Here is a 57,671-nt window from a genome sequence, read left to right as displayed (position 1 = left end):
TGTCCACCTGCTGGGAAGTCATCTTCGATAGGGCCCCGCGCAAGGCCGTGCTGAACGGCGCCCAGCTGCTGGCGGTGCCCGCCAACAACGCGACCTTCAACAAGACGATGAGCGAACAGCAGCTGGCGTTCGCCAAGGTCCGGGCGGTCGAGCACGACCGCTACGTCGTGGTCTCCGGGACCACCGGGATCAGCGCGGTGATCGCCCCGGACGGCGCCGAGCTGGTCCGCACCGACTTCTTCGAGCCCGCCTACCTGGACATACAGGTGCGCCTCAAGACGAAGCTGACGCCGGCGACCCGGTGGGCCCCGATAGTGCAGTGGGTTTTGGTCGTAGCGGCCGGAGCGGTCATTCTGGTCGGGATACGGCACAATGGATGGTTCGCGCGTCCGATTCGTCGGAGGTCCAGGCCTCCCGGTGAATCGGAAGACGCCGGTACGCCCCCGGGCGGACCCCCGCCCGACGAGGGCGACCCGGAGAGAGCGCAAGGCAATGCGCCGGACGCGGGCGATGACGACAATCCGCCCGAGGATGGCGGCCTACCTGATTTCGGGCGAGACAGAGGAGCTACATGACCACCGGCCAGCCGGCGCCCCGGGTCCCGGGCAACCGTCCCAGCGAGCGCGTCCTGGTGATCATCCCGACGTTCAACGAACGGGAGAACCTCCCGGTGATCCACCGGCGGTTGAAGGCGGCGTGCCCGAACGTGCACCTGCTGATCGTCGACGACAACAGCCCCGACGGCACCGGCCAGCTCGCCGACGACCTCGCGGCTGCCGACCCGGACCGCGTCCACGTGATGCACCGCACCGCCAAGGACGGCCTGGGCGCGGCCTACCTGGCAGGTTTCGCCTGGGGTCTGAGCCGGGACTACTCGGTGCTCGTCGAGATGGATGCCGACGGCAGCCACGCGCCCGAACAGCTGCACCTGCTGCTGGACGCGGTCGACGCCGGCGCCGATCTGGCGATCGGCTCGCGCTACGTCGAGGGCGGAGCGGTGCGGAACTGGCCGTGGCGGCGCTGGGCGCTGTCCTGGACGGCGAACACCTACGCGCGGGTCGCGCTCGGCATCGGCGTGCACGACATCACCGCCGGCTACCGGGCCTACCGCCGCGAAGTCCTCGAGACGATCGGCCTGGACGGCGTGGACTCCAAGGGCTACTGCTTCCAGATCGACTTGACCTGGCGCACCGTCTGCAATGGGTTCGTCATTGCCGAAGTGCCGATCACCTTCACCGAGCGCGAACTCGGCGTCTCCAAGATGAGCGGATCGAACATCCGCGAGGCGCTGGTCAAGGTCACCCGGTGGGGCATCGAGGGGCGAACCACCCATCCCCGCGCGATCCGCGCCGACAACCGCGGTTAGCCGCGGCGGCGCGACCGGATCAGCTCGAGGCGCTCCTTGAGCAGCTCTTCCAGCTCTTCGACGGAGCGGCGCTCCAGCAGCATGTCCCAGTGGGTCCGCGGCGGCTTGACCTTCTTCGGCTCGGGCAGGTCGCCCTCGATCAGGGTGCCTTCCATGCCGTTGCGGCACAGCCAGGTGCCGGGGATGTCGGCGTCGTCGGCGAAGGGGACCTCGAACTCCTCCCCGTTCTCGGTGCGGTACCGCGCGATCTGGCGCGGCGCGAGGTCGTGGTTGCGGTCGGTCTCGTAGCTCACGGCTCCAAGGCGACTGCCTCTCAGGACGCGATCGGCCATGGCTGCTACTCCTTTAGATCCTGTGGGCTGTGGTGCAATTTCCGTTTAGCAAACGTAATGACGGCCCGCGTAGTTCCCAGGCCGACACGCGGCGTACGCGACGCGACATTCAATGATACGGGATGGCCGACTAAGGCCGACTAAAGTCGGCAGGCGTGACCCGCCGCGCCCGCCCCCACCCATGCCGGTGGTGCGGTCGCGACGTGACCGACGCCGGGATGGGCCGTCGCCGCCAGTACTGCCGGCAGTCCTGCCGGCAGCGCGCCTACGAGCAACGCGCCTCTTTGAATCGGGGTGATGCGGGGGCCGTGCCCGCCGACGCGGTGGTGCTGTCCGCCGAGGACGCCGCCGACCTGTCGGATCGCGTCTACCAGGTGCGATGCGCGGCGGAGGACGTCGCCACGGCGCTCGACGAGGGGGCTGCCCCGGCCGAGCTACGTGAGCTGTGCGACGTGCTGATCCGGGCCGCCCGGGCCGCCGACGGTTGGCGCCGGGCGGGCGTCTAACTGGGCTTTGACCACCACCGATGGGTTGCCGAGTACAGTCGCGCCATGGGCGGCGCGCCATTTTTGCTCGGGTTTGGAGGTCGACGCCGTTCCTCCTTTAGTAGCCGGGAGTATCGGACGTTTTGAAATCCTGCCGGAGTTGGCCATACTCACGAGCGACATTCTTGGGTCGGAGAGCAGCACGAAGGTTGTCGGCTGGTCGAAAAATCCACGACCGATTCGTGCAGCAACTTCTGTGACTCGGCGGGGGCGCTCGGCACACGCCGCATACGGCGGTTACCAGACGGCCCACCTGCCAGGTGAGGGTTAGGCGAGGTTAGTGATGGATCAACTCCAGCATGCGACCGAAGCGCTGCGCAAAGCGCTGGTCCAGGTGGAACGCCTGAAGCGCACCAACCGTGCGTTGCTGGAGCGGTCGAGTGAGCCGATCGCGATCGTCGGGATGTCGTGCCGGTTCCCCGGCGGGGTTGAGACCCCGGAGGACCTGTGGCGGATGGCCGCGGACGGTCGCGACGTGATCACCGACTTTCCCACCGATCGCGGCTGGGACGTCGCGGCGTTGTTCGACCCCGATCCCGACGCGCGTCACAAGACCTACGCCCGCACCGGCGGCTTCGTGGACGGTGTCGCGGACTTCGACGCCGCGTTCTTCGGCATCGCGCCCAGCGAGGCGCTGGCGATGGACCCCCAGCATCGGATGTTGCTGGAGTTGTCGTGGGAGGCGTTGGAGCGGGCCGGGATCGATCCCAGTGGGCTGCGCGGCAGCGCGACCGGCGTCTTCGCCGGGCTCATCGTTCAGGGCTACGGCATGTTGGCCGAGGAGATCGAGGGCTACCGGCTCACCGGCATGACCTCCAGCGTGGCCTCCGGCCGGGTGTCGTATGTGCTCGGGCTGGAAGGTCCGGCGGTGTCGGTGGACACGGCGTGTTCGTCGTCTTTGGTGGCCCTGCACATGGCCGTGCAGTCGCTGCGAACGGGCGAATGTGACCTGGCCCTGGCCGGCGGCGCGACCGTCAACGCCACCCCCACGGTCTTCGTGGAGTTCAGCCGGCACCGCGGCCTGGCGCCGGACGGCCGCTGCAAGGCCTACGCGGGCGCCGCCGACGGCGTCGGCTGGTCCGAGGGCGGGGCCATGCTGGTCGTCGAGCGGTTGTCGGATGCGCGACGGCTCGGGCATCCGGTGTTGGCGGTGGTGCGCGGTTCGGCCGTCAATCAGGACGGCGCGTCGAATGGGCTGACCGCGCCCAACGGGCCGTCGCAGCAGCGGGTGGTGCGCGCCGCCCTTGCCAATGCCGGGCTTTCGGCCGCCGACGTGGACGTCGTCGAGGGTCACGGCACCGGGACCACGCTCGGCGATCCGATCGAGGCGCAGGCGTTGTTGGCCACGTACGGTCAAGACCGCGACGCCCCGCTGTGGCTGGGATCGATCAAGTCGAACATGGGTCACACGCAGGCCGGCGCCGGCGTCGCCGGGGTGATCAAGATGGTGCAGGCGATGCGCCACGAGACGCTGCCCGCGACGCTGCACGTCGATGTGCCCAGCCCGCACGTGGATTGGTCCGCGGGCGCGGTGTCGCTGCTCACCGAGAACCAGCCCTGGCCGGCGAGCCGCGCGCGCCGCGCGGGTGTGTCGTCGTTCGGGATCAGCGGCACCAATGCGCACGTGATCGTCGAGGCGGTGCCCGAGGCCCCGCAACGTGAGCCTGGCACGGCGCCGGCGGCGCTGCCGTGGGCGGTGTCGGCAAAGTCGGCGTCGGCGTTGCGATCTCAGGCCGCCCGCTTGGCGGCGCACGTGCGCGCCCATGCCGATCTCGATGCCGCCGATGTGGCGTGGACGCTGGCGGGCCGGTCGGACTTCGAGCATCGTGCCGTGGTTGTCGGCGGTGACCGGGACCGGTTGCTGGCCGGGCTGGATGAGCTGGCAGCAGACGAACCCGTTTCGGTGGTTCGCGGCACTGCCTCCGCCGCGGGCAAGACCGTCTTCGTCTTCCCCGGCCAGGGCTCCCAATGGCTGGGCATGGGCGTCGAATTGCTCGACACCGCACCGGTTTTCGCGCAACAGATCCAGGCGTGCGAGGATGCCTTTGCCGAATTCGTCGACTGGTCGCTGACCGACGTTCTGCGCGGCGCGCCCGACGCGCCGGGCCTGGACCGGGTGGACGTGGTGCAGCCGGTGCTGTTTGCGGTGATGGTGTCGCTGGCGGAGCTGTGGAAGTCGGTTGGCGTCTGTCCCGATGCGGTGATCGGGCACTCGCAGGGCGAGATCGCCGCGGCCTATGTCGCCGGCGCGCTGTCGCTGGCCGACGCCGCCCGGGTCGTCACGTTGCGCAGCAAGCTGCTGAGGTCGCTGGCCGGCCCCGGCGGCATGCTGTCCATCGCGTGCAGCACCGAGCGGGCGCGGGAACTGTTGGCGCCCTACGGAAATCGCGTCAGCATCGCCGCCGTCAACGGCCGATCGGCCGTCGTCGTGTCCGGCGACGGGGCCGCGCTGGACGAACTCGTCGGGTTCTGCGCCGACCTGGAGCTGCGAACCCGGCGGATCGACGTCGACTATGCGTCGCATTCGGTCGAGGTCGAGGCGATCCGGACTGAGCTCGCCGACGTGTTGGCCGGCATCGAGCCGCGGTCCACGCGCACCGCGTTCTTTTCCACGGTGACCGGAAATCGGTACGACACGGCGGGATTGGACGCCGACTACTGGTATCGCAACATCCGCCAGACCGTCCAGTTCGACCAGGCGGTGCGCAGCGCGTGCGAGCACGGATTCCGAACCTTCATCGAGTCCAGCCCGCATCCGGCCTTGATCGCCGGGATCGAAGACACCGCCAACAGCTGCGCCGGCGACGCCGACCCGATCGTCGTGCCCACGCTGGGCCGCGACGACGGCGGCCTCGAGAGGTTCCTGACCTCGGCCGCCACCGCGTTCGTCGCGGGAGTGAGCGTCGACTGGCGCGGCGCGTTGGACGGGGCGGCCTTCGTGGAGTTGCCGACCTACGCCTTTGACCGACGCCGGTTTTGGCTGTCCGGGGAGGGCGTCGCGGCCGACGCCACGGGCTTGGGTCTGGGAGCCAGCGAGCACCCGCTGCTGAGCGCGGTCGTCGAGCTGCCGTCTTCCGGCGGCGTGCTGCTGACGGGCCGGTTGTCGCCCGGCCTGCAGGGCTGGCTCGCCGATCACGCGGTGTCCGGTGTGGCCGTGTTCCCCGGGGCGGGGTTCGTGGAGTTGGCGATCCGCGCCGGTGACGAAGTCGGTTGCTCGACGGTCGACGAACTGACGCTGCAGGCGCCATTGATGTTGCCCGCCAAGGATTCCGGGTCGGGCTCGGTCGCCGTGCAAGTGGTGGTGGGAGCCGAGGACGAGGGCGGCGGGCGCAGCGTGTCGATTTTCTCGCGTCACGACGCCGGCTCCGGCTGGGTGTGCCACGCCGAGGGCACGCTCAGCAAGGGGACGGTCGAGCCGACGGCGGAGCTGTCGGTGTGGCCGCCGGCGGGGGCGGTCGCGGCCGACCCGGTCGAGGGCTACGAACGGCTGGCGGCGCGCGGTTACGGCTACGGGCCCGCGTTCCAGGGCCTGACCGCGGCGTGGGTTCGCGGCGACGAGGTGTTCGCAGAAGTGCGGCTGCCGGACGCCGCCGGGGGCGTCAACGGGTTCGGAGTGCACCCGGCGTTGCTGGACGCGGCGATGCACGCACTGGTGGTGGGCCATCAAATCGTCGGCGGGACAGACGAAGTCGTGTTGCCGTTCTCCTGGGAGGGTGTGTCCCTTCACGCGGCGGGCGCGTCGGCGGTGCGCGCGCGCATCGCGCCGGCAGGTACGTCGGCGGCCAAGGCGGTTTCCAAGGCGGTTTCCATCGAGCTCGCCGACGGTCTCGGGTTGCCGGTGCTGTCGGTGCGGGCGATGGCGGTCCGGCCGGTCAGCGAGCAGCAGCTGCGCGCGGCGGTGTCCGGTGCGGGCCCGGACCGGCTCTTCGAGGTGAACTGGTCGCCGGCGACGGCGACCGCCTCGGCCGGGGATACGCCGTCGTACCGGTTGTTCGAATCCCTTGCCGCCGAGCATGATCCGGTCACGCAGACCCATGAGCGCACGCATCAGGCGCTGACCGCCGTGCAGTCGTGGCTGTCCGAGCATGACTCCGGCGTGTTGGTGGTGGCCACCCGCGGCGCGATGGCATTGCCGGGGGAGGACGTCACCGACTTGGCCGGCGCCGCGGTGTGGGGGCTGGCACGGTCGGCGCAGACCGAGCACCCCGGCCGGATCGTCCTCGTGGATACCGATGCGCCGCTGGATGATCGGGCGATCGCCGCCGTTCTCGCGCTCGGCGAGCCGCAGGTGTTGGTCCGCGGCGGAACGCATTATCACCCGCGGGTGCAGGGCAGCCGCGCGGTCGACGGTCTGCTGGTACCTCCGGCCGACGGCCCATGGCGGCTGGGCATCAGCAGCGCCGGCACGTTCGAAAACCTGCGCCTGGAGCCGGTGCCCGACGCCGAGGCGCCGCTGCAGCCCGGGCAGGTGCGGGTGGCCCTGCGCGCGATCGCCGCGAACTTCCGCGACGTCATGATCACCCTGGGCATGTTCACCCACGACGCGCTGCTCGGCGGTGAAGGGGCTGGCGTGGTGGTGGAAGTCGGGCCAGGCGTCACCGATTTCGCGGTGGGCGATTCGGTGTACGGATTCTTCCCCGACGGCAGCGGCACCCTGGTCGCCGGCGACGTCCGCCTGCTGGTGCACAAGCCCGAAGACTGGTCCTACCCCGAAGCCGCCGCCATCTCCGCCGTTTTCACCACCGCCTACATGGCGTTCATCCACCTGGCCGACGCCAAACCGGGCCAGCGGGTGCTGGTGCACGCCGCGGCTGGCGGCGTCGGGATGGCCGCCGTCCAGCTGGCCCGGCATTTGGGCCTGGAGGTGTACGGGACCGCCAGCCGCGGCAAGTGGGACACCCTGCGGGCCATGGGCCTTGACGACGACCACATCGCGGACTCCCGCAGCCTGGAATTCGAGGACAAGTTCCGGGCGGCCACCGGCGGGGCCGGGATGGACATCGTGCTGGACTCGCTGGCCGGCGAATTCGTCGACGCCTCACTGCGGTTGGTCGCCCCCGGTGGCATGTTCCTCGAGATGGGCAAGACCGACATCCGCGACCCCGGCGCGATCGCGCAGGAATATCCGGGCGTGCGCTACCGCGCCTTCGACCTCTTCGAGCCGGGCCGCCCCCGAATGCATCAGTGGATGCTCGAGCTCGCCGGGCTCTTCGACGCCGGGGTGCTCAAGCCGTTGCCCGTGACGACTTTTGACGTGCGACGCGCGCGCACCGCGTTGCGCTACCTCAGCCAGGCCCGCCATGTCGGCAAGGTCGTCATGACGATGCCTTCTGGACTCGGCCAAAGCACCGTGCTGATCACCGGCGGCACCGGCATGGCGGGTGCCACGCTGGCCCGCCACCTGGTGGCGCACCACGGCGTCCGGGACCTGGCGCTGCTGAGCCGCCGCGGACCGGACGCGCCGGGTGCCGCCGAACTGGTCGCCGAGCTGGAGGCCGCGGGGGCCACGGTCCGGGTCGTCGCATGCGATGCGGCCGACCGGGCCGCGCTGGCGGCGGTGATCGCCACTGTGCCAAAGCTTTCGGCCGTCATTCACGCAGCCGGCGTGCTGGACGACGCGATGGTCACCTCGCTGACGGCCGAGCGCGTCGGCGCGGTGTTGCGGGCCAAGGTCGACGCGGCGTGGAACCTGCACGAACTGACCCGCGACCTGGATCTGTCGACGTTCGTGATGTTCTCCTCGATGGCCGGGCTGGTAGGTTCGTCGGGCCAGGGCAACTACGCGGCGGCCAACTCGTTTATGGACGGACTGGCCGCGCATCGGCGCGCACACGGGCTGCCGGCGATATCGCTGGCGTGGGGGCTGTGGGATCAGGCCAGCGCGATGACCGGTGGGCTCGACGAGGCCGACCTCGCCCGGCTGGGCCGCGACGGAATCCTGGCGTTGACGTCGGCCGAGGCGATGGAGTTGTTCGACACCGCGCTGATCGTCGATGAACCGTTCATGGCGCCCGCCCGCATCGATCTCGGCGCGCTGCGCGCCCACGCCCTCGCGGTGCCGCCGATGTTCAGCGACCTCGTCAACGCACCGGCCCGCCGCCGCGTCGACGACTCGCTGGCCGCCGCGAAGTCGAAATCGGCGCTGGCGCATCGCCTGCAGGGGCTACCCGAGGCCGAGCAGCAAGCGGTGCTGCTGGACCTGGTGCGCTCGCACATCGCCACCGTGCTGGGCAACACGAGCCCCGAGGCGATCGACCCGGACAAGGCGTTCCAGGAGTTGGGCTTTGACTCGCTGACCGCGGTCGAAATGCGCAACCGGCTCAAAACCGCCACGGGACTGGCGCTTTCGCCCACGCTGATCTTCGACTACCCGACGCCAAACGGCCTAGCCAGCTACATGCGCACCGAGCTCGCCGGAGCGCCGCAAGAGGTCAGCCACGCCCCGGTGGTCCGCGCCACCGACGACGACCCGATCGTCATCGTCGGCATGTCGTGCCGGTATCCCGGTGGGGTGAATTCCCCCGAGGACCTGTGGGACATGCTGACCGAGGGCCGCGACGTGCTCTCGGAATTCCCGACCGATCGCGGTTGGAACCTCGACGGGCTGTACAACCCGGACCCCGACGTTCCGGGCACCTGCTACACCCGCACCGGCGGCTTCGTCGACGATGTCGCCGGCTTCGACCCCGCCTTCTTCGGCATCACGCCCAGCGAGGCGCTGGCCATGGACCCGCAGCAGCGGCTGTTCCTCGAGTTGTCCTGGGAAGCGTTGGAGCGCGCGGGAATCGAGCCCGGCGCATTGCGCGGCAGCGCCACCGGCGTGTTCGCCGGGGTGTACACGCAGGGCTACGGAATCGGCGCCCCGGCGGCCGCCGAGGGCTTCCGGCTGACCGGGCAGTCGTCCAGTGTGGCGTCGGGCCGCATTTCGTACGCGCTGGGCCTGGAGGGCCCCGCGGTCTCGGTGGACACGGCGTGCTCGTCGTCGTTGGTGGCCTTGCACATGGCGGTGCAGTCGCTGCGCTCGGGTGAATCCGATCTGGCGCTGGCCGGCGGCGTCACGGTCAACGCCACCCCGGACATCTTCGTCGAGTTCAGCCGTATGCGCGGGTTGTCCGCCGACGGCCGGTGCAAGGCCTACGCCGGCGCGGCCGACGGCACCGGATTCTCCGAGGGCGGCGGCATGCTCGTGGTGGAGCGGCTGTCCGACGCCGAGCGCCTCGGGCACCAGGTGCTGGCGGTGGTGCGGGGTTCGGCGATCAACCAGGACGGCGCCTCGAACGGTTTGACCGCGCCCAACGGTCCGTCGCAGCAGCGGGTGGTGCGGGCGGCGCTGGCCAACGCCGGGCTGTCCGCGGCCGAGGTCGACGCGGTCGAAGGCCACGGCACCGGAACGATGTTGGGCGATCCCATTGAGGCCCAAGCGTTGTTGGCGACCTATGGACGCGACCGCGCCGAACCGCTATGGCTGGGGTCGATCAAGTCGAACATGGGTCACACGCAGGCCGCGGCCGGCGTCGCCGGTGTGATCAAGATGGTGCTGGCGATGCGCCACGAGATGTTGCCGGCCACGTTGCACGTCGACGAGCCCAGCCCCCATGTGGATTGGTCGCTGGGGGCCGTGTCGTTGCTGACCGAAGCCCGGCCCTGGCCGGCACACGGCAAGGCCCTGCGCGCCGGGGTGTCCTCGTTCGGCATCAGCGGCACCAACGCCCACGTGATCATCGAAGCGGCGCCCGCCGGGTCGGAGCGCGTCGTGCAGCGCCCCGAGCCGCCGGTGGTGCCGTGGGTGGTGTCGGCGAAATCCGCGACGGCCCTAGCGTCGCAGGCCACCCGGCTGGCGACGCACCTTCGCAGCCACGCCGAACTCGACGTCGCCGATGTGGCGTGGTCGCTGGCGGGCCGGTCAAACTTCGAGCATCGGGCCGTCGTTGTCGGCGGTGACCGCGACGGCCTGCTGGCCGGGTTGGACGAGTTGGCCCGGAACGAGCTGGCCGGTTCGGTGATCCGCGGCACGGCAACGGCCGGCGGCAAGACGGTCTTCGTCTTCCCGGGCCAGGGCTCCCAAATCCTCGGCATGGGAAGGGAGTTGCACGCGGCGTACCCGGTGTTCGCCGAGGCGTTCGACGCCGTGCTGGGCGAGTTGGACCAGCACCTGCTGCGGCCCCTGCGCGACGTCATGTGGGGTGAGGACGAAAACCTGCTGAGCACCACCGAATTCGCCCAGCCGGCCCTGTTCGCCGTGGAAGTCGCCCTGTTCCGGCTGCTCGAATCCTGGGGCGTACGGCCCGATTTCGTGATGGGCCACTCGGTCGGCGAGATCACCGCCGCACACGTCGCCGGTGTCCTGTCGCTACAGAACGCGGCGGTACTGGTCGCCGCCCGGGGCCGGTTCATGCAGGCGCTGCCGGCCGGCGGGGCGATGATCGCCGTGCAGGCCACCGAAGAGGAGGTGCGGCCCCTGCTGACGCCCGGCGTCGGCATCGCGGCGGTCAACGGGCCTGCCTCCGTGGTGATTTCCGGCCCCGACGACGCGGTGACCGCGGTCGCCGACCGGCTGCGCGCCGACGGCCGCCGCGTCCACCGACTCGCCGTGTCCCACGCGTTCCACTCCCCGCTGATGGATCCGATGATCGACGAATTCGGAACCGTCGCGGGCGGGCTCGTCGTCGGCAAGCCCACCATCCCGGTCGTGTCGAACCTGACCGGGCAACTGGCCGGCGACGATTTCGGTTCGGTGGCGTACTGGAAGCGGCACGTCCGCGAAGCCGTGCGATTCGCCGACAGCGTCCGGTTCGCGCACTCCGCCGGCGCCACCCGCTTCCTCGAAGTCGGGCCGAGCGGCGGGCTGACGGCGTCGATCGAGGAGTCGCTGCCGGACGCCGTCGTGACCACAATGTCGGCCCTGCGCAAGGACCGCCCGGAGCCGGCGTCGCTGATCAACGCCGTCGCGCAGGGGTTCGTCGCCGGCGTGGACGTGGACTGGCGCGGCGCGCTCGGCGCGGCCAACTTCGTCGAGCTGCCCACGTATGCCTTTGAACGGCGGCGCTTTTGGCTCGCCGGTGACGGCACCCCCGCGGACGCGGCCGGGCTGGGGCTGGCGGCCGGCGAGCATGCCCTGCTGGGCGCGGTGGTGGAGCTGCCGGCCTCGGGTGGCGTGGTGCTGACCGGTCGGTTGTCGCCGAGCGCGCAAGGCTGGCTGACCGACCACGCCGTCGGTGGCGTCGTGCTGTTCCCCGGCGCGGGATTCGTCGAGTTGGCGATCCGGGCCGGCGACGAGGTGGGCTGCGGAGTCGTCGACGAGCTGAATCTGGCGGCGCCGCTGGTGTTGCCGGCCGGTGGGTCGGTCGCGGTTCAGGTCGTCGTCGGCGGCGCGGACGATTCGGGCGCCCGCTCGGTGTCCGTGTTCTCGCGCGCCGAAGCGGGCTCCGGCTGGTCATTGCACGCCGAGGGCGTGCTGCGCGCGGGGTCTGTGCAACCGGACGCGGATCTGTCGGCGTGGCCGCCGGTAGGCGCGGTGCCCGTGGATATCGGCGACGGGTACGAGCGGCTCGCCGAGCGGGGGTACGGGTATGGGCCCGCGTTCCGCGGCCTGACGTCCATGTGGCGCCGCGGCGACGAGGTGTTCGCCGAAGTCGCGCTGCCCGAGGTCGCCGGGGTGTCGGTGGCCGGATTCGGTGTCCACCCCGCGATTCTCGACGCCGCGTTGCACGCGGTGATCCTGGCGTCGGACGGGGGCGAGCTCCCCGACGGGTCGATGCTGGTGCCGTTCTCGTGGCAGCGGGTGTCGCTGCACGCGGCGGGCGCGGCGGCGGTACGGGCGCGGATCGTGCCGGTGGGGGAGTCGGCCGTGTCGATCGAATTGGCCGATGGCTTGGGGCTGCCGGTGCTCTCGGTGGCGTCGATGGTGGCCCGGCCGGTGACCGATCAGCAGCTGCTGGCCGCGGTGTCGAGTTCGGGACCCGACCGGCTCTTCGAGGTCGTCTGGTCCGCCCAGCCGCTGTCCGCGGTCCAACCGGTCGAGTTATGTGCCTGGGGTGCAACGGGATTCGAGGACACTTCGGCTGTGCTTTTCGAATCGGCACCCGTCGCCGGGGACGTCGTCACCGAGGTACACGCGGCGACGCGCGCGGTGCTGCCGGTGCTGCAGTCGTGGCTCTCGCGCGACGGGGCGGGAACGCTGGTGGTGTCGACCCGCGGCGCCATGGCGTTGCCGGGGGAGGACGTCACCGATCTGGCGGGCGCGGCGGTGTGGGGCCTGGTGCGCTCGGCGCAGACGGAGCACCCTGGCCGCATCGTGCTCGTCGACACCGATGTGCCGCTGGACGCTGACGCGGTGGCGGCCGTCTTGGCGCCGGGCGAGCCGCAGGTGTTGCTGCGCAACGGGACCGTCTTCACCGCGCGGGTGCACGGCAGCCGCGCCGTCGGCGGCCTGTTGGTGCCGCCCGACGACGGCCCGTGGCGGCTGGGCATGAGCAGTTACGGCACCATCGAGAACCTGCGCTTGGAGCGGATCCCCGACGCCTCTAAGCACGTTGCGCCGCTCGGCCCGGGCCAGGTCCGGGTCGCCCTGTCGGCCATCGCCGCCAACTTCCGCGACGTGATGATCGCGCTCGGCCTCTACCCCGACCCGGACGCGGTGATGGGCATCGAGGCCGCCGGCGTCGTGGTCGAAACTGCCCCGGACAGCGGCCGTTTCGCCGTCGGCGACCGGGTCATGGGCCTGTTCCCGGACGGGACCGGGACCATCGCCATCACCGACCAGCGGCTGCTGGTCAAGGTGCCGGCCGGCTGGTCACTTACCGCGGCCGCGACGGCGTCGGTGGTGTTCGCCACCGCCCGCTACGCGCTGGTCGACCTCGCGGGCGTCAAGCCGGGCCAGCGCGTCCTCGTGCACGCCGCGGCCGGCGGGGTGGGCATGGCCGCCGTGCAGCTGGCCCGCCACCTCGGCCTGGAGGTGTTTGCGACGGCCAGCCGGGGCAAATGGGACACGTTGCGGGCCCTGGGCTTTGACGACGACCACATCGCCGACTCCCGCAGCCTCGATTTCGAGCACAAGTTCAGGACGATCACCGGCGGCCGCGGCGTTGACCTAGTGCTCGACTCGCTGTCGGGTGATTTCGTCGACGTGTCGCTACGGCTGGTCGCCCCCGGCGGGGTGTTCTTGGAGATGGGCAAGACCGACATTCGCGACCCGGAGGTCGTCGCCCGCGACCACCCGGGTGTGCGCTACCGCGCCTTCGACCTCTTCGAGGCCGGACCCGAGCGCATCAGGGAGATGCTCGACGAGTTGGCCGCGCTGTTCGGCGACGACGTGCTGCAACCGTTGCCGGTCACCAGGTTTGACGTGCGGCGCGCGCCGGCGGCGTTGCGGTACCTGAGCCAGGCCCGCCACGTCGGCAAGGTCGTGATGACCATGCCCGACGCCTGGGTGGCGGGCACCGTGCTGATCACCGGCGCGACCGGCATGGCGGGTTCGGCGTTGGCACGTCACGTCGTAACCCGCCACGGCGCGCGCAACCTGGTGCTGATGAGCCGGCGCGGCCTGGATGCACCGGGCGCGGCGGAGCTGATGACCGAGCTGTCCGCGGCCGGGGCCCAGGTACAGGTGGTCGCCTGCGACGCGGCGGACCGCGAGGCCGTCGCCAAGGTGCTGGCCGATATCCCGGTGCAGCGACCGCTGTCCGGCGTGATTCATGCGGCCGGCGTGCTCGACGACGCGGTGATCTCGTCGCTGACGCCGGAGCGCATCGATGCGGTGCTGCGCGCCAAGGTCGACGCGGCATGGAACCTGCACGAGCTCACCCGCGACCTCGACGTCTCCGCGTTCGTGCTGTTCTCGTCGATGGCCGGGCTGGCCGGAGCGTCGGGCCAGGCCAACTACGCGGCGGCCAACTCTTTCCTGGACGGGCTGGCGGTGCACCGGCGCAACCTCGGGTTGCCGGCGGTCTCGCTGGCATGGGGCCTGTGGGACCAGGCCAGCGCCATGACCGGCGCCCTGGGCGCCGCCGACCGGGCCCGATTCGGCCGCGACGGCATCGTCGCGATGTCCTCCGACGAGGCGCTGGAATTGATGGACACCGCGCTGATCGTCGACGAGCCGTTCATGTTGCCCGCCCACATCGACCTCGCGGCGCTGCGCGTCAAGTTCGACAACGGCACCCTGCCGCCCATGTTCGTCGATTTGATCAACGCGCCCAGCCGGCGTCAGGTTGACGACTCGCTGGCCGCGGCGAAGTCGAAATCGGCTCTGCTGCAGCGCCTCGAGGGGCTGCCCGAGGACGAACAGCAGGCGGTGGTGCTGGACTTGGTCCGCTCGAACATCGCTACGGTGCTGGGCAACTCCAGCCCCGAGTCCATCGATCCGGATCGGGCGTTCCAAGAGTTGGGCTTCGACTCGCTGACCGCCGTCGAGATGCGCAACCGGCTCAAATCGGCCACCGGGCTGGGGCTTTCGCCGACGCTGATCTTCGACTACCCGAACTCCGCGGCGCTGGCCGGCTACATCTACCGCGAACTCGTCGGCACGGCGGAGCAAAGCGCCCCGGCCGCCGCGCCCGGCGAGGCCGAGATCCAACGCGTCGTCGGGTCCATTCCGGTCAAGCGCCTGCGTCAGGCGGGGGTGCTGGAGCTGCTGCTCGCGTTAGCGAACGAGGCCGACGGCAGCGGTCCGTCGGCCCCCGCGGCGACGAGCGAAAAGGACATCGCCGACATGGATCTCGACGCGCTGGTCAATGCGGCCCTGAGCGACGATGACGACGATGAGTAAGGGCGCTCCGTGAGAGTTGCGGTCACCGGGGCCAGTGCTGTGCTCGGCCGCGGCGTCGCCGCCCGATTGCTCAGCCAGGGCCATGATGTCGTCGGCATCGCCCGACGCCGCCCCGAAAGCTGGTCGAGCGCGGCGGAATTCGTCGAGGGGGACATCCGTGACGCGGAAGCGGTCAAGCGCGCCGTCGCCGGTGCGGACGTGGTCGCGCACTGTGCGTGGGCGACCGGCAGCGAGCAGGTCAACATCGGTGGAACGCTCAACGTTCTCGAGGGGATCGCTGAAACCGGAACCCGGCGCATCGTTTTCCCGTCGTCGGCGCACGTCTACGGCGGCGGGGACGCACCCAAGACCGAGCACGACGCGAGAACCCCCGTCGGTGCCGACGGCCGGCACAAGGCCCGCGTCGAACAGCTGCTCGAGGATTCGGGCCTGGAATGGGTTGTCATCCGCACGGCGCCGATCCTCGGCCGGAGCGTCGACAACTGGGTGCGCCGGGTGTTGGCGTTACCGGCGTTTCCGGTCGCAGCAGCCGATCGTCGCATCCAGGTCGTCCACCTCGACGACGCGCTCCGCCTGTTCAACCGGGCGATCGTGGACACCGAAGTCGGCAGTGGCCCAATCAATCTCGCCGCACCGGGTGAGCTGACCTTCCGGCGGGTGGCCGCGGCGCTCGGACGCCCGATCGTGCGGCTGGGCGTACGGCCCGCCGAGCTGCAACTCGTGCAGAGTGCCCCGTTCATGGACACCGCGCGGTTGCGGCAACAGTGGGAGTTCCGGCCGGCGTGGAACTCCGTCGAGTGTGTCGAGGATTTCGCCGTCGCGGTGCGCGGCCGGGTCAGCGTGGGCAAGCGCGTGGTCTCGCTGCCCTGGCGGATGACCAACATCCAGGACTTGCCCACCGTCGACGCCCCGAGCGAGGACGGCGTGAAACCGAATTGGGCCGGCCCGGCAGGGGATAACGGGGAGTTCGACACCCCGATCGACCCGCGCTTTCCCACCTTCCTGGCCACCAATTTGTCGGAGGCATTGCCCGGCCCGTTCTCTCCGGCATCGGCCTCGGTGACTGTGCGCGGGCTGCGCGCCGGCGGCGTAGCCATCGCCGAGCGGCTGCGGCCGGGAGGGGTGATCCAGCGCGAAATCGCGATGCGCACGGTGGCGGTGTTCGCCCACCGGCTCTACGGCGCCATCACCTCGGCGCACTTCATGGCGGAAACGGTGCCCTTCGCCAAACCCGCCACAATCGTCAGCAACAGCGGATTCTTCGGCCCAAGTATGGCGTCGCTGCCGATCTTCGGCGCGGAGCGCCCACGCTCCGAAACTGGCCGGCTGCGAAGGCAACTGCGGACCGTGCGCAACATCGGGGTATTCGGTGTGAACCTGATCGGCCTGTCCGCCGGGTCGGCCGATGACACCCACGAGTTCGTCGCCGATGTCGATCGCCTGGAACGCCTGGCCGGCGACGACGGCACCCGGCTCGACGATCGCCGGCTGCTGAGCCTGATCGCGTTGGCGCGGGACGAGGTGGTGCACGGGTGGGTGCTGGCCTCGGCTTCGTTCATGCTGTGCGCCGCGTTCAACGTGTTGTTGCGCGGTTTATGTGGGCGAGATACCGCCGCGCCGGCGGGACCGGAACTGGTGAGCGCGCGCTCGGTCGAAGCGATGCAGCGGTTGGTGCTCGCCGCCCAGCGCGACCCGAAAGTGACGGCGCTGCTTGCCGAACCGGGGGAGCGACTGGGCAAGCTGGCGGTCGAGGCGCCGGAGTTTCACGCCGCGGTGCTGGCCGAGCTGGCACTGATCGGGCATCGCGGCCCGGCCGAACTCGAGATGCGCTCGACCAGCTACGCCGACGATCCCGAGTTGCTCGTGCGCATGGTGGCCCGGGCAATGAGCGCACCTCCCGCGCCGCAGCCGGAGCCTACCCGGATTCCGCTGCGGGCCAAGCCGATTGCGCGCTTGGCCGGACACCAACTTCGCGATCGCGAAGTCCGTCGCGACAAAGTGGTGCGGGCCAACTGGGTGCTGCGCAACCTGATGCGCGAGTACGGGCGCCGGTTGGTCGAGGCCGGAGTCTTCCAGACCGCTGACGATGTGTTCTATCTACTGGTCGACGAGCTCGATGCGCTCCCTGCCGACGTCGGGGGCCTGGTGGCCCGGCGCCGAGCCGAACAGCGCAGGCTGGCCACCGTCGTTCCGCCGACGGTGTTCAGCGGCAGCTGGCAGCCAACCGAGCCGACCTCGGAAGCCCTCACCAGTGGGGAGACCCTGCACGGGGTCGGTGTCTGCGGCGGCCGGGTGCGCGGCCGGGTGCGGATCGTGCGGCCGGAGACCATCGACGACCTGCAGCCTGGCGAGATCCTCGTCGCCGAGGTCACCGACGTCGGTTACACCGCCGCCTTCATTTACGCCGCGGCCGTGGTGACCGAGTTGGGTGGTCCGATGTCGCACGCGGCGGTGGTGGCCCGCGAATTCGGATTCCCATGTGTGGTGGACGTTGCGGGCGCCACCAAGACTTTGCCGCCGGGCGCGCTTGTTGAGGTCGACGGCACGACCGGCAAAATACAAGTGCTCTAAGCGACGCCTTAGCAGGCTGGGGTCTCCTTGGCGTACCGGCGATGGTCTTCTACGTCAGGCGGGGGTAAGGCGGATCGGCAAGCGCGTGGGTCCGCGTAGCGAGCTGTGGCTCGACCACTGCGTCGGGCCGGCGGGAGTGATTCGGGCGACGCGGGTGACGAGTTGCCGCAGTACGGCTTGGGCTTCCATGCGGGCCAGCGGTGCGCCCAGGCACATGTGGGCGCCGTAGCCGAAGGCGACGTGCGTTCGCGGATCGCGGTCCGCGCGGTACTCATCGGGGTCCTCGAACGCGGTGGGGTCCCGGTTAGCCGCGCCGAAGGACAGCAGCACGCGTGAGCCGGTGGGGATGGTGACGTCGGCGATGCGGTAGTCGGCCCGGGTGTAGCGGTAGAGGTTCTGGATGGGCGTCGTGAAGCGGAGCTGTTCCTCCAGGGCGAGGGGGATGAGGTCGGGGTTGGCGCGGATCAGGTCGTATTGGTCGGGCCGGCGGGCCAGGGTGTCGAACATTCCGCCCAGGAGGTTGGTCGTGGTCTCGTTGCCGGCGATCAGCAGGTGGATGGCGATGAGCAGAAGCTGACGGTCGGTGAGGCTGCCGTCGGTGTTGTGCTCGAGAAGGCGCCCGAGCACGGTGTTGGACCCCTTGAGTCCACCGGCTGCGAATTGGCTTGTGAAGTAACGTTGTAACGCCACCATTGCCGACATCGACTTGGCCGCGTCGACGACACCGGAGAGCGTGGACCTCAGTTCCATGACTCCCACGGCGCGTTCGGACCAACGACGAAAGTCGCCGACGTCGGTCTCGGGCACGCCCAGGATCTGGGCGATCAAGCGTATCGGCATCGGAATGGCCAAGCGCTGCACTACATCGCAGCCGGGGTCGTTCAGCACGTCGGTGACCAGGTCGATGGCTAACTTCTCAATCATCTCCTGCCAGGACTTCATGGCGCCCTTGCTGAATCCCGGCTGGACTTGCTTGCGTAGCCGGGCGTGTTCTTCGCCGTCGGTGACCACTGCCAGCGGGGCCGAGATCCTCAGGCGGGTGACCCCTTGGGCGCTGGTGACCTGGTCGGTGTCGCGCAACGCGGCCCGCACGTCGTCGAGGCGGCTGAGGATGAAGGTGGCGCGCCTTGGGTTGTAGTGCACGCGGCCGCTTCGGTGGAGGGCGCGGTACGCGTCGTAAGGGTCCGCGGCGGTGGCAGGGTCCTGCGGGTCATAGTCGGTGTTGATCGCGCCGGTCCAGCCGTCGTAGCCGCGCCGGCGGGTCTGGATGGCGCCGGCGACATTCATCCGCACGAGGCTGGCGACTGGTTTGAGGGTTTCGGCCGCCTTGTGGGCGGTGTGGCTGACCGACACTGTTGTTCCTATTCTGGGCGACCGTCGCCGCGTCGCGTGCGAAGTTGGGTGCGAAGGATGCTGATCGTCAAGTAGCTGATGTAGCAAGCGGACAAGAGGGCCGTTGGTCGACGCGTGTCTGCGCGCAGCATGAGGACGCCGAGCGCCGTTTCGATCGCGCCGTTGACGTAGGTGAAAGTGCGAGCGTGATTGGGGAAACCAAGGCGATTGAACGGATCGAAGATCCGCGGAACCAGGAAGTGCGCCACTCCGATCAGGCCGGCCAGGAGGCCGAGCGCCCGACGTGTGCGTGCGCTGCGAGCGTCGATGTCCGCCATGGCAATATCGTCCTTCTCTGCGGGGCTACGTGGTGCGGGTAGCTAGCGGAATCATGTTTTTGAGCGTGAACGCCGCGAGAACGCCGCCGTCGCAAGCGATGTCCACACCGGTGAGGTAACCGGCCTTCGTCGAAGCGCAGAAAGCCAGCACCTCGGCGACCTCCTCGGGCTTTCCAAAACGCTTCAAGGCGGCCAGTTTCACCATCGCGCCTGATCCGGCTTGCTCCTCCAACCTGCCCATCTCGGTGTCGATGCTGCCCGGAGATACCGAGACGATGCGGGCACCGCGGCTGCCGAATCGGCCCGCCTGAGAGGCGCTGTACCACGTCACAAAGTTCTTGCTGATGGAGTACGCCAGACCGGGGCGGATCCCGGCTGGCACTCTTTTGCAGACGGCGGTCATCTTGGCCATGAAGCGGTCCTCGTTGCGCAGAGCGTCCTTGAACCGTCGCTTGGGGATGAACAACCGAGGGAACACGTGCGTGGCCATGGACGCGACGTTGACGATCGCGAACCCCTCAGACGCCAAGGGAAGAAAGGCCTCGTTGACGTGGACCGTGCCCAGTGCGTTGATCCGCAGAATGTATTCGGCATCGCCCATCCTCGGGCTGACGCCGGCCGTGTGGATCACCGAGGTCACCGAGCCCAGCGACCGTGCGGTGGCGATCAACTCGGCGACCGACGAGCGGTCCGTGACGTCGCAGTTGACTGCGACGCACTCGATGTCGAGGCTCTGTAATTCGGCTGACGCGGCTTGTAGGCGGCCGGGGCTGACATCGCTGATGACGACCAGCCGCTCTTGCCCGACGATCTTGGCCGCGGCCAGTCCCATGCCACCCGCGCCTCCGGTGACGACGCACAGCTCGCGCATGTATCCACCTTCACGACCAGACGCACGCCCGTCGGCGACGATCAGTAACAATTACGAGATAAATTTTCTCGTTAATCGTGACACATCGTGGCGCCGTTGCCTAGACGCGACGTCGGGCAATTGCTCTAGGTTCTGTGTGTGAGCCAATCTCGGCGGGGACGACCGCGGAGCGCGGCTGTGCACGAGGCGATCCTGGAAGCCACCCGGTCGCTGCTCGTCGAAGCGGGCTACAGCGGAGTCTCGATGGACAAGGTCGCCGCGGTCGCCGGCGTGGCTACCCAAACGGTGTATCGGCGGTGGCCGTCTAAAGGCCCCCTGGTGGCCGAGGCGGTCATGCGAGCCTACGACCAGACCGATTTCACGCTTCCGGATACCGGAGACACGGTCGAGGACTTGAGAACTTGGATGCGCGCGTACGCCGAAATCGGTTCGGCTGCCGAGAATGTCGCACTCGTCCGCGCTCTCGCCGCCGCCGCCGCCGAAAACCCGAGCGACCGCGACACGTTATACCGCCAACTCACCAGCCGTTTCCATGATGCAGTGTCACGCCGGTTACGCGTCGGAATCTCGATGGGCCAAATTCGGGGAGATGCCGACGTCGAAGCTGCCACCGACGCACTAATCGGAGCCACGCTATACCGCATGCTCAGCGTTACGACCTCAGCGCAGGAAACCACCGAGCGCTACTACGGACTGATCGACACGCTGATGCGTGGCATCTCGCCGCACAAGTGAGCTTCTGGCACCTCACTAGGTGTGGAGGCGCACCCGGGAAGGCGCGTCGGGCCGCGCAGCGAACTGCTGGTCGGGGGTTGGTAGCTCCAGGTCGCCGGATGCGCTCTGGTCACGCCAATTTGACTGATCCGCGAGCGCTGGAAGCCGGTTGGCTGGCATGCGTGAGAGCGGTTAGTGCATCGATGTCGCGGGTCAGCTGGTGGTAGAGGACGGCCGGTCCAAGCCATCTGCTCACGAGCCTGCGGAGTGCCACTGGGTTGAGTGGCCGCTCGGGAGGATCGAGCAGAATCGACTGGAGTGTGCGTACAGCGAGTTCGATGAGGTCGTCGATCGCGGCGTGGTCGAAGCCGTGGGCGGCCCAGTCGACGTCATATCGTCGGAACATTTCTCGTCCGAGACCAAATGCCGCACCGGCGGTGAACGAGGCCGACGTGCCGCCCGGTAACCGTGCGTCTAGGACGCGCGCCATCAGCGGGTCGTCGGCGAACTCCTCGGCCGCGAATGCTACGCCCTCGACGACGGCAGCCCCCGGATTTGTCCACCCACGCAGGTGATCGGCTAAACGATCGAGAAAGCCGTTAGCCGAACGCATCTGGCTTCCGACCAGAAGCGCTTCAGCCCCAGGAAAGTAACGGTAGATGGTCTGCCGGCTTACTCCCAGAACGCGGGCCACGTCGCTGATGCGGATGGCCGATCCGCCTTCGGCAATCAAGGAGTCAACCGCGTCCAGAATCCTGTTGACGGCTTCCTCATCGGAGGCCGGCGTGTGGCCCGACCATCCATGGCTACGCAAGGGCAAGGCCCACCGTTGTGCTCCAGTTCGGTTTGACGCGACAACCTGCAGATAACCGTATTGCGAACTGGGGCCGGGGTCAACGGTATCTTGTCGTTTCACACGTGTCATTTCGTACGAAATCTTATGAGAAGTAGGTGACTTCCGCCCAGGAGTTCCTCGTCACCACACCGCCCGAATCCGCAACAGTCCACGATGACGCGACATTCAGCTCCGAATTGTCTTGTCAGTTGGCGCTAGGTCTGCTGTGATACATCGAGGGATCGCGGCAGGTTCCACTGCACCAGGAGGACGGGCCATGACCGTAACTGAGGTCAACGACATTCGGTACGACCCCTACGATGTGGAACTTCTGGCCGATCCCTACCCAGTGTTCCGGCGGCTGCGCGAGGAGTCGCCGCTGTACTACAACGAGCAATACGATTTCTATGCGCTCAGTCGTTTCCAGGACGTGAGTCGTGCGCTGGTCGACACCGGCACGTTCAGTTCAGCCCGCGGAATGATCCTCGAAGTGATCAAGGCCAACATCGAGATACCGCCCGGCATCATCGTTTTCGAAGACCCACCGGTTCATGACATCCACCGTAAATTGCTCGCGCGGATTTTCACCCCCCGCAAGATCGCTGACCTCGAGGACAAGATTCGCGCGTTTTGTGCACAATGTCTCGACCCTGTCGTCGGCACTGGACGTTTCGATTTCATTGGCGATCTCGGCGCTCAGATGCCGATGAGAGTCATCGGAATGCTGGTCGGCATTCCCGAAGACCACCAAGAACAAGTCCGGGAACGTTCGAATGCCGCGTTGCTCACCGAGGCCGGCCAACCCATGACCCTGGCCTCGGAAGGCGTCCAGTACGACGAGGTGTTCGCCGCCTATCTCGACTGGCGCGCCGAACACCCCTCCGACGACATCACCACTGAACTCCTCAACGTCGAATTCGACGACGAGACAGGAGTCCGCCGAACCCTGACCCGCGACGAAATCCTGCTTTACATAGGACTCGTCGCCTCGGCGGGCAACGAGACCACCACCCGACTCCTTGGCTGGGCCGGAAAAGTTCTCGCCGACCATCCCGACCAGCGGCGCGAGATCGCGGTCAATCATCGGTTGATACCACAGGCGATCGAGGAACTGCTGCGCTACGAACCTCCCGTACCGCACCTCGCCCGCTACGTCACCCGTGATACCGAGTGGTACGGCCACACAGTGCCCGAAGGCAGCGTCATGATGCCGCTGATCGCGTCGGCTTGCCGCGACCACCGCCAATTCCCGCCTGACGGAGACCGATTCGACATCCATCGCCAGCCCCGTCAGCACCTGGCATTCAGCGTAGGAGCCCACTTCTGCCTCGGAGCGGCACTCGCCAGGCTGGAGGCACGAATCGCGCTCGAGGAAATCTTCAAGCGCTTCCCCGAGTGGGATATCGACACCCAGAACGCACACTTGTCATCGGCGTCGGCTGTCCGAGGCTGGGAATCGATGCCCGCGTTCATCTAACTCAGACGCATCGGCCTGACGCACCATCGAGTCCCTCCTTCCCCTCCAAGCATCGGTAGACCACAAATCCGTTCTATCACCGCGAGACAGATTGGGCTCGATGTCTTATCGGCATGCGCAGCTCCTGGTGATTTTGCGGACAGAAGTGCTTCTCAGCCGTGCATGGGGCCTTCTCAACTTCGCTGCCAGGTATTGACCGCCTAGCGGCCGGGACTGACTCTAAGACCACTGCTGTCGGGAAAGGTGCGCTCATCTTGAAGCTCGGAAAGGCCGCTGACGGTTCCGTCGCATTGTTGTCGCCGATCATTGCAGCGGGGCGATTAAACGTCGCCGCGGCGATCCGCACGCGCAGTCGTGGCTACACGGGGTGGACGGGTGCGATCAATACCGACTATGACCCGTTGGACCCGGCCGTCGCGGCGCAGCCCCACGCTGCCTACGACGCCCTGCACCGCAGCGGACGTGTTCACTACAACCCCCGGCGTGCCACATGGATTCTGCACAGGCTCGACGATGTCCGCGCAGCCCTACGCGACACAGATCAGGTGACCAGCAGCCATGGAGTGACCCGAGTACGGATGGTCGCCGATCTTGTGGTGGTCACCGACGGAGAACAGCACAGCCGCCTGCGCAAACAAGTCCAGCCGGCATTTACCAAGGGTGCACTGGAGAGTTGGCGCAGCATCATCGATGGGCTTGCCGCCGAACTCGTCGATGACATGATCGCTGCTGGTGACTGCGATGCCGTGCAGCGGCTGACAATCCCGATGCCTCTTCGCGTCATCGCCGCCATCCTCGGCGTCCCCGAGAGCGACATCGCCGACTTCCGCCGGTGGTCAGACGAAGCCACCCAAATCATCAACTTCACCCCTTCGGTGAAAGGCGTTGCGAGTATGGCCCGGTCGATGCGCGCCGCAGTAGCGCTGCGCCGCTATTTCTTGAAACATCTGGCGGAGGGGCACCTTAAGGGATCGGACACCGTCCTCGGCCGCCTGTTGGCGCACAGCGCCGATGGTGCGATGACCGACAACCAGTTGTTCTACATCGCAATCTTGCTTTTGATCGCCGGCAATGAGACCACAACCAACCTTCTCGGGGGGATGCTCCACACCTACGCTCACCACCCCGATCAATACGACATGATCCGCGCCGACCCCGACCTCATCCCTCAGGCCATCGAAGAACACGTGCGCTACACCAGCCCCATTCAAAACCTCTACCGATACACTCGTGCCGACTATCAAGTAGGCGATATCACCATCCCATCGGGTTCACGCGTGCTGATGTCATTTGGAGCGGCCAACCGTGATCCTCTTGCCTTCGACGACCCAAACACCTTCCGCGCGGACCGAAATCCACGCACCCACGTCGGCTTTGGGTACGGTCCACACCTGTGTCTGGGAGCGCCGCTGGCACGGATGGAGGCACAAGCCGTTCTCCGTGAACTGGTCAACCGCGTGTCCCGAATTTCGCTCACCGGACGGACAACGTGGTCCACCAACAGCTCGCTGCGTGGCCCCATCCACCTTCCCGTCGTTCTCCACGAGAGGTCGACCCCATGAAGCCTGGACGCACACGATCCGAAAGATGGGCATTGCTAGGGGGACTGGGACTCATGGCGTCCGGTATCGCGCACCTTCTGTGCCCGAGTGCGTTCGAATCGGTGAATCGGATGGCCTTCAAGGACCGCATTCGGGCCCACGTGCTCATCAACGGCAGCATCGAAGCGGGCCTGGGCTTAGCGCTTTTCAATTCTCGCACTCGTCGAGCCGCCGTGGCCGCCACAGTTGTCTACCTGACCTATTTCAACGCGAGCCTGCTGTACCGGCAGCGCGTCGTGCGACGCGGCGGATCAGGTATCGAACTCGAGTGGTAGGCGCGTGGGCCCACTCATGCCGAGAAGTGGCCGCCACGGCGGATTTTCGATGCTCCGTGGATGCGGCAGGCGATGGGAAAGGATCTTGAGCGCCTCGGAGAGTTCTCGCCTGGCAAGGTTGGCGCCGAGGCAGTAGTGCGCGCCACCGCCGAAGGTGAGGATGGGCGGTGGGTCGTCGCGAGTGATGTCGAAGCGGGTGGGGTCTTCGTAGATCGACGGATCACGGTTGGCGGCATAGGTGTTCACGATGATGAAGGTGCCGGCCGGGAAGGTGTAGTCACCGACCGTGACGTCGTCAGTGACGCTGCGCAGGGTGCTGCACATCGACGGCGAGTGCCGCATGGTTTCTTCCACGGCTTTCATACCGAGCTCGGGACGGTCGCGAAGGAGAGCCCACTGCTCGGGATGTTCGCAAAGGACTTCCATCGAGGCTGCCAATTGCGTACGTGTGGTGTCGGTCCCGGCGACCAGAATGCTGAACGCGAGCATGCGGACCTCGCCGGCGTCGAGCCGGTCGCCGCGGTCTTCGGCCCGTATGAGTTCGGACAGTAAGTCGTCGGTCAGTGCCTTGCGGCGATCGGCGATCATCCCGTCGATGTACTCGTCGAAAGCATCCCAGGCCCTGAGGACCTTGGGCTCCTCCTCGGCAAGATTGCAGTCGAAGCTGACGATCTTGAAGACGTCCTCTGCCCACTTTGAGAACAGCTGCCAGTCTTGCCGCGGCGCTCCCAGCAGGGCACAGATGACGGGGATGGGGTACGGTCGTGCGATCTCCTCGACGAACTCGCAACTCCCTTCGGCGACAACGGCGTCGGCGAGTTCGTTGATGACGGCGTGGATCGTATCGTCCATCCTCGCGGTTGCCCGCGGCGTGAAGGCCCTCGACACGAGCCCGCGCAACCGACGGTGTTCGGCGCCTTCCATACAGAGGATGCTGCGGACGACCCGGTCCCACAGTTCACCTGACGTCACGCCATGCGCGGTGAGGTGAATGCCCGGGGGAATCCCGAATCGCGGGTCACCCAGCACAGTTCTGGCGAGTTCGTAGGACAGCACTTCGGGTCCCACGGGCCCCAACGCGATCGGTGCGATCTGCTGGGCGGCGCGAAACTGTGGGTAGATCTCTTGAGGTGTGTCGGTGATGTCGTAGTCAAGCACCGGCAAATCGGCGTCGAAAACGCTCGGCATCGCCGCGCCGAGCGGTTGCTGGGCTGTCACGGAATGTCCGTGGCCAGAAATGTCAGCGGCAGGCCGCGGACCGACAAGTCGATCTCGTCGAGATAGGAGCCGTCACCCTCGAAGTGCTGCCGGAATCGCGTTGTGGCGCCGTATCGCTCGGCGACGGCTTCGGCGGCGGAGGCAACCGCAACCCCGATTACCACCGTGTACACCCCGTCGCCGTGGCGCTCGAGGAACTCGTTCACGGAAGCGGCGACCTTTCCGGGCGATCCCGGGACGGGGCTGATCACCTCGATACCGCGATTCCAGTCGAGGTGGATGTCCAACCCGAGTTCTGGCAGCTGGAAATTCTCGAAGGCAAATCCCAGGTCGGTGAACATTTGCGCGGCGGTTGCATGCCGCTCGGGTGCGACGGCGAACACGACGTGATGAAGCAGCGGCGATTCAGGCATGGACGTCTCCCAATCGACAGTTACGCATCCGCGCAAAGTACTCCACGCGGAAGGAGTAGCGGCAGGTCGTTGTACGTAGCGATCCCGGGTGCCGCCGCTACGACGGCGGGTATGGCGGTGATCGCCGGCATCGCGGTGATAGTGAGACCCAACATGATGTAGTCGTCCAATGTCTCGCCCTGAAAGTCCGGGGGCGGAAGGAAGCTCAGTGTGGTCTTGATCGTCGGTCGACCTTGAACCTCGATGGTGTAGCCCATGTCCAGCGGCCAGTCCGGGTCCAGCGTTTGGCCCTTGCGCCATCGCCCGCGGATCTCGATAACCTCCCGATCACCGATAATCCCTTTCCACCGGACGTCTACGCCGGCGACGCAGCCTTTGCCGATCGTCCAGTCGCCGGGTAGGTGAAGGTCCTCGGTGGTCTGGGCGTATTCGGCGACGCAACGCACGTCGTCGAGTTCGGCACCCAGAGCATCGGCGAGCAGCAACACAGCGTCCCGGAATACCCCCGACCCCTTTTCGGTAATCGCCGGCAGATCCGGCTGGTCGATGGGATAGCCGAAGCCCATCGGTATTTCGGTTGGAGGGGAGTTGTAGATAGTCGTATCAGCGGATTCCAGCATTGACACCTTGTCGACTCGGTCGGAGAGCCCCGCCGACACGATGGCGAACAGTTGGATGAATCCCGGGTTGATGCCGCTGCCGAAGATGGTCGACTCACCCCGCTCGCAGGCCTGCACGATGCGATCGCGTCCCGCACCGAGGAAGTGGCCGGTGACGAAGCCGGCCGTGCCTACCACGTTGATTCCCGCGCCGAGGATGCGGACCAGCTCATCGACGTTGGCGAACATCGGGTTGTACACGACACAGTCGGGCTTCAGCGCGAGCAGGGCCTCAATGTCGTTGGTGGCCCTCACGTTCAGGGTTTCGATCCCGCACAACTCGCCGACGTCGCGTCCCGCCTTCTCCGGGGACCACGCGTAGCATCCGACGAGCTCCAAGGTCGGGTTCGAGGCGATCGCCCGCACCGAGCTCTTTCCGACGTTGCCCGTCGTCCACTGAACGACCCGGTACGTCAATGTGGCGCCGCATGCTGTTGGGCCGCCTGGCGGGCGAGCCTTTCGTCGTGGATCCTCACCAGTTCGCGGAACCCGAGCCGGTGGTACTTGGGTATCGGCTGGATGCCCCATACGTCCTGCGCGGTGGCCTTGCCCTCTGCTCCCTCCGGCGGTCCGAAGGGCGGATACGGGTACTTGCACTCCAAGGTGTCGTTCGAGTACCGAATCTTCAACAGCTCACTGCAGATCTCGGTCAGGCTCAGCGTCGGGTAGCCGTAATAGACCGCCATGAACGGCAACGTGAACGCACCCTCGATGACCAGCGCCACCAGGCACACCAACACGGCGCGCTTGATCCATTTGTGCATTCGCGCGTAGTACGGCGTCGTTCCCGGCTCGAGGTTTGCAGCCGGTCCTTTTTCGTCAGCGGTTGACGGTGCGGTCATGGCACTGTCCCTTCTAGTCGGTGAAGATTTCGCGGTTGACGGTGTGCAGATACGGGATGGCGAGGAACGGCGTGATGTAGAAGATGTCGTAGAGCCACCAGCCGACTACCGGGAACACGACCCCCGCGTAGCGCACGTCGGCGAACATCGTCATGTTGAACACGTAGGCGGACCAGATCACCACGCCCATCCAGCAGGTGACCACCATCCACTGATGGCCCCACCGCTTCATCTGCAAGAACCCGATCGCCGCGGCCACCCGCATCGAGAAGACCGTGAGGATGAGCCCCGCGACATAGGCCTTCTCGCCCGGCCCGGCCGCTCCGCCGACCCACAGCTCGTTGTAATGCCAGAAGTAGCCGGCGTCGAACATGTTGCCCCAGCCGACCATCAGCACCCGGTTGATCAACGTGTGGTTGGCGACCAGGTCCAGGGCCCAGCCCAGGCTGTTGAGCATTCCGTCGATCAGGACGAGGTAACCGATCAGGGTCACGATCATGGGCCTGACCGACAGGCCCGCGCGCAGGGCCTGGCGCTGCAGCCACACCCCGCGCATGAAGATGGGAAACCCGATCAATCCCGGGGCCCACATGCCCATCAGGGCGGCGCCGACGATCATCCACTTGTCGGCGCGGCGCTGCGCCTGGCGCGATACGTCGTGGTGGTCCTCGAGGCTGACGGAGCCGTCGCCTGAATGACGATTCAGCAGAAGAAGATTCACAGATCCCACCAGCCTCGGGCAAACGACATGTAAAGCTGGATTCCGAACATCACCGCCAAGTAGCCATAGATGACGATCTGGAAGACGATGAGCGCCCGCTTGCGCTTCTGCTCTTTGAGATCCATGCCGATAGCTCCTTTCTAGGGCGAGGTGGCCAGGCTGGCTGCCGCGACTTCACGTAGACCGTCGGTGATGGCGCCGTCCGTGCTCAGTGGCGCGAGTATGCAAGCGTCGGCCGCGTCGAATTCGGTTGCGCCGGCTGCGATCAGCTGGGCAGCGGTGACCAGCACCCTGGTGGACGGCGGTTCGAAGTGAAAGGCTTCGTCGGCGGTGCGGATCGCGACCGCGCATGCGACCAGCCGCTGCGCGGTGGCCAGGGGAATCCCGGCTTCGCCGACGATCACCTCGGCCTCGCGGTCGGGCGGTAAGTACGTCATCGCAAGCGTGACGAAACGCTGGCGGAACGAGGGTTTGAGTTCCTTCAGCGAGCTGCGATATGCCGGGTTGTATGAACAGACAAGCATGAAGGTGTCGGGCGCCCGCACGACTTCGCCGGCACGGTCGAGGTATAGCGATCGCCGGTGATCGGTGAGCGAATGCAGGATGGCCAGCGAGTCGTGGCGAGCCTCGACGACTTCGTCGAGGTAGCAGATCGCGCCGGCTTTGACGGCTCGGGTCAACGGCCCATCGGTCCAGACCACATCGCCGCCGGTCACCATGAAGCGCCCGACGAGATCGGAGCTGGTGAGATCGTCGTGGCAACTGATGGTGACCACCGGCCGCTCCAACAGCAGGCCCATGTGCTCGACGAACCGCGTTTTGCCACACCCGGTAGGCCCGGTGAGCATCACCGGGATCCGTTGGCGGAAGGCCTGTTCGAACAGCTGGACTTCGTTGCCGTTTGCAAGGTAGGTATCCGTCATGCGGCGACCAGCTCTCGATGGACATGGGCCAGCACCCGCGGCAGCTCCTCGACACGCCGGATTCGTTGAGAACGACGGGGACCGAACACCTCCGGGAGGGGATCGACTCGGGTCGGTCCAACGCCTACGTAGTACATCGAAACCCCCGCGTCGCTGGCCTCCTCGACCGCGTGTGCGGCGTCAGCCCAGGCATAACGGCCCTCGTAACCCTCATCGGAGATCAGCCCGTCGCCGATGACGATGAGCAGGCGCCGCTCGGACGGCTGCTCCAGAAGGCGGTTCGTCAAATGGCGAAGCGGCGCGCCGAGTCGCGTGTAGCCACCGGTCTGAAGTCCGAGGCCGCTCGGCGGCACAAATCGGGGGTCATCGAAGTCCTTGAGGCAGCGAACTTCGACGCGGTGTCGGGTGTTTCCGGTGAACATGAAGATTCCGTGGCGCTCGCGAGCACGGTTCATCGCGCGCGAAAGTGCATCGGCACAAGCCAATTCCAATCGGAAGATCCGGCCGCCGTGCACTCCCAGCGAGGAACTGCCGTCGAGAAGCAGCGCAGTGGTGACGTCTCGGCCGCTGGGTAGCAGTTCGCGGAAGATGCGGGGTTCGCTCGCCGCGCCGGTTGCCGTGTCGACGTAATAGCTGACGTATTGTTCGACGTCCAGGTCGGAGCCATCTTCGAGGCGATTCTGCATCGCGCGATGGGTGTGTTCTTCGAACCATTTTCGAAGGTCTGCGGAGATGGAGCCGGGTTGGCGATTGCGGCTGGCATGTGCCCGCTCGAGAACCGCCACGTGGTCTCGCATAAAACTCTTCGTCCACGCATTCCACTCCGGATAGGGAATGCCGGGTCGATGGTCGGGGGTGATGTCGAAGTCGTTGTCCTGCGGTCGGCTCGGCGGCGGCAGGTTGGGATTGCGGACACCCCCGTCGCCGCCGACGGGAACCGAGTACGGCCGCGGCAGACGCTTCTGCGTTGTCGTCCATGGCATCCTGCCAAAGCTTCGCCGCAACTTGTCGGCCAAACCCTGCGGCATCGTGTAGGCCAGCGGCAGGTTACCCAGCAGCGGGTGCACCGTCAGCGCCTGACCTGTCGCTGCCAACGCAACCGCTCGGTTGAGCATCTCGGGGGCGTCCATGTCACCGGCTTCGGTAGGGAGCTCGGGTAGCACTCGTCTGATCTCGGGCAGCAGCCCTGGCCACCGCGACGCGATCCAGCCGACGGCGACGCCGGCTTCGACAAGCGTGAGCGCCCGCAATTCGCGGTCGGAGAGCTCGTTCAGTCGATATCCGGTGACGCGCTCCTTTGAGGGCGAACATTGCAGGGCCACACCGCATGTGAGTGTTCTGCGTGTCCAGTCGGACAGGGCGGGGTAGGGGACGTGAACGAAGGTGAGCTTCCCGTTAAGCCCGAAGGCGCGCCGGTCACCGGTGACGAGCCGGACACCTTCGCGGCGTTGCTCACTCAGCGCGACCGCCGTGACGGCGCAACTTCGTTCGAGCGCCAGCGCGTGGGCATCGGCGAGTTCAACCATATGTGCCCCGAACCGCTTAGAACGTACCGATGTTGGAGAAGAGCCAATACCAGAACCAAATGATCAGGCCAGTGCCGCCCCAGGCGGCGACGTAGCGAAGGATCTCCCAGAGATAACCCACAATCTGTCCTCCGTATCGCTTTCAGTCGGTAAAGATTTCGCGGTTGACGGTGTGGAGATACGGGATGGCGAGGAACGGCGTGATGTAGAAGATGTCGTAGAGCCACCAGCCGACGACCGGCAGCACGACACCGGCGAAGCGGACGTCGGCGAACATCGTCATGTTGAACACGTAGCCGATCCAGATCACGACCCCCATCCAGCAGGTGACGACCATCCATTGATGGCCCCACCGCTTCATCTGCAGGAAGCCGATGGCCGCGGCGATCCGCATCGTGAAGACGGTCAGGATGAGCCCGACCTCCCAGCCCTTTTCGCCGGGGCCCGCCGCGCCGCCGATCCACAGCTCGTTGTAGTGCCAGAAGTAGCCGGCGTCGAACATGTTGCCCCAACCGTTCAGCAGAACGCGGGCCAGCAGGGTGTGGTTCGCCACCAGGTCAAGCGCCCATCCCACGGTGTTGATGGCGGCGTCGATGATCACGAGATAACCGAGCAAGGTGACGAGCATCGGCCGGACGGAGAGCCCAGCGGTTTGCGCCCGGCGCAATGACCGCACACCCCAGAGGAACAGCGGCAGCCCGAAGACGCCCAAGGCCGCGGTTCCGATCAGCAGGCTGCCGGAGATCAGCCACTTGTCGGCCTGACGCTGCGCGAGCTGCGATTGCTCCGTGTGCTCGTCGAACGTCAGCCCCGGTAGGGCCGGGCCGCGCTGTTGCAGCTTCGGCAGGTTCACAGACCCTCCCCGTCGTCGACGCCGAGTGAGCAGATGGGTGCACTATAACAGGCTGACTTTAGTCAGCAAAAGAGCGTGACGGTTTGAGCGAGGTCGGCGTGCATGGCACCGCAGCAACACAACAACTACATTCATATCCGGCAGATCCGCTGGGCAGCTCAAGCGGAATGCCGCGCCCAATTACTGACATCAGTCAGGCCAATGCCGTTGACATGGTGTCGGCGAAACACCTACGCTCAGCGAGCGCTCAGCCGTTGAGGCCAAAGGGGTTGCAATGACGCACAAATCGCTGACCGAGAAGAAATATCGCGTAATCCAGTGGGGCATGGGCAATGTCGGGACGGTCGCGTTGCGTCATTTTGCCCACAATCCCGCGTACGAGGTGGTCGGGGTGCTCTGCAATCGCCAGGAGAAGGTGGGCAAGGACGCCGGCGAACTCGTTGGCGTCGCGCCGATCGGGGTGCTCGCCACCACCGACAAGGCCGCGATCGAAGCGCTTGATGCAGATTGTGTTTTCTACGCGCCGCTTTGGTCGGATCCCGACGAGGTCTGCAGGCTGCTGCGCGCGGGCAAGAACGTCGTCGCCTCGGGCGGCGCGTGGTGGTATCGAACCGAGCACAGCCAGGCCGACATCGACAAGATCGACGCGGCGTGCCACGAGGGCGGTACCTCATTCCACGCGGGTGGTGTCAACCCGGGTTTTGCCGGGGACCTGCTCGTGCTGACGCTGGCTCGCATCGTGAGCCGCATCGAATCCATCCACATCTACGAGGTGGTGAATTTCGGCAAGGACACCTTGAAGTATCTGCACGAGATGGGGATGGGCAACACTCCCGAAGAGTTCATGGCCGGCCCGAATCTGCTGGGCAACGCCTGGCCGCTGTTCGCGCAATCGATGGCCATGGTGGTCGACGGCCTCGGGAAGACGGTCGACAAGTACACAACGGACGTCGAGCTGGGCACGGCAATTCGCGACATTCCGTACGAAGGCGGGCCGACCAGTGACATGCCCGGCTTTAAGGGCTCGATCAAGAAGGGCACCGTCGCCTCCCAGCATCACAAGTGGACGACGTGGGTCGATGGCAAGCCGCTCATCACCTTTCATGAGATGTACACCATGGACGAATACGATGCCATTGAGCCGCAACCTGATTGGGGTGGACACTATCACTACCGCATCGTCATCGATGGCGACGAGCCCACCGAGTTGATCCTCCAAGCGCCGGCCGATCCGCAGGGCAATTACCCCAAGCCGGGTTACACCTGGACGGCGATGGGCCCGGCGAATACAGTACCGGCCGTGTGCGAGGCCGCACCTGGATTCCTCACCCATAAGGAACTCGGGCTGGTGCCGTTGCGCGGTCTGGTGCGCTCGTAGCCGCCTGGGGAGTGGATCAAGGCCGCAAGCTGCGCAACGACCTCGCTACGTAGTCTTCCAGCAGATCGTGGCCAGTCGGCCAGTGGTTCGTGGTGATCAAGAGCGAGTAGAGACCCAGCAGGAAGAACACCGCACTGTTCATGGGGTTGACTTCAGGATCCGTCTCGCCGCGTTGCTGAGCAAGCGCAATCTCCTGGGCGACCAAGACGACCAGCGGGTGGTCCCTGCCGTCTTCGGTAGGCGGACGGGTTTGGGAGAAGTGCAGCGCGAGAAAGTCATTGAAGAGCAGATAACCCAGCCGGCGTTCCAGTCCGACTACGACGCGGACCGCCTCGTTAAGCGCGCCCGCAAGATCGTGCTCGTTCTTCAAGAATTGCGCGAACTGCTTGGCGATGCGGTCCTCTTCGCGGCGTTCCAGCTCCAGCAGCACGTGCTCTTTGGTGGGAAAGTGAAAGAAGAAGGTGCCGTGGGCGACTCCCGCGGCGGCCACGATGGCGCTGACGTCGGCCTCTGCCATTCCCGCGCGGGCGAACTCCGCGATCGCGGCGCCCATCAACCGCTCTCGCGTCTGCAGGCGTTTCGCTTCTCGCGCAGACACCCGGTCCGTCACAGCCATTTCTTTCCTCACGGTTGACCCGACTCATACCAGAGCAGCGAGGCTAACAAATCATTATGCCGTGTTTCCGTCAAAAAGGCTTGCACAACTTGATTACTGTGGATGCAGCGGCACCGTGACGGGTACCGATGCCGCAAAGTCGTTGACTTTAGTCAGCTAGGTTCATAGATTGAACGACGCACACCTCACGCGCGGCCAAAGGAGCCCGGCATGGCTTTGGAGCAGTTCCGGCTGGACGGACAGGTCGCGATCGTCACGGGCGCCGGGAAGGGTGTCGGGGCGGGCATTGCCCGCGTCTTGGCGGAGGCCGGAGCCACGATTGTCGGGACCGCACGTACCGAGGCGGATATCGTTGGCACGATTGAGGGTATCGAGGCCGCGGGTGGCAAGGGGCTGGCACTCGTCGCGGACGCGATGAGCCGTCCCGACGGTGAGCGCGTGGTGAACACGGCGATGGAGCGCTTCGGGCGCATCGACATTCTGGTCAACAACGTCGGCGGCTCGACCTACGCGCGGTTTCTGGACATCACCGACGAAGACTTCCGGCACACGTTCGACTGGTGCGTCACCTCCGCGTTCATCATGAGCCAGCTGGTAGCCCCGCACATGCTCAGTGCCGGAAACGGTTCCATCGTGAACATCTCGTCCGGTTCGGCGCGCTTCGGCATTCGCGCGCTGACCGCCTACTGCGTGGCCAAGGGCGGCCTCGAAGCGCTCACCCGCGCCATGGCACAGGAACTCGCCCCGAAAATTCGCGTCAACGCCATCGCCCTGGGTTCGTTCGCCACCGACGGCCTGAAGGGCAGCCTGGACCTGATGCCCGGTTCGCTGGAGAAGATGCAAGAGGCCACACCGTTGCACCGGCTCGGCGATGTGGAAGACCTCGGACGGCTTACGGTGTACCTGTGCACTCGCGATTGCTACGCGACCAACGCGACCTTCCACGTCGACGGCGGAATCGACTCGAACAATTCGCCACTGCCGATTCCCGACTACTGATCCCGGACTGGCGAAGGAGAAGTGCGCCGTGCGCAGAGTGATTCAATTCTCGACCGGCAACGTAGGACGGCATTCGCTGCGCGCGATCATCGGTCGGCCCGATCTGGAACTGGTTGGCGTGCACGCCGCCAGCGCTGAAAAGGTCGGCAAGGACGCGGCGCAGCTGTGCGGACTGAACGAGCCCACCGGCATTATCGCCACCGACGACATCGACGCCCTGATAGCCCTTGGCGCCGATTGCGTCGTCTACACGTCTCAAGGCGAGACGAGGCCGATGGAGGCGATCGATCAGATGGCCAAGTTCCTGGCGGCGGGCACCAACGTCGTTGGCACGTCCATGGTCTGGCTGGTCACCCCGCGTCACGCCGACGACTGGCTTCGGGTGCCGCTGGAGCAGGCCTGCGCTGCGGGCAACACCTCTCTCTACGTCAACGGAATCGACCCCGGGTTCTCCGGCGACACCTTGGTGCACTCGGCGGTCAGCCTGACCACCCGCGTCTCGTCGATCACCGTGCAGGAGATCTTCGACTACTGCAACTACGACGACGCCGAGTTCACCGGTGTGGCAATGGGTTTCGGAACAACCGAGGACGATGACACGGCAATGATGTTCCTGCCGGGCGTAATTGTGTCGATGTGGGGCGGCCAGGTGCGGAGTCTGGCAGACAACCTCGACATCAAACTCGACGAGGTCCGTCAGCGCATCGAACGCTGGTTCACACCCGAGCGCATCGAATGCACAATGATGACGGTCGAACCTGGACAGATGGCCGCGGTTCGGTTTGCGACGGAGGGTGTCCTCGACGGCGAACCGGTCATCACCCTCGAGCATGTCACCAGGCTGACCACCGCCGCCGCACCCGACTGGGAGTTCCCTCCCGAGGGCCATACCGGTGTACACCGCGTTGTCGTCGAGGGCGAACCGCGGGTCGAGATCAACACGCATGTTTCGCATCCGACGCTCGATTCCACCGACGCCGGCTGCGTCTCGACGGCCGGACGGGCGGTCAACGCCATCGATTGGGTATGCCGCGCCCCCCAGGGACTGATCGCCGTGGAGGACATTCCTCTGTCCGCCACCATGCGCGGCCTGCTCTGGTGACGGCGTCACCTCCGGGACGCGTTGCCGGCAAACGCGTACTCATAACCGGCGCCGCCCGCGGTTTGGGGCGCAGCCATGCGTTACGGCTCGCGGAGGAAGGAGCTGATCTCATCCTGGTCGACATCTGCCGATCGCTGCCGCAGATCGACTATCCCTTGGCCACCGAGGATGACCTCACCGAGACCGCAAAACTGGTGACGGAGCTTGGCCGTCGCTGTGTGAGCCACGTCGTCGACGTCCGCGAGGACGTTGAGTTGCGCGCTGCCGTCGATGACGGCGTCAGCAAGCTGGGCGGTCTCGACGCGGCGGTGGCCAATGCCGGCGTGTTGACATCGGCGCCCTGGGATAGAACGACGCTCGATCAGTGGCGAACGGTGGTCGACATCGATCTCATCGGAGTATGGAACACCTGTGCGGTCGCGATACCGCACCTGCTCGAGCAGGGCGGAGGCAGTCTCGTCAACATCAGCTCGGCGGGGGCCGTGAAAGGCTTTCCGCTGCAGCTGCCTTACACGGCCGCCAAGTATGGTGTCGTCGGTCTGACGTTGGGATTGGCCAACGAACTGGCTGCCCAGAATGTCCGGGTAAATGCCGTGCTTCCCACCGGTTGCCATACCGGCATGATCCCCACATCGTTCGGCGTCGCCCTGGGTGAGGAACGGCCGGACCTGATCCCGATCTTCGTCAATGCGATGCCGACGCCCGCCGTCGAGCCAGCCGACGTCAGCCACGCGGTGCTGTTCCTCATTTCCGATGAGTCCAGATGGGTGACCGGACTGCAGTTCAAGGTCGACGCCGGCGTGACCATCAATTGAATCCGCTTACAGCGGCCAGCTGTTCGGCCCGACGTCATAGCGCAGCGCAGCGGCGGGAGGCAACTGCTTACGTTCGTCGACCGATATCGCGTCGATGACGAGGGCGACATAGCGTCGCCAGCCGTCGCTGTCCGCATCCATCGTTGACAGCACGCTGAAGAGCATCGCGACCAGGCGCGGCAGGTCGTCGGCGACCAGGTCGGCGCGGACGCTGCCGACGCGCTGGCCTTCCCGGGCGAGCTCGCCGAGCGCCTGGTTCAGCGAGACCGAGATGTCGGACGTGAGCGATCCGGCCCGTCGCGCGGCGGTCAGCAGGTTGTGTTCGCGGGCCCCCAGCGATATCGCCGCTTCGATCAGTTCGGTGAGACCGAGTAGCGGGTCGTCGGCACGCCGGGCGCTGTCGATCACCGGCGTGAGATCCTCCGCGATGCTTTGATCCAGGGCCGCCCGGACCAGATCGGCCTTGGCCGGAAACCTGCGGTAGAGGGTCCGCTCACCGACCCCAGCGCGACGGGCGATGGCGTCGACGGGCGCATCCGGTCCCAGCTCGCCGTAGACGGCCCGCGCGGCGCGCAGTATGCGCTCCGCGTTGCGCGCCGCGTCCGCCCGTAACGGCCGGTCCTCAATAGCGGTCACCCTGACAGCTTAACTGACGGTTGACTGCCAGTTAGGTGTAGCTCTAGGCTCACAAATTGACAGCTACCTGCCACTTACCAGGAAACGCCGGTGATGCCAACAACTTCCGAATCCCGCCCTGACGTTGACCTTCCGGTGCTACCTGCGCCGCGGGCCGCGAGCTGCCCGCTCGCCCCTCCTCCCGAATTCGCGGGGTGGCGCGAAGAGCCGGGCCTACCCCGGGCGATGTTCCAGGGCAACGCGGTCTGGGTGGTGAGCCGTTATCGGGACATCAGAGCGGCGCTGGTCGATCCCCGCCTGTCCGCGAAGACCATTCCGGACGCCATCATGCCGAAGGACGCCGACAACAAGGTCCCGGTGATGTTCGCGCGGACCGACGATCCCGCGCATCAGCGATTGCGGCGCATGATGACCAGCAACTTCACCTTCAGGCGTTGCGAATCGATGCGGCCGCAAATTCAGGAGACGGTTGACTACTATCTCGGCCGAATGGTCGAGGGGGGAGCGCCGGCCGACCTGGTCCGTGAATTTGCCTTGCCGGTGCCATCGTTGGTGATCGCGTTGCTGCTGGGGGTGCCCCCCGAAGACCTCGAGATTTTCCAACGCCACACCACGACTGGGCTCGACCAGAGGTCCACCGACGAGCAAAAAGGCCAGGCCTTCGGGGCGATGTACGCCTACATCGAGGAGTTGGTGCAGCGCAAGGAGCGCGAACCCGGCGACGACTTGATCAGCCGCCTGGTAACCGAATACGTGGCGACGGGCCAGCTCGACCATGCCACCACGGCCATGAACAGTGTGATCATGATGCAGGCCGGCCACGAAACCACGGCCAACATGATCTCGCTGGGAACGGTTGCGCTGCTGCAACATCCCGACGTATTCGAGCGGCTCGGCCACACCGACGACGCCGCCGTCGTGGCCAACATCGTCGAAGAGCTGATGCGCTACCTCACCATCGTGCACAGCCAGGTCGATCGTGTCGCGACCGAAGATCTGATCATCGGCGGTCAGCTGATCCGGGCGGGGGAGTTCGTCCTGATGAACCTGCCCGCCGGGAACTGGGATCCCGAGTTCGTCGACAATCCCGAATCGTTCGACCCCGACCGAAACCCGCGCGGGCACTTGGGCTTCGGGTACGGCGCGCATCAATGCATCGGGGCGAACCTGGCCCGCGTCGAGATGCAGGTCGCGTTCGCCACGCTGGCGCGCCGCCTACCCGGGCTCCAACTGGCGGTACCGCCGGAGGAACTGAGGTTCAAAGACGCCAATATCTACGGCATGAAAGAACTTCCGGTCAGTTGGTGACTAACGAGCTGCGGTTCGACGAGCGGGTCGCCGTGATCACGGGCGCCGGCGGCGGCCTGGGGAGGCAGTACGCGCTGCTGCTGGCGTCACGCGGCGCGCGCGTCGTCGTCAACGACACCGGTGGGTCGGTGACCGGTGATGGCTCCAACCGCGAGGCCGCACAAGCCGTCGTCGACGAGATCCGCGGGCTGGGTGGCGAGGCCGTCGCCGACACCCACAGCGTGACGACTCCCGAAGGCGGACAGGCAATCGTCGACACCGCGTTGCGCGCCTGGGGGCGGGTAGACATCGTGATCAACAATGCCGGGATCGTCGGCGACGCGCCATTCGAGGACATGACCGCCGACCGGCTCGAACCGCTCATCGACGTGCACCTGAGGGGCGCGTTCCACGTGACGCGACCCGCGTGGACGGTAATGCGCGAACGGCGCTACGGCCGGATACTCAACACCTGCTCGGCGGCCGGAATCCTTGGCGCCGAACGCATGAGCAACTACGGCGCGGCGAAGACCGGACTGATCGGATTCACCCGAGTGCTCGCGGCCGAAGGGGCGGCCCACGACATCAAGGTCAACGTCATCGCGCCGATCGCCTACACCCGGATGCTGGCGCGCGAAGTCGAGCACGCGACCGGACAGCAGCCCGCCGAGCACGACGCGGCGGCCCAGGCCGTGTTGGATGGCCTTGTCGGCCAATACCTTCAGAAACTGGACCCCGCGCTGGTGGCGCCGGTGGTGGCCTTCCTGGTGCACCGCGAGTGCCCGGTCTCCGGCGAGATCTACACGGTCGGCGCCGGGCACGTCGCCCGCTTCTTCATCGGCAGGACACGGGGTTTCTACCGTCCCGGGCTGTCCGTCGAGGACGTGCGCGATCACCTCGCCGAGATTCGCGACGAGGCCGGCTACACCGTCCCGAGCGGGCCCGCGGATGAGATGACGGAGCTGTTCGCGGCCGTCAGCGACCGACCGGGCTAAGAGTCACGCGGGCTTCCGGAACTGGCGCCAGATCACAAAACCGATGGCCACCACCACGCCCGCGATCAGACCGAACAGCACGGTCTGCAGGGCATCGATTGCGAACCAATTAGGGTCGTACGAGTCGGCGCCCCGGACACACTCGAAGTCCACATCGGTTCCCGACTGGCCGGGCTTGTAGCTGTAATTGGTGGTGTTGTACGTCAGCTGGTAGCCGCTGTCACACACGATGGGGCTCATCCACAGCGCGGTCGACGGCATCGTCGCGGTCAGCGCCGCGGCGCCGCCGACGCAGAGACCGATGGTCCCGGCGATCGCCCCGAAACGGTTGGCCCAAACGTGCCCGCCTCGTTCGCGCGGGCTGCCGAATGTGGCTTGGCGTCGCGAGCCGACCTGTTGCGCAAAGCCCGGCGGCGGTCCCATGAAGGCCGGCGGGGTGTATTCCGGCGCGGCGCCCTGCCCCGAATACACCACCGAGTGCCCCACCTTGAACGTCGCTTTGCCGTGCTTGAAGATGTTGTCGATCTGCTCCTCGGACAGGCCCGCCTGGGCCGCGGCTTGCATGAACGCCGCTCGATGCTGAGCCATCTCGGGCCCGGAAGGCCCGCCGGTGCCGGCCGGACCACCGGAGCGCAAACCCTCCCACAACGACTCCGCGTACTGGCGGGCGCGATCGTCGTCGCCCTGGCTCACACCCGTTTGTACGGAGAAGAACGAGGGTGGCTGCCCCTCGGCGCGGTTCTGGCCGGCGGCCGCCTTGGCCTCGGCCAGTTGACGTTCCAGCTCAGCGATGCGCTTTTGCTCCGCGAGCTGACGCTCCAGGTCGGCGATGCGCTTTTCGGGATCGTCGGGGTCCATCGGCAAATGGTCCCACGCTGCAACCGCGGGTGCAGCAAATTCAGCAGCCGAACGCGGCGCCGACTCCGTCCGGCGGTGGTACCGGCTTCAGGCACCCGAACGGCTGTATGCCGGCGGCGGCGAACCGCACCGCCGACTGATGGGCGTAGTTCACGCAGACGAGGCCCGAATCGTCTGCGCGGCAGCGGTAGTCGCCGAACGACAACGAATCCCCGTTCGCCAGTTCGGGGCCGTTGCCGTTCAGGAACGGGCCCGGATCGGCGCGGGCCGACCCGACCTGGAGGTTCGTCCCGTCGAAGTCCACCCAGCCGCCCTTCCAGTCGCCGTAGGCCGTGTCCGGGTGGGGCGGGGGATTGGTCAGGGCCACCAGACACGCCAGCGCGGCGCCGGTGTGCTTGGAATCGGTCATGCACGACACCTTGCCCCCTTGAACGGTCAGGGCGATGTCGTTGCCGAGCGGTGTGGTGGTGCCCTCCCGGGCGGCGCTGTGATAGCGGCCGGGATCCGCCGGGTGACCTGCCTCGATCCAGGCGATGACGGCGGAGATCGCGGCGCCGGCGGCCGGTGCGCCGGACGGCGCCGGCGGTTTGCTGCCCGACGCTCCGGCCGACGTGGTCGCGGGGGTCTGCGCGCTGGTGGGCGGCTGCCCGGAGTTGCCGCCGAGATGCGAGCATCCGGCGACCAGCAATGGCACGGCGACCAGCGCGGCGATCCGCATCCCGTCAGGCTAGCCGCCACACCCGGCGATTCGATCGCTAGCCGCGCACTACCGGCGCGGTGTCGGCTACCGTCACTGGTATGCATGAGCGCATCGTTCGCGCCCGCACCACCGCCGGCATCGTCGAAGGCTTCACCCGCGACGGCGTAAACCGCTGGCGGTCCATCCCTTACGCCCGCCCGCCGGTGGGAGCCCTACGATTCCGGGCGCCGCAGCCCGCGCCGCCGTGGTCGGGCGTGCGGCACTGCCACGGCTTCGGCAACTGCGCACCCCAGCAGCGCCGCTACACCTTGCTCGGTGTCGGCCGCTACCAGCCGATGAGCGAGGACTGCCTCACCCTCAACGTCGTCACGCCCGAGGTGGCCACGGACGAGCCGCTGCCCGTCATGGTCTTCGTTCACGGTGGCGGCTACATCATGGGCAGCTCGGCCACCCCGCTCTACGACGGCGCCGCGCTGGCCCGCCGCGGTTGCGTCTACGTGTCGGTCAACTACCGTCTGGGCGCGCTGGGATGCCTGGACCTGTCGTCGCTGTCGACGCGCGACACCAAGATCGACAGCAACCTGTACCTGCGCGACCTGGTGTTGGCGCTGCAGTGGATCCGGGACAACATCGCCGAATTCGGCGGAGACCCCGGCAATGTCACGATCTTCGGCGAGAGCGCGGGCGCCTGCATCACCTCCACGTTGTTGGCCGTGCCCGCCGCCGAAGGCCTTTTCGCGCAGGCGATCTCGGAAAGCCCGGCGTCGGGTTTGGTGCGGTCGCGGGAGATCGCCGAAGAGTTCGCCAAGCGCTTCGCCGGGCTGCTCGGCGTGCGTCCCCAGGACGGCGCGCACGCGGTGATGCAGGCGTCCGCGGCGCAACTGGTGGAAACGCAGCACCGGCTGATCGACCAGGGCATGGAAAGCCGGTTGGGCGCGTTCCCGATCGGCCCGGTCGTCGGCGACGACGTCCTGCCCGTCGACCCCGTCGAGGCGATGCGGTCCGGCCGGGCGCACAAGGTGCCGCTCATCGTGGGCACCAACGCCGAAGAGGGCCGCCTGTTCACCCGCTTCCTCAAGATGCTGCCGACGAACCAGTCGATGATCGAGGAGCTGCTGGCCGACACGGAACCGGCTGCCCGCGAACGCATTACCGCCGCCTACCCCGACTACCCGTCGCCGTCGGCGTGCATCCAGCTCGGCGGCGACTTCGCGTTCAGCTCGGCGGCCTGGCAGATTGCCGAGGCCCACGGCAACCACGCGCCCACCTACCTCTACCGCTACGACTACGCCCCGCGGACGCTGCGCTGGTCGGGTCTGGGCGCCACGCACGCCACCGAGCTGCTGGCCGTCTTCGACGTCTATCGCACCCGGTTCGGTGCGCTGCTGACCGCCGCCGCCGACCGGCGCGCGGCGCTGAAGGTCAGCAACCATGTGCAGCGGCGGTGGCGGTCCTTCAGCCGCACGGGTTCGCCGGGTGACGACTGGCCCGCATATACACCCGCCGAGCGCGCCGTGATGGTGTTCGACCGCAAGAGCCGGATCGAGTTCGATCCGCACCCGCACCGCCGGATCGCCTGGGACGGCTTCTCACTTGCGAACTGACCTGGCACGCTAGACCCTCATGCACGCCGACACCGAGCAAGTCATCGAGCGACCCGAGAACCTCACCGCCTCCTGGCTGGCCGCCGCGATCGGCTCCGGACCCGTTGCCGACTTCGCCGTGGAACGCATCGGCACCGGACAGATGAGCGAGTGTTACCGCGTGCGGCTCAGCTATGCGGATCCCGACGACGCGGGGCCGGAGTCGGTGGTGCTGAAGGTCGCGGCCTCCGATCCGGTGAGCCGCCAGACGGGGTCGGCGCTGGGCCTCTACGAGCGTGAAGTCCGCTTCTACGGCGACGTCGCGCCCCGCCTGGGCGGGCCGATAGCGCCGTGCTATCACGCGGCCGTCGACACCGCCACGGGCGTGTTCGACCTGCTGCTCGGGGACGCCGGGCCCGCCGTCGTGGGTGACGAAATCGCCGGTGCCACAACGGAACAGGCCCGCATCGGTGTCGTCGAACTGGGGCGGCTGCACGCCCCGCTGCTCGGCGACCCGGCGCTGGCCGACGCGCCGTGGCTGAACCGTGAAACGCCGCTCAACCAGGCGATGATCGCGTCGCTGTACGCCGGCTTCGTTGACCGGTACGGCGACCAGATCGCGCCCGAGCACCGCGTCGTGTGCGAGCGCCTGGTCGCCGCGTTCGACGGCTACATCGCGGCCGAGGCGGAGCCCGACCGGATCCGCGGCCTGGTGCATGGCGACTACCGGCTGGACAACATGTTGTTCGGCACCGAAGGGGCCGACCGCGCGCTGACCGTCGTCGATTGGCAGACGGTTTCCTGGGGACCGGCATTCACGGACCTGGCGTACTTCCTCGGCTGTGCGCTGCGGGCGCAGGATCGTCGCGACCACTACGACGAATTCCTGCGCGCCTACCACGACGCGCTGGGCCCGCAGCCGCCCGTCAGCCTGGCCGAGGTCGCCGAAGGGGTCCGGCGCCAAAGCTTTTTCGGCGTGATGATGGCCATCATCTCGTCGATGCTCGTGGAGCGCACCGATCGCGGCGACCGGATGTTCATGACGATGTTGCAACGCAACTGCGCACACGTGCTCGACACCGACGCGCTGGCGACCCTGCCTGCCGCGACCAAGCCGGAGCCGCTGCGGCCGTCGGAGGACGACGAGCTCGCGCACGACCCGACCGACGAGCCGTTGTGGAGCGAAAGCTGGTACGCCGACTTCGCTGACGCGGCACAGGGATTGGGCGGCTGGTTTCGCCTCGGTCTGATCGCCAACCAGCAGCACGCCCTGGTGCACGTCCTGTTGTGCGGCCCGGACATGCCGACCGTCGCCGTCGACGCCGAGATCCCGCTGCCCGCGGACCCGTGGGTGTTGCGCACCGACGCCTTCGAGCTGGACCACTCCGCCAGCGTCCCGCTGCAGGCCTATCGGGTCGACGTGCGCGCGCGGGCCCAGGCCTACCCCGACCCGTCGGCCTTGTTGCGCGGCGAGCCGGGCACTGAAGTCGAAATGACGATGAATTTGGAGTGGGCCACCGACGGCGCACCGTACAAATACCGGCTGACGACCCGCTACGAAATCCCTTGTCGCGTCTCGGGAACCATCACGATCGGCGACACCAGTTACCGCGTCGACTCGGTTCCCGGGCAGCGCGACCACTCGTGGGGCGTGCGCGACTGGTGGAGCATGGACTGGATCTGGAACGCGCTGCACCTCGACGACGGCACCCACCTGCACGGCGTGAACATCCGCATCCCGGCCGCGCCCACGTTCAGCATCGGCTACGTGCAGGACGCCGCACACAACGTCACCGAACTGGACACCGTCGCATCGCGGGAATCCTTCGGGGACAATGGATTACCGCTGAATGCGACCGTGGACCTGCGCCCCGGTGACATCACCGCGGACATCGAGGTGCGCGGGCACGCCCCGGTGCGCATGCTCGCCAAGGATGGGCGCGTGAGCCAGTTCCCGCGCGCCTGGGTCGGTGTCAAGACCGCGGACGGACGCAGCGGTGTCGGTTGGGTGGAATGGAACCGCAACCTCGCCGAATAGCGGCCGGGCCGCCCGTCGTGGTGATGGGTGTCTCGGGATCGGGCAAGTCGACGGTCGGGGCGGCGCTGGCCCGACGGTTGGCGGTGCCCTTCATCGACGCCGACACCCTGCACCCGCCGGCGAACATCGCGAAGATGACCGCCGGTGAACCGCTTGACGACGACGATCGCCGGCCCTGGCTCGAACGCGTCGGGGAGTGGTTGGCCGACCACCGCGACGGCGCCGTGGCGAGCTGCTCGGCGCTCAAACGCAACTACCGCGACCAGCTCCGCGCCCACTGCCCCGAGGTCGAGTTCCTGCATCTGGCCGGTTCACCCGAACTGATCGGCGGCCGGCTGGCCGCGAGGTCGGGCCATTTCATGCCAGCCGCCCTGCTGCAATCCCAGTTCGAGGCGCTCGAACCGCTTGGCGCCGACGAGCCGGGCAAAACCATCGACGCAAGCCAACAAGTCGAGGCGATCGTCGACGACTTCGTCGCGGGTGGCTGACCCAGGTCCGCGACCGCGGCGTCCGCGCCAACTCGTGTAGCATTGTGCTACAGTCCGTAACGGAATGCTGCAGGAGCGGAGGACGGTCATGGCGGAGGCTCTCGATCGCGTCACGCGCGTGGCCGCGGACCTGATGGACAGCGCGGCGTCCGAAGGCGCCCGCCAGAGTCGTTCGGCCAAGCAGCAACTCGACCATTGGGCGCGGGTAGGGCGGGCGGTATCAAGTCAGCACACCAGCTCTCGGCGGCGGGTGGAGGCGGCGTTGGCCGGTCACTTGGCGACCGGCGACCTCACCGTCGAGGAGGGGGTCGTGTTCAACGCCGAGATCTCCGCCGCCATCGAAGAAAGCCTGGCGCGCACCAATTACGGGGCGGCGCTGGCCGGGCAGGGGATCACCACGGTGGCCCTCAACGACGCCGGTGAGATCGTCGAGCACCGGCCCGACGGCACCGAGGTGGTGCTTTCGGGCAGGCGTTGACCGCGCGGGACGATGAACCGCCTGGACCTGGTGGTCGGGCCGAACGGCGCCGGCAAGTCGACGTTCATCGGGTTCACCCTCTCGCCGCTGCTGCCCCGAAGCCTCGTCGTCAACGCCGATGAGATCGCCCGCCAGCGCTGGCCCGAGGACCCCGCCTCGCACGCGTATGACGCCGCGGAAATCGCCGCCGGCACGCGCGCCAAGCTGATCGTGCTGGGCAGGTCTTTTATCGCGGAGACCGTCTTTTCGCATCCCTCGAAGCTGGACCTGATCCGCAGCGCGCACGGCGAGGGCTTCACCGTCGTCCTGCACGCGCTGCTCGTCCCGGAAGACCTTGCGGTCGAACGGGTTAGGCACCGGGTGGCGGCGGGCGGCCACCAGGTGCCCGAGGACAAGGTCCGTCAGCGGCACCGCCGGTTGGGGGCACTCGTCGCGGGCGCCATCGCCTTATCGGACATCGCGACCGTCTACGACAACACTCGCCTGCGCGGGCCGCGCATCGTCGCCCAATTCAGCGGCGGCGAGGTGGTCGGCTCGCCCGCCTGGCCGCAGTGGGCGCCAGAGGAGCTGTCGGCGCGCTGGCCGAACTGAACACGGTTACCAAAGGCGCCGGCGCCGACGGGTCGGGAGCCCGTCGCCCACCCGGTCGCGGGCGGTGTCGGCGAGTTCGCTGCCGCGCGCGGCCGCCGTGTTGGCCAACTCGATGCCGCGCAACCGCGCGATCTCGGCGAGCTCCACGCCGCGCTCCCGCGCCTCTTCGGCGAGTTCCTCGCCGCGTTTGCGGGCCTTCTTCGCCAGCGGTGCGCTCTTTTCTGCGGCCGTGCTGGCGAGTTCTTCGCCGCGTTTGCGGGCCTTCTTCGCCAGCGGGGCGCCCTTCTCCGCGGCGGTGTTGGCCAGTTCCCGGCCGCGCTCCAAGGCGGCCTCGGCGTATGGGGCGCTTCGTTCGGCGGCGGTGCTGGCCAGTTCGCGACCGCGTTCGAGGGCGGCCTCGGCGTACGGGGCGCCCCGTTCGGCGGCGGTGCTGGCCAGTTCGCGCCCGCGCTCGGCGCCGACCTGGAGGCCGTGCACGATCTTTTCGCCGAGTTCGCCGTCGTCCGACCCGGGCAGCGCCGACGACACCCGCTCGGAGAGCCGTTCCGCGGCCCGACGGCCGCGCCAGCCCAGGGACGGCTTGCCGGCCGTGTCGGCGGACGCGATGATCAGCCCGCCCACCAGGCTGAGGTCGGTCAGAAAGTCCTTGCGTTTCTGGGCTTTCAGCTGCGGGTCGCTCTCGCTCCAGAACATGTGCGCGCCGAGGTTGGCGGGCAGCACCGTGAAGGCAAGCGCCGCTGAGGCGACGCGGGGGGCCTTGCCGATGGCGAGCAGCAAGCCGCCGCCGATCTGGACGGCCGCATTGATCTGGGCGAACGTCTGGGGGTCGCTGGGAATGCTGCTCCCCACCGGATCCGGCAGGGCGCGAAGACCGTCGACCGCCGGCGCCGCGGCTTCGGCCGCCGGCTTGGGATTGAGCAGCGAGTCGATTCCCTGGCCGATGAACACCGCCGACAACAGGGGCCTCGCGATTCTGCGGATCAACATGGCAGCTGGGTTACCCGGCCGACCGGGCGGCAAACCGCCGGGAGCCGCGCCCAGTCAAAGGCCCTGCTCGCGGCCGTCGCGTTCGGCCCGGCGATAGGGTGGAGCGCGTGCGGGCGTTGATCGTCGTCGACGTGCAAAACGACTTCTGCGAGGGCGGCTCGCTGGCGGTGGACGGCGGTGCGGCGTTGGCTTCCGCCATCACCGGGTACCTCGCCGGCGAGCCCGGTTACGACCACGTCGTCGCGACCGCGGACTTCCACATCGATCCCGGCGACCATTTCTCCGACCGCCCGGACTACCGGTCGTCGTGGCCCCCGCATTGCGTCGCGGACAGCCGCGGCGCGGACTTTCACGCCGGCCTCGACACCCGCCGCGTCGAGGCGGTGTTCCGCAAGGGCGACTACGCCGCGGCGTACAGCGGCTTCGAGGGCGTCGACGACGAGGGGACCCCGCTGCTCGAGTGGCTGCGCCGGCGCGGGGTCGACGAGGTCGACGTGGTCGGCATCGCCACCGATCACTGCGTGCGGCGGACCGCCGAGGACGCGGCGAGGGCCGGCCTGACCACCCGGGTGCTGGTGGATCTGACCGCGGCCGTGGCGCCCGACTCGGCAGCGCAAGCGTTGGGGGAGATGCGAACCCTCGGCATCGAGCTGGTGGGCGGCCCGTAATGGTGGTGCCACTGGATCGCCAGCACCTGCTCGCCGCGGTGGAGCGCTCGCCGCAGGCCGCCGCGGCGCACGACCGCGCCGAATGGGTGGGGCTGTTCACCGGCGACGGCCGCATCGAAGACCCGGTGGGATCGCGCCCGCACGTGGGGCATTCGCAGATCGGCCGCTTCTACGACACCTTCATCGGCCCGCGCGACATCAAGTTCCACCGCGACCTCGACGTCGTGGTGGGCACCGCGGTGCTGCGCGACCTCGAGCTCGAGGTGTCGATGGGCTCGCGGGTGACCTCGAACGTGACCTCGAACGTGACGATGTACATACCCGCCTTCCTGCGTTACGACCTTCGAGAAGACAACGGCCAGTGGAAGATTGCGCAATTGCGGGCTTACTGGGAATTGCCGGCGATGATGCTGCAGTTCCTGCGGGCCGGGTCGCGGGCGGCGTCGCCCGCTGTGGCGCTGTCGCGTGATTTGTTGGCGAATCAGGGATTCGGGGGGACGGCGGGCTTCCTGGCCGGATTCCGCCGCCCCGGTGCGCGGCGGAAGCGACTGGCGGAGGAATTCCTCGGCGCGGTCGCCCGGAAGGAGGAATCCGCGGCTCTGCGTGCGCTGTCGCCAAGGGCCGCAATAACTTTGGGCGACAATGACCGGCTCGATCTCGCCGAGCTCTCCGAACAGCTCGACGGGGCCGCCTGGGCCAAGGTGATCGGCGCCGGGACCACTGTCGCGGTCTCGGTCAGCTCGGCCCACGGGCGCGGCGTCGTGCTCGTGGACGTGGCCTGGCCGGGAAACGCGATCGACCGGATCCGGTACTTTCCCGCCTGAGGACTCCGACCTTCCCCGGACCGTCGAAGTTAGCCAGTGCCGGATGCTTCTATGTCTTGCCAGGCAAGTGATACTGCCGTAGAAATAGCTGTCACTGAATGGAGGCGGGCAATGGGTGTGGTGCGGATCGTCGGCGTGGGAGTTGCATTCACCGCCGTCCTGACGGTGGGGACGGCCTGCACGGTCACCACCACGACATCTTCCTCGTCGAGCTCCAAGCCGACGTCGTCCACCACGACGTCGTCGAGTTCGGCGACATCGACCGCCACGTCGAGCACGCCGTCCGGCGTTGCACCGCTGGGCGACTACACCTACCTGCTGTTGCAGGCGAGCGATATCGGACCCGACACCGCGACTACCGCACCCCCCGTGCAGAACCCCGGCGGTATCGCCGGAGCCGGCGTGACGTACGCCAACCCGGATCGGACGCGCAGCATCGACGACCTCGTCGTGGTGTTCACCGATCCGGCGACCGCCGCGCAACAGGCGAAGGAGCGCGCGTCGTCCTACGGCAAATACGTGACCGGTGCCCCGCAGCCGTTCGAGGTCGGGACCAACGGCCTGATCGCGGTGGGGACGTCGCCCGACAACTCCAAATCGGTGACGTATGTGACGTTCGCCGAGGGGAGGGTGGGCGTCGACCTGGAGTTCGACAGCGCGCCGAACGATCCCGCCCCGCGCGACGTCGTGCTCGACATGGCCCGCAGGCAAGACCAGCTCATCAAGGACCGGTTGCCCGCCTAGCAGGGTTCAGCGCGCCATCATCAACGCCAGCGTGGCCGCCGACAGGCACAGGTAGGCGCCGGGAAACGCGATGTTGTAGAAGACGCGCGCCCGCAGGTGAGTAACCACCGCGCCGACGAAGAACAGCACCAGGCCGATGGCGGCCGCAATCCCCAACGCGCGCAGGCCCACCAGCCCGACCACCAGCCCGGCGGCCCCGGCCAGCTTGATCACCGCCAGTGGCCGCAGCCACGAGCGCGGCACCCCCACCTCGGCCGAGTTCGCCAGGACGAATCCGGCGGGAATCAGGTCGGCCACCGCGACTGCGGCGGTGACGACGGCGGTTGTCAGCGTGATCACGATGTACGTGGTATGGATGTTCGTCATCTGCTCCAACCCCTTGTCCTACATGGTTTTTCCGCGGCGGCGAGCCGGATGGCCGCACCGCGCGTCACGGCGCACAATCGGTAGGGTCATAGTGCTGGTCTCCTTTGCGACAGAGAGTTCGATGGATGCGTTCACCGTCTTGACGACTCCCGCGCGGAAAAGGTGACCCATGAGCGCACCAAAGGATCTGGCGGATCTCGCCCAGCGGTTCGACGCGGACCGACGACACCTGAGGTCGGTCGCGTTTCAGCTGCTCGGCTCCGTGGCCGACGCCGACGACGCCGTCCAGTCGGCGTGGCTGAAGGCCAGCGGCACGGCTTTTGACGGCATCCGCAACCTGACCGGCTGGTTCACCACGGTCACCGCCCACGCGGCCATCGACCAGCTCCGGGCGCGGGGGCGGCGCGCCGAGCGACCGTTCGGCGATCCCACCGAGCTCGACCGGCTTAACGGGGCCGCGGCGGCCCCGGCGGACGAGGACGCGCTGCTCGCGGACTCGGTCGGCAGCGCCATGCTCGTCGTGCTCGACCGGCTCTCACCCGCGGAGCGGGTGGCGTTCGTGCTGCACGACGTGTTCGCCATGCCGTTCGAGGAGGTCGCCGGCCTCCTGGACCGCTCGCCGGCCGCGGCGAAGAAGCTGGCAAGCCGGGCCCGGGCACGCCTGCACGCCCGTCCGGCGATCGAACCGGCCCGTGCGGTCGAGCACCAAGCGGTCGTCGAGGCGTTTCTGGCGGCGTCGCGCGGCGGCGATATCGCCGCCCTGCTCGAGGTGCTGGCGCCCGACGTGGTGCGCCGGGTCGATGCGGCGCTGGTCCCCGCTGACGTGCCCACCGAAGTGCGCGGGGCGAGGGAGGTCGCCGAGGAAACCCGCCGCTTCACCCGCCGCGCGCGGACGGGCGTGGTGCTGCTCATCGACGGCGTCCCGGGCATCGTCCTCGCACCCCGCGGTCGCGCGCTGGCCATGCTTCGGATCGGCGTCGGCCCTGACAACCGCATCCACAGCATCGACATCACCGGCGACCCCGACCGGCTGCGCCGGGCCGTTCTCGCGCTGCCGAGTGAGCCGCCGCGCCAACACCTCAGCCCGATCGGGCGCCAGGGCGATCCCAAACGGCCCGCGCCGGGGGCCGCTAACGGGCAACATCGGGAGCACCATGCTCGATAAGCCGTTCGGCCGGCGAAGCCTGCTGCGGGGAGCCGGTGCGCTCACCGCGGTCTCGCTGACGCCCTGGGCGGCCGGCTGCGCCCCCGACGACGACGCGCTGACTTTCTTCTTCGCGGCGAACCCGGACGAGCGAGATCGCAGGATGCGCATCGTCGAGGAGTTTCAGCGCCGCCACCCCGACATCAAGGTTCGGGCGGTGTTATCCGCTCCGGGCGTGATGCAGCAGCTATCAACCTTTTGCGCGGGCGGCAAGTGTCCGGATGTGATGATGGCGTGGGAATTGACCTACGCCGAACTGGCCGCCCGGGGCGTTTTGCTCGACCTCAACACCATGCTGACTCGAGATCCAAGTTTCGCGGCGGAACTGAAGTCGGACAGCATCCCGTCGCTATATGACACCTTCGCGTTCGAGGGTGGCCAGTACGCGCTCCCGGAACAGTGGTCCGGAAACTACCTCTTCTACAACAAACGGCTTTTCGCCGAGGCCGGGCTGCCGGCGCCACCCGGAACCTGGGAGCGGGCGTGGAGTTTCGAAGAATTTCTGAATACCGCGACCGCTCTCACCAAGCGGGGTGGTTCCGGGCGCGCCACGCAGTGGGGCTTCGTCAACATGTGGTTCTCGTACTACTCGGCCGGGCTGTTCGCCATGAACAACGGCGTGCCGTGGGCCACCCCGCTGAAGAACCCGACCCACTTCAACTTCGGCGACGACGCCTTCATCGAGGCGGTGCAGTTCTACGCCGACCTGTCAAACAAACACCGGGTCGCGCCGGACGCATCCGAGGTGCAATCGATGTCCACCCCGGACCTGTTCGCGGCGGGCAAAGCGGCGATCGGGCTGGGTGGCCACTGGCGATACCAGACGTTTCTTCGAGCCGACGGCCTGGATTTCGACGTCACCCCGTTGCCAGTGGGGCCGCGCCGGCAGGGGCAGTCGGCGCGCTCCAATATCGGTTCCACCGGGCTGGCCATCTCCGCGAGCAGTCCGCGAAAGGAGCAGGCATGGGAGTTCGTGAAATTCGCGACCGGTCCGGTTGGCCAGGCGTTGACCGGTGAATCCACGTTGTTCGTGCCGGTGCTGCGCTCGGCGCTCAACTCAACCGGATTCGCCGAATCACACCACAGAATCGACAATCTCGCCGTGCTCACCCAGGGGCCGGCGTATTCCGACGGGTTGCCGGTTACCCCAGCGTGGGAAAAGATCGTTGCCCTGATGGACCGCGACTTCGGGCCCGTGCTGCGAGGATCCCGGCCGGCGACGTCGCTGACCGCGCTGCCGCCCTCGCTCGACGACGTGCTGCGCACCTCATGACATCGGCGTCCGGTCCCTCCCGGCGACGCGCCCGCGCCGGTCGCCTGTTCGTCGCGCCCAACCTCGCCGCGGTCGCGGTGTTCATGCTGTTTCCGCTCGGCTTCTCGCTCTACATGAGCTTTCAGCAGTGGGACGTCTTCAGGCCGCCGAAATTCGTGGGCTTCAAGAACTTCCGAGAGCTGTTCACGTCTGACCCGCTGTTTCTGATCGCCATCCGCAACACCGTGATCTTCACCCTCGGCACCGTCGTGCCGACCGTCCTGGTCAGCCTCGTCGTGGCCGGCGTGCTGAACCGAAAGGTCAAGGGCATCGGTGTTTTCCGCACGATCGTCTTCCTGCCGCTGGCCATCTCGTCGGTGGTGATGGCGGTCGTGTGGCAGTTCGTCTTCAACACCGACAACGGGTTGCTCAACATCATGCTCGGCTGGGTCGGGATCGGGCCGATCCCATGGCTGGTCGACCCCAAGTGGGCCATGGCTTCGTTATGCATCGTCAGCGTCTGGCGCAGCGTGCCGTTCGCCACCGTCATCCTGCTCGCGGCGATGCAGGGGGTTCCCGAAAGCGTCTACGAGGCGGCCAGGATCGACGGCGCGGGCGAGACACGGCAATTCGTGTTCATCACGGTGCCGCTGATCCGCGGGGCGATCTCTTTCGTGGTGGTCATCTCGGTCATCCACGCGTTCCAGGCGTTTGACATGGTCTACGTCCTCAACGGCGCGAACGGTGGGCCCGAAAGCGCCACCTATGTGCTGGGCATCATGCTGTTCCAGCACGCGTTCTCGTTCCTGGAATTCGGCTACGCGTCGGCGCTGGCCTGGGTCATGTTCGCGATCCTGCTGGTGCTGACCGTGGTGCAGTTGCGCCTGGCGCGGCAGCGTTCTTTGGAGGCTTCCGGTGGTCTTGGCTGAGCGGGTGTTCAAGCGCAACGTGTTTCGCGCCGTCCTCGTGTACACGGCGCTGACCGCGATCGCCTGGTGCTGGCTGTTCCCGATCGCGTGGGCCGTGTCCGGCTCACTGAAAAGGGAAGGCGAGGTGACCGAGCCCAGGCTGTTGCCGGCCCATCCGCGGTGGTCCAACTACACCGAGGTGTTCTCGCTGATGCCGTTCTGGCGCATGTTTTTCAACACCGTGCTGTACGCCGGATGCGTCACGGCCGGGCAGGTCTTCTTCTGCTCGCTGGCCGGATACGCGTTCGCGCGACTGCAGTTTCGCGGCCGGGAGGCGTTGTTCGTCCTGTACCTGGGCACGCTGATGGTTCCGCTGACCGTCACGGTGATCCCGCAGTTCATCCTGATGCGGACACTGGGTTGGGTGGACACGCCGTGGGCGATGATCGTGCCGGGCTTGTTCGGCAGCGCCTTCGGCACCTATCTCATGCGGCAGTTCTTCCGCACGCTGCCAACCGATCTCGAGGAGGCGGCGATCCTGGACGGTTGTTCGCCATGGCAGATCTACTGGCGCATCCTGCTGCCGCACGCGAGGCCGGCGGTGCTGGTGCTCGCGGTGCTCACCTGGGTCAACGTGTGGAACGACTTCCTGTGGCCGCTGCTGATGATTCAGCGCAACAGCCTGGCGACGCTGACGCTCGGCCTGGTCAGGTTGCGCGGCGAATACGTCGCCCGCTGGCCGGTGATCATGGCCACCTCCATGCTGATCATGGTGCCGCTGGTCGTCATCTACGCCTTCGCCCAGCGCTCCTTCGTCCGGGGCATCGCCGTCACCGGAATGAACGGATAGCCATGGCATCGGTCAGTTTCGAGCAGGCGACGCGGCGCTATCCGGGCACGGATCGACCCGCCCTGGACGGCCTCGATCTCGACGTCGGCGACGGCGAATTCGTCGTCCTGGTCGGACCGTCCGGCTGCGGCAAGACGACCTCGCTGCGGATGGTTGCCGGACTGGAAACGCTGGACGCCGGGCGCATCCGGATCGGGGACCGCGACGTCACCAACGTCGACCCCAAGGACCGCGACGTGGCGATGGTCTTTCAGAATTACGCGCTCTACCCGCACATGACGGTGGCGCAGAACATGGGCTTCGCGCTCAAGATCGCCAAAACCCCGAAAGCCGAGATCAGCGAGCGGGTGCTGGCCGCGGCGAAACTGCTTGACCTGCAGCCGTATCTGGGTCGCAAGCCCAAAGACCTGTCCGGCGGGCAGCGCCAGCGGGTCGCGATGGGCCGTGCGATCGTGCGGCGCCCGCAGGTCTTCCTGATGGACGAGCCGTTGAGCAACCTCGACGCCAAACTGCGCGTGCAGACCCGCAACCAGATCGCCGCGCTGCAGCGGCGGCTCGGCACCACCACCGTGTACGTCACCCACGACCAGGTGGAGGCCATGACCATGGGGGATCGGGTCGCCGTCCTGTGCGATGGGGTGCTGCAACAGTTTGCGACACCGCGCGAGCTCTACCGCAACCCCGAGAACGTCTTCGTCGCGGGGTTCATCGGGTCCCCGGCGATGAACCTGTTCACCCTCCCCGTCGTCGACTCCTCGGTGTCGCTGGGGGACTGGCCGATCCGGGTGCCGCGCGAAATCGACGGCGCCGCAGACGAGGTCGGCCAGATCGTTGTCGGGGTCCGCCCCGAACACTTCGAACTGGGCGGCCTCGGCGTCGAGATGGAAGTGGACGTGGTCGAGGAGCTCGGGGCCGACGCCTATCTCTACGGCCGAATCACGGGTTCCGGCAAGGTGATCAGCCAGCCTGTCGTCGCGCGCGCCGACGGGCGTCATCCACCGGAAAAGGGCAGCCGCGTGCGCCTACACCCCGAACCCGGGCACTTGCACTTCTTCGGCACCGATGGCCGAAGGATTTGTTGAGCGGCTATGCGCTGGCGCACCCGATCGCGTGCAGCCGACGCTGCACGCGCGCGATGTCGTCGTCGGAGGGCATCGCGTTGGTGACGTGCGTGATCGCCACCCCGACGTCGGCGCTGCTGATCGGCGCACATCTACGCATGATGAGTTCTCTTGTGATGGTGTTGATCTCGTCGTTCGAGACGCGCCGGTGCGACAAAGCCGCCAGCGACGCGTAACCGGTCGCCGGCATGCCGGTGGGGTACCCGGCGCGCAAAAAAGCGACAATGCTCGACACCCAATGGGACAGGTCCATAACGTCCACCTCGCTCACCGCCACACGCTGTGCATTAGCGGCACTTAGCAACCTAGCAGCGGCAACGCAATCAGCCCGGTAAGGCCACGCAGTTACTTACGACAATTTATGGATTTCTCATGCTTACGGCCGAATCCTTAACGCTTTGGCCGTTATGGACCAGCACAGGCGCGAGGCGCGGATGCTGTTATTAATAACAATGACTATCGCGCGGCCGAGCGCGACGATGGTCACGCCAGCACCCGCGCCGAATGCCAAAGGGAGTCGCCCGGATGATCCCCTATTCCGACGGTATCCCGGCCCGCAGGTTTCCCATCGTGAACTCCACGCTGATCGCGATCAACTTCGCGGTGTTTCTGTTCTACGAATTGCCGAACGGGGATGCCGCGATTGACCGGGCGTCGTTTTATCCATGCAACGTCGACGGTGCCTGCCACGTCGGCGTCCCCTGGGGGTACGGCTGGATCACGGCGATGTTCCTGCATGCCGGCTGGGATCACATCCTCGGCAACATGCTGTTCCTGCTGATCTTCGGCAAGAACGTCGAGGATGCTTTCGGACGGCTCGGCTACCTACTCCTGTACTTCGCCGGGGGGTTCGTCGCCACCATGACGCAGACGGCCATGACCCTGTTCTTCGGCTCGGCCTCCGATGCGCGAGTACCGACACTCGGTGCCAGCGGCGCGATCGCGGCCGTGCTGGGCGCTTATCTGGTCCTCTACCCGAGCTCGCGTATCAGCACCTTCATCGGGTGGATCCCGGTCGGCATCCCCGCCTGGGTGTTCCTGGGTGGCTGGTTTCTCTACCAGTTTTTCGAGGGCAACTCCTCGCTCGTCCAACCCAAGGCCGGCGGCAGCGGCGTCGCTTTCTTCGCCCACGTCGGCGGATTCGTCTTCGGTTTCCTGGTAACACGAGTGCTGATCGGTGCCGATCGACTCGGGGTTCGGCAACCCCAGGGGAGTGGATGATGACACCGAAAATCGTGCCGGGCCGGCCCGACGCGCTCGGCGCCACACCCGATGCCGGGGGCACCAATTTTGCGGTCGCATCCGGCGGTGACGAGGTGACACTGTGCCTGTTCGACGCTGACGGAGCCGAGACGCAGCTGGTGATGCCCGACCGCGACGGCGACGTCTGGCACGGCTTCGTGCCGGGTATCGCGCCAGGACAGGCCTACGGATTTCGGGTCAGCGGCCCCTTCGACCCCGGCCGCGGGCTGCGCTACAACCCGGCCAAGCTACTGCTGGACCCCTACGCACGCGCAATCGCGGGCGATGTGCGCTTCGGACCGGAGGTCGTCGGTCACTCGCTGGAAAATCCCGCGGCGCCAAGCCCTCTGGACTCGGCACAGCATGTGCCGCGCAGCCTGGTTTGTGCGGCGCTCCCGCCCTTGACCGCACCCAAGCCCCAGCATGCGCTCGCCGACAGCATTCTCTACGAGGTTCACGTTCGCGGATTCACCGCAAGCCATCCCGGCGTGCCCGAGGAACTGCGCGGTACCTATGCGGGCCTTGCCCATGATGCGGCGCTTCAGCACCTGACCGACCTTGGCGTCACCGCGGTGGAACTGTTGCCCGTCCATCGCAGCGTGCCCGAGCAGTTCCTCGTCGACCGGGGCCTGACGAACTACTGGGGGTACAACACGATCGGGTTCTTTGCGCCGCAGGCGAACTACTCTGCCGCGGCGCGCGCCGGCCAATCGGGCGCCGAAGTCGAAGAATTTCGCGCAATGGTCGACGCGCTGCACGCCGC

General features: G+C 67.2%; 49 protein-coding genes and 1 pseudogene (2 of these 50 cut by a window edge). 29 read left to right on the top strand and 21 right to left on the bottom strand.

Annotated elements, in window-relative coordinates; genetic code table 11:
• Nucleotides 1-1,366: pseudogene (lnt, locus tag N415_RS23395) on the top strand (apolipoprotein N-acyltransferase) (it extends 1,222 nt beyond the left edge of the window).
• Here lnt and rbpA read toward each other — a convergent pair.
• Nucleotides 1,363-1,698 (bottom strand): RNA polymerase-binding protein RbpA, encoded by a 336-nt coding sequence (gene rbpA / locus N415_RS23385; protein ID WP_067015244.1) that lies wholly within the window; start codon nucleotides 1,696-1,698, stop codon nucleotides 1,363-1,365. The pseudogene lnt and the gene rbpA sit on opposite strands and share 4 nt — an antisense overlap.
• Nucleotides 1,699-1,853: 155 nt before the next feature.
• Here rbpA and N415_RS32315 point away from each other — a divergent pair, with 155 nt between their 5' ends.
• The 3 genes from N415_RS32315 (at nucleotide 1,854) to N415_RS23370 (ending at nucleotide 17,580) form a co-directional block, all read left to right on the top strand.
• Nucleotides 1,854-2,204, top strand: coding sequence for a hypothetical protein (locus N415_RS32315; protein ID WP_081665453.1), 351 nt, complete (start codon nucleotides 1,854-1,856; stop codon nucleotides 2,202-2,204).
• Between the two features lie 319 nt (nucleotides 2,205-2,523).
• Nucleotides 2,524-15,009 (top strand): type I polyketide synthase, encoded by a 12,486-nt coding sequence (locus N415_RS23375; protein ID WP_068187165.1) that lies wholly within the window; start codon nucleotides 2,524-2,526, stop codon nucleotides 15,007-15,009.
• Between the two features lie 9 nt (nucleotides 15,010-15,018).
• The gene (locus N415_RS23370) at nucleotides 15,019-17,580 is read left to right on the top strand and encodes a sugar epimerase family protein (RefSeq protein ID WP_068187163.1); all 2,562 of its coding nucleotides are present in this window, start codon (nucleotides 15,019-15,021) and stop codon (nucleotides 17,578-17,580) included.
• Between the two features lie 54 nt (nucleotides 17,581-17,634).
• On the opposite strand, the gene N415_RS23365 is transcribed toward N415_RS23370, so the two are convergent.
• From N415_RS23365 to N415_RS23355, 3 genes are all read right to left on the bottom strand, one after another.
• Nucleotides 17,635-18,867 (bottom strand): cytochrome P450, encoded by a 1,233-nt coding sequence (locus N415_RS23365; protein ID WP_081665459.1) that lies wholly within the window; start codon nucleotides 18,865-18,867, stop codon nucleotides 17,635-17,637.
• A 74-nt stretch (nucleotides 18,868-18,941) separates the two neighbouring features.
• Nucleotides 18,942-19,250 carry a DoxX-like family protein gene (locus tag N415_RS23360; protein ID WP_068187159.1) on the bottom strand — a complete coding sequence of 103 codons (309 nt, stop codon included), beginning with the start codon at nucleotides 19,248-19,250 and terminating at the stop codon, nucleotides 18,942-18,944.
• A gap of 25 nt (nucleotides 19,251-19,275) precedes the next feature.
• The gene (locus N415_RS23355; protein WP_068187158.1) at nucleotides 19,276-20,121 is read right to left on the bottom strand and encodes an SDR family oxidoreductase; all 846 of its coding nucleotides are present in this window, start codon (nucleotides 20,119-20,121) and stop codon (nucleotides 19,276-19,278) included.
• Nucleotides 20,122-20,298: 177 nt separating this feature from the next.
• Here N415_RS23355 and N415_RS23350 point away from each other — a divergent pair, with 177 nt between their 5' ends.
• Nucleotides 20,299-20,856, top strand: coding sequence for a TetR/AcrR family transcriptional regulator (locus N415_RS23350; RefSeq protein WP_239645674.1), 558 nt, complete (start codon nucleotides 20,299-20,301; stop codon nucleotides 20,854-20,856).
• Between the two features lie 109 nt (nucleotides 20,857-20,965).
• On the opposite strand, the gene N415_RS23345 is transcribed toward N415_RS23350, so the two are convergent.
• Entirely contained in the window at nucleotides 20,966-21,649 is a 684-nt protein-coding gene (locus N415_RS23345; protein WP_068187204.1) for a TetR/AcrR family transcriptional regulator, read from the bottom strand.
• Between the two features lie 298 nt (nucleotides 21,650-21,947).
• Here N415_RS23345 and N415_RS23340 point away from each other — a divergent pair, with 298 nt between their 5' ends.
• The 3 genes from N415_RS23340 (at nucleotide 21,948) to N415_RS32910 (ending at nucleotide 25,023) form a co-directional block, all read left to right on the top strand.
• Complete coding sequence (locus N415_RS23340; RefSeq protein ID WP_068187155.1) at nucleotides 21,948-23,147, top strand: cytochrome P450; 1,200 nt, start codon at nucleotides 21,948-21,950, stop codon at nucleotides 23,145-23,147.
• Between the two features lie 254 nt (nucleotides 23,148-23,401).
• The gene (locus N415_RS23335; RefSeq protein WP_068187153.1) at nucleotides 23,402-24,709 is read left to right on the top strand and encodes a cytochrome P450; all 1,308 of its coding nucleotides are present in this window, start codon (nucleotides 23,402-23,404) and stop codon (nucleotides 24,707-24,709) included.
• 110 nt (nucleotides 24,710-24,819) lie between these two features.
• On the top strand, nucleotides 24,820-25,023 hold the full coding sequence (locus tag N415_RS32910; RefSeq protein ID WP_239645673.1) for a hypothetical protein: 204 nt from the start codon (nucleotides 24,820-24,822) through the stop codon (nucleotides 25,021-25,023).
• Here the strand turns inward: N415_RS32910 and N415_RS23325 are convergent.
• The 9 genes from N415_RS23325 to N415_RS23290 form a co-directional block, all read right to left on the bottom strand.
• Complete coding sequence (locus N415_RS23325; RefSeq protein WP_068187202.1) at nucleotides 25,000-26,211, bottom strand: cytochrome P450; 1,212 nt, start codon at nucleotides 26,209-26,211, stop codon at nucleotides 25,000-25,002. The genes N415_RS32910 and N415_RS23325 overlap by 24 nt on opposite strands.
• 26 nt (nucleotides 26,212-26,237) lie before the next feature.
• Entirely contained in the window at nucleotides 26,238-26,654 is a 417-nt protein-coding gene (locus N415_RS23320) for a hypothetical protein (RefSeq protein ID WP_068187148.1), read from the bottom strand.
• A gap of 20 nt (nucleotides 26,655-26,674) precedes the next feature.
• Complete coding sequence (locus tag N415_RS23315) at nucleotides 26,675-27,730, bottom strand: dihydrodipicolinate reductase (protein WP_068187145.1); 1,056 nt, start codon at nucleotides 27,728-27,730, stop codon at nucleotides 26,675-26,677.
• Nucleotides 27,727-28,155, bottom strand: a complete 429-nt coding sequence (locus tag N415_RS23310) for a hypothetical protein (protein ID WP_068187143.1) — start codon at nucleotides 28,153-28,155, stop codon at nucleotides 27,727-27,729. The genes N415_RS23315 and N415_RS23310 overlap by 4 nt, the downstream gene beginning before the upstream one ends.
• A 13-nt stretch (nucleotides 28,156-28,168) precedes the next feature.
• Complete coding sequence (locus N415_RS23305) at nucleotides 28,169-28,876, bottom strand: hypothetical protein (RefSeq protein WP_068187141.1); 708 nt, start codon at nucleotides 28,874-28,876, stop codon at nucleotides 28,169-28,171.
• Nucleotides 28,873-29,001 (bottom strand): hypothetical protein, encoded by a 129-nt coding sequence (locus tag N415_RS33135; protein WP_255342544.1) that lies wholly within the window; start codon nucleotides 28,999-29,001, stop codon nucleotides 28,873-28,875. The genes N415_RS23305 and N415_RS33135 overlap by 4 nt, the downstream gene beginning before the upstream one ends.
• A 15-nt stretch (nucleotides 29,002-29,016) precedes the next feature.
• Complete coding sequence (locus N415_RS23300; RefSeq protein ID WP_068187138.1) at nucleotides 29,017-29,799, bottom strand: CbbQ/NirQ/NorQ/GpvN family protein; 783 nt, start codon at nucleotides 29,797-29,799, stop codon at nucleotides 29,017-29,019.
• Nucleotides 29,796-31,325 (bottom strand): MorD protein, encoded by a 1,530-nt coding sequence (locus N415_RS23295; RefSeq protein ID WP_068187137.1) that lies wholly within the window; start codon nucleotides 31,323-31,325, stop codon nucleotides 29,796-29,798. Before N415_RS23295 ends, N415_RS23300 begins: the two co-directional genes overlap by 4 nt.
• Before the next feature lie 142 nt (nucleotides 31,326-31,467).
• Nucleotides 31,468-32,172, bottom strand: coding sequence for a hypothetical protein (locus tag N415_RS23290; protein WP_068187200.1), 705 nt, complete (start codon nucleotides 32,170-32,172; stop codon nucleotides 31,468-31,470).
• A 280-nt stretch (nucleotides 32,173-32,452) separates the two neighbouring features.
• On the opposite strand from N415_RS23290, the gene N415_RS23285 reads away from it, so the two are divergent.
• Entirely contained in the window at nucleotides 32,453-33,556 is a 1,104-nt protein-coding gene (locus tag N415_RS23285; protein ID WP_068187136.1) for a dihydrodipicolinate reductase, read from the top strand.
• Nucleotides 33,557-33,572: 16 nt separating this feature from the next.
• Here N415_RS23285 and N415_RS23280 read toward each other — a convergent pair whose 3' ends face one another.
• Nucleotides 33,573-34,172 (bottom strand): TetR/AcrR family transcriptional regulator, encoded by a 600-nt coding sequence (locus N415_RS23280; protein ID WP_068187135.1) that lies wholly within the window; start codon nucleotides 34,170-34,172, stop codon nucleotides 33,573-33,575.
• Nucleotides 34,173-34,382: 210 nt separating this feature from the next.
• On the opposite strand from N415_RS23280, the gene N415_RS23275 reads away from it, so the two are divergent.
• Genes N415_RS23275 through N415_RS23265 form a run of 3 tightly spaced genes read left to right on the top strand, consistent with a single transcriptional unit; the run spans nucleotide 34,383 to nucleotide 37,088 of the window.
• A complete protein-coding gene (locus N415_RS23275; protein ID WP_068187134.1) occupies nucleotides 34,383-35,171 on the top strand; it encodes an SDR family oxidoreductase in 789 nt (262 codons plus the stop codon).
• A gap of 28 nt (nucleotides 35,172-35,199) precedes the next feature.
• The gene (locus N415_RS23270) at nucleotides 35,200-36,273 is read left to right on the top strand and encodes a dihydrodipicolinate reductase (protein WP_068187133.1); all 1,074 of its coding nucleotides are present in this window, start codon (nucleotides 35,200-35,202) and stop codon (nucleotides 36,271-36,273) included.
• A complete protein-coding gene (locus N415_RS23265; protein ID WP_255342545.1) occupies nucleotides 36,267-37,088 on the top strand; it encodes a mycofactocin-coupled SDR family oxidoreductase in 822 nt (273 codons plus the stop codon). The genes N415_RS23270 and N415_RS23265 overlap by 7 nt, the downstream gene beginning before the upstream one ends.
• 6 nt (nucleotides 37,089-37,094) lie before the next feature.
• On the opposite strand, the gene N415_RS23260 is transcribed toward N415_RS23265, so the two are convergent.
• Entirely contained in the window at nucleotides 37,095-37,724 is a 630-nt protein-coding gene (locus N415_RS23260) for a TetR/AcrR family transcriptional regulator (protein WP_068187131.1), read from the bottom strand.
• Nucleotides 37,725-37,817: 93 nt separating this feature from the next.
• Between N415_RS23260 and N415_RS32905 the strand changes: the two genes are divergently transcribed.
• Entirely contained in the window at nucleotides 37,818-39,032 is a 1,215-nt protein-coding gene (locus N415_RS32905; RefSeq protein ID WP_068187130.1) for a cytochrome P450, read from the top strand.
• Nucleotides 39,029-40,006, top strand: a complete 978-nt coding sequence (locus N415_RS23250) for an SDR family NAD(P)-dependent oxidoreductase (protein ID WP_239645672.1) — start codon at nucleotides 39,029-39,031, stop codon at nucleotides 40,004-40,006. The genes N415_RS32905 and N415_RS23250 overlap by 4 nt, the downstream gene beginning before the upstream one ends.
• A gap of 3 nt (nucleotides 40,007-40,009) precedes the next feature.
• Here N415_RS23250 and N415_RS23245 read toward each other — a convergent pair whose 3' ends face one another.
• The gene (locus N415_RS23245; protein ID WP_068187127.1) at nucleotides 40,010-40,864 is read right to left on the bottom strand and encodes a hypothetical protein; all 855 of its coding nucleotides are present in this window, start codon (nucleotides 40,862-40,864) and stop codon (nucleotides 40,010-40,012) included.
• 40 nt (nucleotides 40,865-40,904) lie between these two features.
• Complete coding sequence (locus tag N415_RS23240; RefSeq protein ID WP_068187126.1) at nucleotides 40,905-41,582, bottom strand: hypothetical protein; 678 nt, start codon at nucleotides 41,580-41,582, stop codon at nucleotides 40,905-40,907.
• An 80-nt stretch (nucleotides 41,583-41,662) separates the two neighbouring features.
• On the opposite strand from N415_RS23240, the gene N415_RS23235 reads away from it, so the two are divergent.
• From N415_RS23235 to N415_RS23215, 5 genes are all read left to right on the top strand, one after another.
• Nucleotides 41,663-43,168 (top strand): carboxylesterase/lipase family protein, encoded by a 1,506-nt coding sequence (locus N415_RS23235; protein ID WP_068187125.1) that lies wholly within the window; start codon nucleotides 41,663-41,665, stop codon nucleotides 43,166-43,168.
• 19 nt (nucleotides 43,169-43,187) lie between these two features.
• Nucleotides 43,188-45,185, top strand: coding sequence for a phosphotransferase (locus N415_RS23230; RefSeq protein WP_068187124.1), 1,998 nt, complete (start codon nucleotides 43,188-43,190; stop codon nucleotides 45,183-45,185).
• Nucleotides 45,182-45,673 (top strand): gluconokinase, encoded by a 492-nt coding sequence (locus N415_RS23225; protein ID WP_068187199.1) that lies wholly within the window; start codon nucleotides 45,182-45,184, stop codon nucleotides 45,671-45,673. The genes N415_RS23230 and N415_RS23225 overlap by 4 nt, the downstream gene beginning before the upstream one ends.
• Nucleotides 45,674-45,761: 88 nt before the next feature.
• Nucleotides 45,762-46,151: a hypothetical protein gene (locus tag N415_RS23220; RefSeq protein ID WP_068187196.1), complete on the top strand. Its 390-nt coding sequence runs from the start codon at nucleotides 45,762-45,764 to the stop codon at nucleotides 46,149-46,151.
• A 12-nt stretch (nucleotides 46,152-46,163) separates the two neighbouring features.
• Entirely contained in the window at nucleotides 46,164-46,742 is a 579-nt protein-coding gene (locus tag N415_RS23215) for an AAA family ATPase (RefSeq protein WP_068187123.1), read from the top strand.
• 6 nt (nucleotides 46,743-46,748) lie between these two features.
• On the opposite strand, the gene N415_RS23210 is transcribed toward N415_RS23215, so the two are convergent.
• Nucleotides 46,749-47,729, bottom strand: a complete 981-nt coding sequence (locus N415_RS23210; protein ID WP_068187122.1) for a DoxX family protein — start codon at nucleotides 47,727-47,729, stop codon at nucleotides 46,749-46,751.
• Between the two features lie 107 nt (nucleotides 47,730-47,836).
• Between N415_RS23210 and pncA the strand changes: the two genes are divergently transcribed.
• From pncA to N415_RS32005, 3 genes are all read left to right on the top strand, one after another.
• Nucleotides 47,837-48,397, top strand: coding sequence for a pyrazinamidase PncA (gene pncA, locus N415_RS23205; protein ID WP_081665457.1), 561 nt, complete (start codon nucleotides 47,837-47,839; stop codon nucleotides 48,395-48,397).
• Entirely contained in the window at nucleotides 48,397-49,221 is an 825-nt protein-coding gene (locus N415_RS23200; RefSeq protein ID WP_068187120.1) for a ketosteroid isomerase family protein, read from the top strand. The genes pncA and N415_RS23200 overlap by 1 nt, the downstream gene beginning before the upstream one ends.
• A 111-nt stretch (nucleotides 49,222-49,332) precedes the next feature.
• Nucleotides 49,333-49,965 (top strand): hypothetical protein, encoded by a 633-nt coding sequence (locus N415_RS32005; protein ID WP_068187117.1) that lies wholly within the window; start codon nucleotides 49,333-49,335, stop codon nucleotides 49,963-49,965.
• A 6-nt stretch (nucleotides 49,966-49,971) separates the two neighbouring features.
• On the opposite strand, the gene N415_RS23190 is transcribed toward N415_RS32005, so the two are convergent.
• Nucleotides 49,972-50,322 carry a DoxX family protein gene (locus tag N415_RS23190; RefSeq protein WP_068187194.1) on the bottom strand — a complete coding sequence of 117 codons (351 nt, stop codon included), beginning with the start codon at nucleotides 50,320-50,322 and terminating at the stop codon, nucleotides 49,972-49,974.
• Between the two features lie 178 nt (nucleotides 50,323-50,500).
• Between N415_RS23190 and N415_RS23185 the strand changes: the two genes are divergently transcribed.
• The 5 genes from N415_RS23185 to ugpC are packed head-to-tail and all read left to right on the top strand — an operon-like array spanning nucleotide 50,501 to nucleotide 55,627.
• The gene (locus N415_RS23185; protein ID WP_068187116.1) at nucleotides 50,501-51,496 is read left to right on the top strand and encodes a sigma-70 family RNA polymerase sigma factor; all 996 of its coding nucleotides are present in this window, start codon (nucleotides 50,501-50,503) and stop codon (nucleotides 51,494-51,496) included.
• Nucleotides 51,486-52,808 carry a sugar ABC transporter substrate-binding protein gene (locus N415_RS23180; RefSeq protein WP_068187110.1) on the top strand — a complete coding sequence of 441 codons (1,323 nt, stop codon included), beginning with the start codon at nucleotides 51,486-51,488 and terminating at the stop codon, nucleotides 52,806-52,808. The genes N415_RS23185 and N415_RS23180 overlap by 11 nt, the downstream gene beginning before the upstream one ends.
• The gene (locus N415_RS23175; RefSeq protein ID WP_068187105.1) at nucleotides 52,805-53,716 is read left to right on the top strand and encodes a sugar ABC transporter permease; all 912 of its coding nucleotides are present in this window, start codon (nucleotides 52,805-52,807) and stop codon (nucleotides 53,714-53,716) included. Before N415_RS23180 ends, N415_RS23175 begins: the two co-directional genes overlap by 4 nt.
• A complete protein-coding gene (locus N415_RS23170; protein ID WP_068187103.1) occupies nucleotides 53,703-54,545 on the top strand; it encodes a carbohydrate ABC transporter permease in 843 nt (280 codons plus the stop codon). The genes N415_RS23175 and N415_RS23170 overlap by 14 nt, the downstream gene beginning before the upstream one ends.
• Before the next feature lie 2 nt (nucleotides 54,546-54,547).
• Nucleotides 54,548-55,627 carry a sn-glycerol-3-phosphate ABC transporter ATP-binding protein UgpC gene (gene ugpC, locus N415_RS23165; protein WP_068187101.1) on the top strand — a complete coding sequence of 360 codons (1,080 nt, stop codon included), beginning with the start codon at nucleotides 54,548-54,550 and terminating at the stop codon, nucleotides 55,625-55,627.
• Nucleotides 55,628-55,631: 4 nt separating this feature from the next.
• On the opposite strand, the gene N415_RS23160 is transcribed toward ugpC, so the two are convergent.
• Complete coding sequence (locus N415_RS23160) at nucleotides 55,632-55,919, bottom strand: DUF3349 domain-containing protein (protein WP_068187193.1); 288 nt, start codon at nucleotides 55,917-55,919, stop codon at nucleotides 55,632-55,634.
• Nucleotides 55,920-56,191: 272 nt separating this feature from the next.
• Here N415_RS23160 and N415_RS23155 point away from each other — a divergent pair, with 272 nt between their 5' ends.
• Together N415_RS23155 and N415_RS33395 are read left to right on the top strand one after the other, a co-directional pair.
• A complete protein-coding gene (locus N415_RS23155) occupies nucleotides 56,192-56,887 on the top strand; it encodes a rhomboid family intramembrane serine protease (RefSeq protein WP_068187098.1) in 696 nt (231 codons plus the stop codon).
• Nucleotides 56,887-57,671 carry the 5' portion of a hypothetical protein gene (locus tag N415_RS33395; RefSeq protein WP_343203466.1) on the top strand. It continues 91 nt past the right edge of the window, so 785 of the gene's 876 nt are visible here — the first part of the coding sequence; it begins with the start codon at nucleotides 56,887-56,889; the stop codon falls past the right edge of the window. The genes N415_RS23155 and N415_RS33395 overlap by 1 nt, the downstream gene beginning before the upstream one ends.

It is taken from the genome of Mycobacterium sp. UM_CSW (assembly GCF_000455205.1).
Lineage (GTDB): Bacteria > Actinomycetota > Actinomycetes > Mycobacteriales > Mycobacteriaceae > Mycobacterium.
Note: the sequence above shows the minus strand (reverse complement) of the source record. Positions and strands in the feature narration are given on the sequence as shown.

Excerpts from the sequence above, each read along its gene's own strand:
- N415_RS23155 (WP_068187098.1), top strand. The coding sequence starts at position 56,192 with ATGATCCCCTATTCCGACGGTATCCCGGCCCGCAGGTTTCCCATCGTG.
- ugpC (WP_068187101.1), top strand. The coding sequence starts at position 54,548 with ATGGCATCGGTCAGTTTCGAGCAGGCGACGCGGCGCTATCCGGGCACG.
- N415_RS23200 (WP_068187120.1), top strand. The coding sequence starts at position 48,397 with ATGGTGGTGCCACTGGATCGCCAGCACCTGCTCGCCGCGGTGGAGCGC.
- N415_RS23220 (WP_068187196.1), top strand. The coding sequence starts at position 45,762 with ATGGCGGAGGCTCTCGATCGCGTCACGCGCGTGGCCGCGGACCTGATG.
- N415_RS33135 (WP_255342544.1), bottom strand. The coding sequence starts at position 29,001 with ATGGATCTCAAAGAGCAGAAGCGCAAGCGGGCGCTCATCGTCTTCCAG.
- N415_RS23325 (WP_068187202.1), bottom strand. The coding sequence starts at position 26,211 with ATGCCGAGCGTTTTCGACGCCGATTTGCCGGTGCTTGACTACGACATC.
- N415_RS23240 (WP_068187126.1), bottom strand. The coding sequence starts at position 41,582 with ATGCGGATCGCCGCGCTGGTCGCCGTGCCATTGCTGGTCGCCGGATGC.
- N415_RS23185 (WP_068187116.1), top strand. The coding sequence starts at position 50,501 with ATGAGCGCACCAAAGGATCTGGCGGATCTCGCCCAGCGGTTCGACGCG.
- N415_RS23175 (WP_068187105.1), top strand. The coding sequence starts at position 52,805 with ATGACATCGGCGTCCGGTCCCTCCCGGCGACGCGCCCGCGCCGGTCGC.
- N415_RS23295 (WP_068187137.1), bottom strand. The coding sequence starts at position 31,325 with ATGGTTGAACTCGCCGATGCCCACGCGCTGGCGCTCGAACGAAGTTGC.
- rbpA (WP_067015244.1), bottom strand. The coding sequence starts at position 1,698 with ATGGCCGATCGCGTCCTGAGAGGCAGTCGCCTTGGAGCCGTGAGCTAC.
- N415_RS23310 (WP_068187143.1), bottom strand. The coding sequence starts at position 28,155 with ATGACCGCACCGTCAACCGCTGACGAAAAAGGACCGGCTGCAAACCTC.
- N415_RS23300 (WP_068187138.1), bottom strand. The coding sequence starts at position 29,799 with ATGACGGATACCTACCTTGCAAACGGCAACGAAGTCCAGCTGTTCGAA.
- N415_RS23280 (WP_068187135.1), bottom strand. The coding sequence starts at position 34,172 with ATGGCTGTGACGGACCGGGTGTCTGCGCGAGAAGCGAAACGCCTGCAG.
- N415_RS23340 (WP_068187155.1), top strand. The coding sequence starts at position 21,948 with ATGACCGTAACTGAGGTCAACGACATTCGGTACGACCCCTACGATGTG.
- N415_RS23245 (WP_068187127.1), bottom strand. The coding sequence starts at position 40,864 with ATGGACCCCGACGATCCCGAAAAGCGCATCGCCGACCTGGAGCGTCAG.
- N415_RS23210 (WP_068187122.1), bottom strand. The coding sequence starts at position 47,729 with ATGTTGATCCGCAGAATCGCGAGGCCCCTGTTGTCGGCGGTGTTCATC.
- N415_RS23180 (WP_068187110.1), top strand. The coding sequence starts at position 51,486 with ATGCTCGATAAGCCGTTCGGCCGGCGAAGCCTGCTGCGGGGAGCCGGT.
- N415_RS23160 (WP_068187193.1), bottom strand. The coding sequence starts at position 55,919 with ATGGACCTGTCCCATTGGGTGTCGAGCATTGTCGCTTTTTTGCGCGCC.
- N415_RS23320 (WP_068187148.1), bottom strand. The coding sequence starts at position 26,654 with ATGCCTGAATCGCCGCTGCTTCATCACGTCGTGTTCGCCGTCGCACCC.
- N415_RS23215 (WP_068187123.1), top strand. The coding sequence starts at position 46,164 with ATGAACCGCCTGGACCTGGTGGTCGGGCCGAACGGCGCCGGCAAGTCG.
- N415_RS32905 (WP_068187130.1), top strand. The coding sequence starts at position 37,818 with ATGCCAACAACTTCCGAATCCCGCCCTGACGTTGACCTTCCGGTGCTA.
- N415_RS23275 (WP_068187134.1), top strand. The coding sequence starts at position 34,383 with ATGGCTTTGGAGCAGTTCCGGCTGGACGGACAGGTCGCGATCGTCACG.
- N415_RS23355 (WP_068187158.1), bottom strand. The coding sequence starts at position 20,121 with ATGCGCGAGCTGTGCGTCGTCACCGGAGGCGCGGGTGGCATGGGACTG.
- N415_RS23230 (WP_068187124.1), top strand. The coding sequence starts at position 43,188 with ATGCACGCCGACACCGAGCAAGTCATCGAGCGACCCGAGAACCTCACC.
- N415_RS23285 (WP_068187136.1), top strand. The coding sequence starts at position 32,453 with ATGACGCACAAATCGCTGACCGAGAAGAAATATCGCGTAATCCAGTGG.
- N415_RS32910 (WP_239645673.1), top strand. The coding sequence starts at position 24,820 with ATGGCCTTCAAGGACCGCATTCGGGCCCACGTGCTCATCAACGGCAGC.
- N415_RS23365 (WP_081665459.1), bottom strand. The coding sequence starts at position 18,867 with ATGAATGTCGCCGGCGCCATCCAGACCCGCCGGCGCGGCTACGACGGC.
- N415_RS23360 (WP_068187159.1), bottom strand. The coding sequence starts at position 19,250 with ATGGCGGACATCGACGCTCGCAGCGCACGCACACGTCGGGCGCTCGGC.
- N415_RS23235 (WP_068187125.1), top strand. The coding sequence starts at position 41,663 with ATGCATGAGCGCATCGTTCGCGCCCGCACCACCGCCGGCATCGTCGAA.
- N415_RS32005 (WP_068187117.1), top strand. The coding sequence starts at position 49,333 with ATGGGTGTGGTGCGGATCGTCGGCGTGGGAGTTGCATTCACCGCCGTC.